Here is a 57,544-nt window from a genome sequence, read left to right on the forward strand (position 1 = left end):
AGACATGTGGCTCTCGATTCTTTCTGTGGGTAAAGGCGGGATTGAGCGCCAATAAGCTCGCGGACGACAGCGAAACCGATGAATGCAGCCGCGCAGTGACGAAACCCCGCACGAATTCGGGCTGTCTCCATCGTCGGAAGGCCGGCGCGCGAAGTCCAAAGCCTGCGCGGCATCCTCATTCGTTCGAGGCATCACCCGACGTCAACCACGGGGCTATGCTGCAGACATGGCCGAATCAGCGCCGGACCTGGACCTACGATTAGTGCGCTATTTCACGGTCGTCGCCGAGCACCGGCACTTCGGCCGGGCCGCCGAAGCCCTGCACATCACCCAGCCCTCCCTGAGCCGCCAGATCCGCGGCCTGGAGCGGCAGCTCGGCGCCCCCCTGCTGGACCGCACCCCGCGCGGCACCCGGTTGACCGAAGCGGGCGAGGTGTTCCTGCCCCGTGCCAAGGCGTTGCTGCGATCATCGGCGCAGGCGGTGGCCGCCACTCGCGCCGCGGCCCACCCCAGCAGGATCCTGGTCGGGCACACCCTGAACGTGCCTGTCATGCCCGCTGTGCACGAACTGCGTCATCGGCGTCCCGACGCCGACGTACGCGTGGTGCGGCTGGCCTGGAACGAACCGCGCGCCGCGCTGCTCGAGCGCCGGGTGGACGCGGTGGTGTGCCGGCTGCCGGTCCGTGACGACGGGCTCCGCGTGACGATTCTCTACGACGAGCCGCGGGTCCTTCTCGTCGCCCGCGATCACCACTTGGCCGGCAAGGAGCAGGTGACCCTCGACGACATCGGTGACGAAGCCCTGCCCCGCCTGCCCGACACGACCTGGAACGCCTACTGGCGGATCGACCCGCGACCGGACGGCAGTCTCGCGCCGGACGGCCCGCTCGTCGAGGCGCCTGAAGAGAAGTTCGAAATCGTCGCGGCCGGGCAGGCCGTGGCCATCGTCTCGGCCGGCCTACGCGCGGAGACCCTCCACCCCGGCCTCACCAGCATCCCCTTGGAGGGAGTGAAGCCGGGCCAGGTCGCCCTCGCCACCCGAGCAGGCGATGACAACCCCCTGCTCGCGCCCTTCCTCGAGGCCGCCCTGCTTCGCCTCACAGGCAGTCAGCAGCCGGCGAAGATGTGAAACGGCCCGACGAACGGGCCGCGTCGAGCGGGTCGCTCACCTGGCGCCGGCGCAGTCCGGGTTCACTGGAAGGAAGGTGTGCCGCCACGGGCGGCCCTGGAACCGCAACAATAGCCGTTGAGCTGCGCTCACCATCCGTTTGACGCGCCTCCGGTGGGGCCCCTCCACCTGGCCGCGGACATCCTGCTGACCCAGCGCCCGCACCACGTCGCGCGCCCGCAGCGGCTTGTCGGAGGTGATCGTTTCCCGGGCTGCGCCATCGGCGTATGCCTCATCGGGCCCAAGAGGGGCAGGTCAGGAGACATCGCTCTTCCTATGCCTCCTCGATGGGAGGCATGGGGAGTCCCCCTGGGTGCCAGGTCTGCAGAAACGCGGCTTGCTGCCCCTGATCGACGAGTTCGATGTCCGCCCCGATGGAGTCAAGGCGATGGTAGGCGAACTGACGGCCGTAGGGGCAGCCGGAGAAGGATTCAGGGAAGCCGGCGGTAGCGAGTCTCTCCGATCCGGCGACTACGTCGGATGTCCAGAAGCCGAGGTGGTGGAAGCGAGGTCTGCTGGTGTCGCCCCATGGGCCGCCGGGCACGGCCTGGATGAGTTCGATGAAGGCAGGACCGTCGGTGGAGAAGACGATGCGGTAGTCCCAGTCTCCGATGCGTCCGTCGCGGGGTTCGCGCCAGGTGACCGCGGCGGCGCTGGACAGATCCCTCATCGCTGCCTGTAGATCAGGAACGGTGAAGCAGACGTGGTAATAGGCTGACATCGCGTTCTCAATGCTCCTGGTCGAAGAAGGCGAAGACGCAGCAGCCATACCCGTTCCCGATCGCGCACGCAAATCGCTGGCCGAGGCCAACCAGCCAGGCAGTCGGCACCGTCGTTCGTGGCCAGTCGAAAACCATTGCTGATGGCCACTCAGGTCATTCGCTCGGCCAGTCGCTGGGCGGCGGCGATTCTGGATGACAAAGTGATCGTTGTCCACGTAAGGGAGCGCGTCTTCTTCGGGTGAGTCGGTGATGGATCTCGCATCACCGATGCTATTGCGCGACACCGCCTTCGCCGCCCTGTACGCCCACATCACCGGCACGCCCTGGCAGATCCACAGCGCACAGAGGACCCGCGTGCCCTTCCTGCAACTGGATCCCCTGCCCACGATCGAGGCCGCGGTGAACGGCAGGGCATCGGTGGCGGCCAGCAGGTCACCATCCACCTGGGCGTCCTGGAGTCGTTCCAGATCGGCGGCATCGAGATCCGCAACCTGCCGGTGCAGTGCACGACGCGCAGCCACCGCCCGGCGGAGCCCAGCCTGAGGGCATCATCGGCACGACGCTCCATGGAAAAGCCGACGCTCATCTGCCGGCGGCAGGTCCCACGAGCCGCAACGGCGACAGGGCGAGCCGGTCGGGCCGCCGAGCGGCGATGCTGCCGTCGTGATAGGGCCTCGCGCCTTCCCTGGGCTGCGCGGAGATATATTAATTGCCATGTTCTAGAATATTTCGACTAAGGAGGATGACATGGCCACGGCATCTGATGTCGTCAAGCGGTTCTATGCCGCCGCCCAGGTAGCCGACGGCGCCGCGATCGTGGGGTTGCTGCATCGAGACTTCCAGGCTCACACCGCGCCGGGCATGCCGTGCGGGGCCGGGGGCACGTTTCACGGGCCACAGACGGCTCTGGCCCAGGTATGGGGCGCGGTCTTCGCCGACTACGACACCGCCCCGTACGACGAGACCTGGCACCAGACCACCGACGGGATCGTCGTCGTCACCGGGCACTACCGGGGTAGCGCACGCACCACCGGACGTGCGTATGAGGCCGAGTTCGTCCACATGTGGCAGGTCACTGACGGTCAGATCTCCTGGTTGCACCAGTACACCGACACCGCGCGCTGGCATCAAGCACTCGCCCCCGTGGGCGGCAGAGGGCCTGAAGACGCGGGCCTTACGGCGATGTGAGTACGGCACGACAGACGGACACGATCAGCTCATCGACCAAGGGCGGCGGTGATCGCCGCTCCAGCAGGTGGCGGCGGACCGCGCCGTAGGGAACGTCGATCACCGCGAAGACCAGGCGATCACGGTCGATTCCGGGATGTGCCGCGGCAAAGGCGTCCAGGGCGGCAGGCAGCCTGGCATTGCACTGGTCCAGTTCCTGGCCGAGTTCGGCGGGCCATCGCGCGGCCAGATCCTGGCGACGGTAGAGGAGGAGCAGCGCCGCCTCAGCAGGTTGTGCGCGACACCAGCGTGGTGTGTGCAGCGCGGCACCCTCGGCGTCTCCGCCCGTCAACGCTGCGACGAACCCGTCCTGGAACCTCTGGGTGGTGCGCAGCCACAAGGTGGCCAGCAGCAGGTCCCGCGAGCCGAAACGGTGATAGAGCGAGCCGGTCGGACCGCCGAGCCGTGCGGCGATGGCAGCCATCGTCACCTTTCCGGGGCCGTCCTCCGCCGCGATGGCCAGGGCCACGTCCAGGATCTGATCTTGTCCGAACTTGGCCGGTCTCCCCATGAAACGCCCCCTCTGGCATAACGTTGTCAGATTCTAGAACATCACCCCTAATATTCGACGTTGAGGATCTCGATCTGGAGTACCGGCGCGCCCGGGCACACCCGGCCTTAGCGTTGGACGCGAGACCAGCACTCCTCACCCGCCACAGTCCTGCGCATGCTCCGCGAGCACGGACAGCCGAGAAGAACGCACCGCCCATGACAAGGAGCCGATCATGAGCGAGCAGACCACACCCCAGGGGATCGCGGGGGTCACCGGGGCGAACAAGGGGACCGGCCGTGCCGTCGCCGAGCAGTTCGCCACCTGATCAACGGTCGGTAACGTCTTACGCCGGTTCACCAAGGTCGCGGGCGATCCAGCCGGGGGTGTAGCGAGCCCGCCAGCGCCTGCCGAAGATTTCATCCATGCACGTCAAGCAGCATGTGAGTATGCGTGGAGTACGCCCCCGGGCCGGTCCCGTCGGCGTATGTTCAGGTCGATGATTCGCTCGGGATCGGTGATCGGGCCCGAGACGGGACGCAGCGGGGCGCCTCGGTACAGGGCTCGGCCGCGGCGCTGACGATGCGGCCGGCTTCCTCCTTGGTGATGAGGCGGGCGGCCACCAGTTCGGCGGACTTCTTGGCGACGTGGGCGATGAGCTGGGGCCCGGTGTACTTCTCGTCCTCGATGAGATCCTCGATCGTGCAGCCGTCGGGGCGGTAGCGGTTGGCCACCCCGGTGTCGCGGCCCTGGATGGTGACCATCGGGGTCAGGTCGGAGCCCTTGCAGGCGTCCGCCGGAGGGGTGTAGCGGAGCAGGCGGGCGCCGCCCTGAACGGAGCCGAGGGCGTCCTTGGTGCCGCTCCGGAACCAGATGTTGCCCGAGCCGTCCTGCGCGCCCCGGTAGAGGCCGGACTCGACGGCGGTCGTGAACGTCTTCGACAGCGGGTCGATGCGGAACACCTTTCCATCGAGGGAGGCGTAGACGTGCTCGTCGGGGTTGACGTGCAGCTCGTCCGAGACGCCGGTGTATCCGGCGGGGAGCTCGACCTGCTCGACCACGCGGGCCGTGGCCGGGTCCATGATGAACACCGTGCCGTCGGCGAGGCCCCAGAGCAGCCCGTCGGAGCCCCTGACCAGCGCGGTGATCGACTTCGCGCCGGGCACCGGCGTGTGCTCCGATCGTTTCTCGCCCGAGGCCAGGTCATAGGTGAACACCTTGGCGTCCGTCGCCTTGGGCGTGGTGCCGCCGCCGCCATGGACCGACGTGCCGCCCCACAGGGTGTTCCCGAGTACGGCCAGCGAGGTGACGCCCTGGTCGGCGACGGGGGCGCGCCGTACCGTGTGCTCGCCTGAAGCCTCGTCGTAGACGGTGAGCGCGCCGCCCCAGAGGCCGTAGTCGGGGGTGCTGCCGATGTAGACCTTGCTCCCGGCGGCGGCGAACGCCACGGGCCGGTTCTGGCCGTCGCCGATCAGGCGGAACAGCTCACGCGGGTTCGTGCCCGTGACGAACGGCCGGGCCGGGTCGTAGTGCATGATCGCGCCGTTGGGATAGGTGCCCAGGTAGAGCTTGCCGTCCTTCCAGAACCACCCGTCGGTCTGCGCGGCCCGGCCGAGCTGGCTCACCTTGCCCGTGGCCGGGTCGAGGACCGCGACGTTGCCGTTGATGTAGAGGTTCGTGTAGATCCGGCCGTCCGGCCCGGCAGTGACATTGTTGATGTCGATGGGCTGGTACGGGAACGGCAGCTTGAAGCGCTGGGACGCGCCGGTACGCGGGTCGTAGGAGAACGCGTCGCCGTTGTAGTTGCCGATCGCCGCATAAAGCGTGCCGTCGACGAAGCCCCAGCCCACCCCGGCACCGCCCGAGGCCACTCCCGGCACCGCTTCCGGCCGGTCGGCGGCCAGGTCGTAGCGCCACAGCTCGGTGCCCGAGGTGAAGTAGACGTAGCCGCCCTCGGCGACCTTGGTCGTGCCGCGCGAGTTCATCGCGAACCCGTCGGCCAGCACCGCCCCCGAGTCGGGATCGAGCACGAGCGCCTGCCCCTTGCTGCGCTTGACGAACAGCTTGCCCGCCACCAGGTTCAGGTCGTACGGATAGCTCGGGTCACCGCGCAGCGCCTCGGGCCAGATGTCCCGCTTCTCCCCGGTGGCCAGGTCCAGCCGGATCAGATGGCCCGCCGAGCCGACGGCCGCCCACAGCAGTTGCCGGTCGGTGTCGACCGCGACGTCCGGCGTGTACTGCTGGCCCTCGACCATCACTCCGAGGTCGCGGAACCCTTCACCCGGGGTGTACGAGAACGCCTTGGCCCCCGGATAGGTCCCCCCGTAGACCTTGCCGTCCTTGCCGGCCTGCAGCCCGTAGGCGTACAACTCCCCCGGCACGACCTGCCCCAGGTCGGTGGCCTGCTCCTGGCCCGGCTTGAAGGAGTACAGGTGGCCGTTGGGGTAGGTCCCGGCATAGACGGTCCCGTCGGCGGCCTGGGTGATGCCCCACCCTCCGGACGAGCCGGGCAACTCCACGGTGTCCCTCAGTTCGCGGGTCACCGGATCGACTTCGGCGACGACCCCTGGGGTACCCATTTGGACGCTGAAAACGGCCGGCCGCCCGTCCTGGCCGGTGCCGAAGTGCCCCTCGAAGACGGTGAGCGCGGTCGACTGGACGCCGAAGTCGGTCACGGTTCCTTGGGCTGGTGAGGCGGCTAAGAGAGTGGACAGCAGGGCGGAGAGGACACGCATGGGTTGCACTCCTGGGAGGTTACGGTCATGAGCGGAACCACTTCTTCTGGGCTGGTATCCGCTTATATCGAGATAACGGACCAGACCGTAAAAAGTCAACAACTGGCGGAGGTACGCGGCCCGCGCGGCGCCGAAAATGCTCCCTGGCGTTTGACCTGGCTGTCAGCTGTCGCCCGCGCGGAGCACCTCGCTCAGCCGTCGTCGGCGGCGTAGCGCCGATTCGACGGGCACCACGACGGCGACCGCCGCCAGGAACACGACCGCCACCAGGCCGAGCCCCCACCACGGCAATGCCAGGGCCGGATCGGCGCCGGTGAGCAGGTGCAGGGCGAGCGAGCCGAACGTCAGGCGGGCGAGCAGCACCCCGAGCAGCGGTCCGCCCGCAGCGGCGACCACCACCGGCGGCAGCAGTTCTCCCGCGGCGACCCAGCGAGCCTCCCGGGGCCGCAGCCCGAGGGTGCGCAGCCGGGTCAGGGTCTGCCATCGCTCCGGCGCGCCGGCTGCCGTGCCGAGAGCGAGTCCCAGCAGGCCCAGAACCGGCAGGGTTACAGCCGAGACCCACGCCAACCGCAGCAGCCCCGAGGCCAGCGGCCCATCCGCAGTCCCATGGCCGGCAGCGGAACCGAAGGTGAGCGCGTACGAGGCCAAGGCCACGGAGGTCACGAGCACCAGCAGCGGTAGCACCCGGGCCGAGGTCGCCGCCGCCCTCGCGGCCCCGAACACCGCCAGCGGCCGGCGCGAGCGCAGAAGCCGCTTGAGCACGAAGCGCATCGCGAGGGGCAGCACCCGCGCCAGCATGAGCGCGCCTGCGAGCGCGCAGAGGGCGGGCGCGCTCGCGGGCAGCACCCCGCCACCGATGCCACGCTGGTACAGAGCGACGAGGGCGCCGGACGCGGCCGCCAGCACCCCGGTCTCGAGAGCGGCCCGCCGCAGTCGTGCGGTGTTACGCACCCACCGCCGCGCAGTCCGGTTGGCCGGGACGCGGCGATCCCGGGTGGCGCGGGCGGCGGTGACCGTGCCGAACGCCGGTCCGGCGGCGACGGCGGTGACCACCACGGGAGCCGTCCATTCCCAGGAGACCCCCGGCGCGACGGCCCGGGCCAGGCCGAGCCCGGCCGCCGCGGCCAGCAGCGCCATCACGGCGGATTCGAGCAGCAGCTCGGCACCGATCACCGGTAGTGACATCCCTCGCTGCCGGGCGGCGGTCAGGGCGGGGGCACGGCGGTGTACCAGCAGGTCGGCGGCGAGCAGCAGGACCAGCACGGCGAGGGCGAGCAGGGTGATGAGCAGGAGCGACGCTTGCGCGGACGCGGCGTCGACCTGGGAGCTCACGTTCCGCAACACTCCGTCGAGCCGGGTCTCCCACTTCAGCGAGCCGTCCCGGGCGCCGGAGGAGCCGGAGGCCGCCTTGAGCGCGACCACCTTCGCGGCGACCGACGGGACCGCGTCCCAGGTGAGCCGGGTCGGGTCGGGCGTGAACCAGACGGTGCGCCGCAACTCGTCCTGGGCGAAGGCGAGCCGGGCGTCGGGCAGCGAGTCGCGTGACAGCAGCCCGGCGAACCGGGTGATTCCAGTGCCGTCCGCGCCGGCGACGGGGCCCAGCAGCGAGGGGAGGAGCCGCCAGGCGGGATCGGCGCTGTCCCGAGGCCGGAAGATGCCGCTGACCTGGACCTTCTTGACATTCCCCTGGTCGTCTGCCAGCGGGATGCGGGCGCCGGGACGGAGCTGGAGAGCGGCGGCGTCCGCCTCCGACAGGCCCACCTGCACCGGCCACGGCGGCGCGCCGTAGGGAACCGTCGCCGTCACGGAGGCGGTGGGCCGGGGCGGGCCGCCCGCGATCCAGGTCACGTCGGGCCCGCCGTCGCGGGCCACATAGGCGAGCTGGAAGGTGCGCAGCACGCTGCCATCGGTGATCTTGAGAGTGGGGCTGGTGACGGTGGCGACGGGTGGACGCAGGGCGGCGCGCAGGCCGGGGCCTAGTTCGTCCGTCGCCCTGGCGCGGAAGTCGTCGACGCCCTCGGCGAGGCGAGGGTGCCGGACGCGGCTGCCGTTCGGCCCGTCGTCGACCTCCATGCGGCCGTGGACCTGGAGGTCGCCGCCGTTCCTGCGTACCGCGTCGCGTACGGCGGTGTCGGCGGTCGCGGACAGGAGCGGCGGTATCGCGCCCGCGAGCAACGTGACGGCCGCCACCACGACGGCGGCCAGGAGCAGCGGCCCGGCGTCCGCGCGGGCGCGGCCGGCGACGCTGGGCCAGTGCGGTGCCGGGATCATCACGACGCCACCCGCAGATACGCGGCGTCGGCGAGCCGGGCCTGGACGACGACCACCGCGCTCACCGCCAGCGCGCACCCGGCCAGCAGCCCGGTGAGCAGGGCGGCCTCGGCGGCCCACGGCCAGACGGGCAGAACCTCGGGAACGGGAGCGGCGCCGGTGTCGGAGCGGACGAGCAGCGGCGCGACGACGCGGGTGGCCAGCGCGCCGACGACCGCGCCCGCCGCGAGCAGCGGCAGCAGGATGCCGGCGTGCTGGCCGAGCAGCACGGTACGGATCTCGCGCCGGGTCATCCCGAGTCCCCGCAGGCGCGCCGTCTCGACCGCGCGGGCCCGCAGGTCGAACGTCACGTGCAGGACGATCCCGGCGATCATCAGCAGCACCGCGGCCGGTACGAGCAGCCGGAGCACGGCCGGCAACCCGGCCCGCAGCGGGCCGCCGGTGAGCCGGGCGGTCTCGGACGCGCGCGTGGTGACGCTGCCGAGGCGGAGATCGGCCGCATCGCCTCTGGCGGGATGGCCGACCCACCACGCGTCCACGGGCACGTCGAAGTCGCCGCCGACGGCGAGGGCACGGGACAGGGCGTCGAAGTCGGCCAGGATGGCCGCGGCGCCCGGAGCGGACGGCACGGCCGGCAGCACCTCGGCCACGCTGACCTGCACGGGGGTGAGGCCGACGGTGAGGTCGAGCGGGGAGCCGCGCCGGACGCCCACCTCGTCGGCGAAGCGGGCGGAGACGGCGACGGGCACCGGTCCCGGGGCGGGGAAGGCGGTGGCGACCAGGGTCCTGGCGGCGTCTGGCGGGCCCTTCAGCGCGACGGTCGTGGTCATCCTCAGCTCGGTGCCCGCGGAGGTGCCGGTCAGGGCGACGGCCGGATTGCCGAGCTGCCCGGGGGCCGGCCCGGCCGAGGTTGCGGTCCAGGGCGATGCCCCGGAGCCCGCTCCCGCCACGGTGAGCGTCACGGCGACGTGGCTGTCGCCCGCCGGAGGTTCCGCCAGGGCATCGGAATGGCCGGTGCCCACGTTCCCCGTCGCGATCGCGAACGGCAGGGACACCGCGACCAGCCGGAGCCCTTCGGCCGTCGCGCAGTCCGGCAGCGGATGTGCTTTGCCGTCGAGCGGGACGGGCGCTCCGGTGCACGGAGTACGCAGCCCTGTCGCATCCTGCAGCAGCAGCCGGGGCGTCACGGTCAGCGGCGTCGGACCGGTCGCGTTCCCGGCCAGGGAGAGCACTGCTCCGGCCGGGACGGGAACACCGGCGGCGCGCGTCGGCGGCGCGAGAAGGGCGCCCACGGCGTTCCAGGTGCGACCGTCGTCCAGCCGCCCGCGCAGCAGCGCCTCGGCACGCGTGGTGTCCACGGCGATCAGCCGCGGCGGGTCACCGGCGCCGCCGAGCCACTGCCCGACCGCGACGCCGCGATCGGTGGCCGGGCTCACCTCTCCCCCGCTGGCCGCGCCGACCACCCGGCCCTGCCCGGCGGCGGGCGGGGCGGTGAGGGTGAGCGCGAGATCGGTGCCGACGGACAGATCGGCCTGGTCCTGCTGGGAGCGCTGCCACGTGGCGTCGAACCCGATCCCGTACGTGGCCGCCGCGCAGCCCAGCCCGATCAGCAGCCCCGCCGCGACCGCCTGTGGCCTGCGGGCGGCCTCGAACGCGGCCAGCGGCACCATCAACCCCCGCGCCCGGACGGCCAGCCGTTCCACAACGCGCAACGCGGGCCACACCAGGCGCAACGTCACTGCCGATCCGGCGATGAGCAGCAGCGCGGGAGCGAGCACCCGTACGGTGTCGATGGGAGACCCTGAACCGGTCGGCTGATCGCGCAACTGCCACCAGCCGACGGCGGCGAGCGCCACGAGCAGCAGGTCGGCGCCGGATCGGGCGAGCAGTTCCCGCCGCCCGCGCACACCCGCGGAGGAGGCCCGCAGCGAGGGCACGACGAGCACCGCCGCCAGCGCCAGCGCGCCGCCGGCGACGGACAGCACCTGTGCGGCGTTCACGCCGAAAGGCGTGGCGAGCCCGGCCCCGGCCATGGGCGGCAGCCGGGTCAGCCCGGCGTGGAGGGCGGACGAGGCCGGGATCGCGACCGCGGTGGCGAGCACCGCGAGCGCGCCGGCCTCGACGAGCGCGGCGCCGGCGAGTTGACCGCGGCCGACGCCCAGCGCGGACAGCAGGGCGGTCTCGTCGCCGCGCACACCGGCGCTGAGCCGGCCGGCGAGGGCGAGGGCGGTCGCGGTCAGGACGAGGCCGATGGCGGCGACGGCGAGCACGGCGGCCGTGGTGACCCGCTGCTGATCGTGGGCGGCCAGCAGCGTCGAGGGCAGTTGCGAGGCGACGCGCTGGATGCGTACCCGGTCGCCGAGCGTCTGGCCCAGCCGGCGGTCGGCGCCGAGCACGGCCTGGGTGACGGTGTCGAGGTCGCGGCGGTCGGGGGCGGACAGGTCGGGGTGGGCGGTGATCTCCAGCCGGTCGAGGGTGGAGCCGCCGCCGAGCAGGTCGGCGAGGTCGACGATGAACGGCCCGTACGCGTGCACCGGCTGTGCGGAGCGGCCGTCGCGGTAGGCCGGGTCGTAGCCGGTGGCGGCGAGGGGGTCACGCTCCCAGCCGGTGCCCGGCAGCGGGCGTACGATTCCGACCACGCTCACCTCGATCCCCTGGTCGGGATCGTCGGCCAGCTCTCTGCCGAGGCGGACCCGGCTGCCGACGGTCAGGCCGAGCTGCCGCGCGGTGCTCTCCAGGACCACGGACTCCGCCGGCGCGGCACCCGCCCGAGGCAGGCGTCCGCCGGCCAGCCGGGTGCGGGCCGGCAGGTCCTCCACCCCCGACAGGTACGCCACAGCCGGAACACCGGCGCCGGGGAGCGACCGCATCACGGACGACGCGCGCGCGGCCGTCGTCGTCGCGAACGGAGCGAGGGCCGCGGTCAGCGCGGCGCGGGTGTCGTCGGCGACGGATCTCGCGTGCTCGCCGCGAATGGTGACGGTGTAGGCGGTGACGTCGATCTGGTCGGAGGTGGCGCGAGAGGCGGCGGTCTCCAGCGCCTGCTCGGCGGTACGGGTGAGCAGGAGGGCGCAGGTGCCGAGCAGCGTGGGGCCGACCACGGCGACGGCCAGGAGGGCGGCCAGCAAGGGCCATTGCGCACGGGCTCGCCGGGCGACCAGCCTCAGCACGGACGACCCTTACTGATCACGAATCGCCCCGGCCGTCGGAGCGCCCGTCCGGCTGCCCATCAGGGTGCTCGTCGAGATGCCCGTCGTTGATGCGGATCACCCGATCCGCCAGCGCGAGCATGGTCGGATCATGCGTGGAGACCAGCGCCGTCACCCCCTCGGACTCCACCACCCCGCGCAGCAGTGCCATCACCGACAGACCGGTCTCGGCGTCCAGCTGCCCGGTCGGCTCGTCCGCGATCAGCAGCCGGGGCGAGGCGGCCAGCGCCCGGGCGATCGCCACCCGCTGCTGCTGCCCGCCGGACAGCTCACCGGGTCGCTGCTCGGCATGCGCGGCCAGTCCGACCAGTTCCAGCAGCAGCGCGACCCGCCGTTCACGCTCCACCGGCGGTACGCGGGCCAGCCGCAGCGGGGCGCCCACGTTCTCCGCGGCCGACAACACCGGGATCAGGCCGAAGGTCTGGAAGACGTACGAGACCTTCTCCCGCCGTAGCAGGGACAGGCCGTCCTCGTCGAGGGTGGTGACGTCCGTTCCGTCGACGAGGACCGTACCGGAGTCCGGGCGGTCCAGGCCGCCGATGATGTTGAGCAGCGTGGTCTTGCCGGAGCCGGACCGCCCGACGAGGGCGGTCATGGTGCCGGCCGCGAGCTCGAACGACACGTCCCGCAACGCGTGCACGGCGGTCTCCCCGCTGCCGAACCGGCGATGCACGCCACGCACGCTGACCAGGGGCCCGCCGTTCATCCGGGCTCGCCGCCGTCGGGACGGATCGCGACGTGATCGGCCTCCAGCACCAGCCGGACCCGTCGCGTCAACGCCAGCGCCTCACGGTAGTCGCGCGGCACCTGAACCCGCCCCGCCCGGTCCATCACCGCGTACTCCTCCGCGATCACCCGCTGGGCGCCGTCATCTCCGGTGGCGGTACGCCGCACCACCTCGCTGCTCGTGCGCCCGTCGCGAATCGCCACCGTCCGCTCCACCTGGCCGCTGACCGCGGGATCGTGGGTCACGATGACGACGGTGACGCCCAGCCGCCGGTTGATCTCCCGTAACAGCCCGAACACCGCGGCCGACGTGGCGCTGTCCAGTTCCCCGGTCGGCTCGTCGGCCAGCAGCACTCTGGGCTCGTTGGCCAGGGCCACTGCGATGGCCACCCGCATCTGCTGCCCGCCGGACAGTTGCGCGGGCCGCCGCTCGGCGCACTCGGCGACGCCGAGCAGGTCCAGCAACTCGGCGGCGCGCCTGCGGCGTACCCGGCCGGGAGTGCGGGCCGCCGTCATCGGCAGGTCGACCATCTGCCGCGCGGTCAGGTACGGGATGAGGTTGGCGGCCGTCTGCTGGCGTACGAGCCCCACGGTGTGCCGCCGATACCGGACCCGATCGGCCCGCGACATGTCCAGCAGATTCCACCGATCGACCCGCACGCGCCCGGCGGTGGGAGCGTCGACCCCGGCCAGGATGGACAACAACGTCGACTTCCCCGACCCGGACGCTCCGACGACGGCCACCATCTCCCCGCTGTCCACGACCAGGTCCAGCCCTTGCAGTGCCTGCACCTCGACCGACCCGGACTGGTAGATCCGCACCAGGCTCTCGCACACGATCAGCGCGTCTCGTCCGAACTCCGGCGCCTTCGCAGGAGGCTGCGGCAGGGGCAAGGGCGTGATGGACATCTACCTCCTCAACCCCGGCACGACTCTGCTTCAGGGCCGGACTCTATCGTCCTCGCGAATCGGGCCCAAGACCCTTTCACACGGGTGTGCGCGGTCCCCGCGCGGGGCGGGGACCGGGCCACGTGCCGGCCACGGACCTCCTTATGGCCAGGGCGACGGTGGTGGCTTCTGCGAGCGAAGGACCGGGGTCAGGGCCCGCGTGTCCGGGTGGAGGGCTCGGGCGCACAGCGTGAGCGTTTCCGCGAGTGTCGTGCGGTCCAGGTCGTCGATCTCGGCGAGCATGACGGCTTCGATGTTGTCGAGGGAGCGGTCGCATCGCCGGAGGGTGCTCAGGCCTTTCGGGGTAAGGCGGGTGCGCAGAGCGCGGCCGCCACGGGGATGCGGGTCGCGGCGGATCAGGCCGCGTTGTTCGAGATCGCGGATGACCAGGTTCATCGCCTGCGGGGTGACGAAGGCGATGCGGGCCAGGTCGGCCGAGGACGGGGCGTCGCGCAGGCGCAGCTCGCTGAGCGCCATGTATCCGGTGGTCGTCATGCCGTGCCGGGCGAGCGCTTCATCCAGGCAGGCGCGGATGCGGCGTTCCAGCCGGAACACCAGGTAACTCACATGAGGCGGCGGTGCGTCCGGCGCAGCGGCCGCGGGGACACCCGGATCGGTCACCAGGAGACGATATCGCGCGCCGTCAGAACGGGCCCCGATGTAAGTTTCTCGCATCGGTATCAAGGACCTTGATAACAAGTTACTTGATAACCAGGGGAAACGGCTCTCTGCCAGGTGAACGGTCGGGCACGCGCACCAAGCGTGCATTGACGGTGGATCGCGGCCCTTTTATTTTCCAGCGATCGACGTCAATACGCGGCCGACCGATCCGTGGCGCGCCGCGGACCTCGGAGAGGAGGAGCGCGGATGAGACGATTGACCACGGTGCTGGCTGGTGCCTGCGCCGCGGCGCTCTTTGCCGTCATGACCGTGGCACTCGGATCGCCGGCCGTCGCCGCCACCCTGGTGGAGGTGACCAGCTTCGGCAACAACCCGGGCAACATGCGGATGCACGTCTACGTGCCGGACTCGCACCCGGACTCGCCGGCGATCGTGGTTGCGATGCATGGCTGCGGCGGCTCCGGTCCCGGCTTCTACCAGGGCAGTGAGTTCGCCTCGCTGGCGGATCGCTACGGCTTCATCGTCATCTACCCGACCGCCACCCAGTCGGCAGGGTTCGGCAACTGCTTCGACACCTGGTCGGACGCGGCCAAGCGGCGCGGCGGCGGCAGCGATCCGGTCTCGATCCTCTCGATGATCGACTATGTCGAGCGGACCTACCAGGGAGACCCGGACCGGGTCTACGCCACCGGAAGCTCGTCCGGCGGCATGATGACCCAGCACATGCTCGCCGTCCATCCGGACGTGTTCAAGGCCGGGGCCTCCTTCATGGGCGTGCCCTTCAACTGCTTCGCCGGCGCCTCCGACTACCCGCCGGGAAGCAGCAGGTGCACCGGCGGGAGCATGGACCGGACACCCCAGCAGTGGGGCGACGCGGTCCGCCAGGCCTACCCGGGATATTCCGGCCCTCGCCCGCGCATGCAGCTCTGGCACGGCACCAGCGACACCCTCGTGCCCTACTCGCTGCTGCGCGAGTCGATCGAGCAGTGGACCGACGTGTTCGGGCTGAGCCAGACCCCGACCAGCACCGACACCCCGCAGGCGAACTGGAACCGCAGCCGGTACGCCGAACCGTCCGGCACCGTGCAGGTGGAGGCGTACAGCATCCAGGGCGCCGGGCATGCTCTTCCGCAGAGCGGTATGGCCCGCTACGCCATCGAGTTCTTCGGCCTGACCACCAGTTCGACCGACACCACGCCGCCGACCGCCCCGGCCGGGCTCGCCGCCTCGGGCACCACCACAACCGGCACCAGCCTGACCTGGACGGCCTCGACGGACGACACCGGGGTGACCGGCTATGACATCCTGCGCGCTCCCGGCGCGACGGGCGGAACGTTCACCCAGGTCGGCACCTCGGCCACGACCTCGTTCACCGACACGGGCCTGACCGCGAACACCACCTACCGTTACCAGGTCCGGGCGCGCGATGCCGCCGGCAACGTCTCGCCGGTCTCCGACACCGTCCAGATCACCACTCAGGAAGGCACGACCGGTGCCTGCTCGGCCACCCCGACCGTGCAGTCCCAGTGGGGGAACGGGTATGTGATCCAGCCGCTGGCCATCACCAATACCAGCACCTCGACGATCACCAGCTGGACCGTCACCTTCACCCTGCCGGCCGGGCACACCCTGACCGGCTCGTGGAACGCCACCGTCACCACCAGCGGCCAGAGCGTCACGGTCAGAAGTGTCAGCCACAACGGCACGCTCGCGCCGGGAGCCGGCACCGCCAGCTTCGGCTTCCAGGCGAGCAGGCCCAACGGCGACACCGCCCTGCCGTCCGGCTACGCCTGCGCCTGACCATCAGCGCGCCTCCCTGATCACGGCCCGGTCATAGACAGGTGGGACCGGGCCCTGATCAGGGATCCGCGCCGGCGGGAGAACCGGCTGCGTACCGCCATCGTGCTGTGGCAGAGCCGGGCGACCGAAATCCCGCGCGAGCCGGTTCGATCGTGTCACCGCGGTCGGCAAGCCCCTGCACGAGGGCAGGCAGAGGCGTCAACATCGCCACGGCCGCCGTGCATCTGCCGGCCAGGAACCTGCCGCCGGGAGCGTCGACGGTTGTGCTCAGCCGATGAGTGCGAAGGGGTCGGCGTAGAAGCGCTCCAGTATGCAGGTGGCGGCGGCGACCACGGGTGCGTCGTCGTCGCCGAGAGCGCTCGGCTTGATCAGCTGGTCAGCGTCGAAGTCGCGCCTCATCCACCGCCGCGCCTCCCTGCGGATCTCGGTGATGTGGTCGGGAACCAGCAGCGGCGTGCCGAAGACGATGATCTGGTCGGGGGCCAGCAAGTCGTGGACGATCGCGACGGCCTCCCCGATCGCGCGTGCACGGTCGCGCAGCAGGTAGTCCGCCAACGCGTCACCGCTCCGGGCACGCTCGGCGAGGTCATGAACGGACCGCTCTTCGGTGAGCACCCCCTCGCGCAGGGCTCGGCCGACGAGCGCGCGATCGCCGGCGACCGACATCAGGCAGCCGCCGCGGCCGCACTCGCACGGCGATTGTGCGGGGCGGGAGAGCTGGAGATGGGCGATGTTCCCCGCGCCCTCGTTATGGCCGTGGTGGAGTTCGCGGTCGATGACGATGCCTGCGCCGATCACGTTGCCGATGAACAGGTGTACGAAGTCCCGCACGCTGGGATCGACACCGAACCACATCTCCGCCCGGCACAGAGCGCGCTGGGTCGACTCGACGACGAGCAGACCGGGGAAGCGGCCCGCCGCCAGCGCCGGGATGTCGACGTCGGTCCAGCCGAGCATGTCGTGAGCATGGATGCGTCCTGAGGCCGCGTCGACCCTGCCCACCGTGGTGAAGCCGGTGCCGACGATCTGCGCTGAGGCCGCCTGGACGAGGTCGGCCACACACTTGGCGGCCTCACCGACCACGACTGCGGGGTCGAGTTCGCCTCTGTGCGCGATGCGTACCTTGTCGCCCACTGGCCGGCCGCGCAGGTCAACCAGGCCAACGGTGGTGCGCCGCAGGCCAACGTGGATTCCCACGGCGTGGAAGCGCGCGGACGCCAGATCGAGCGGCACACGCGGCCGACCGGCGTCTCCCGAGGCGAGGGAGGGCAACTCCTGGAGCAGCCCCGCCCGGGTCAACTCCGCCGTGATGCGGGTGGTCGTCCCCGAGCTCAGTGACAGCCGTTCAGCGAGATCGACGCGCGGGGCCGGGCCCTCTTTGAGCAGGGTCAGCAGCAGCGCGGCCACGTTGTGCCTGCGCACGTCGAACGTCGCCACGGCTCGGGATGCCGCATTCGGACTCCGCACGGGCATCACCCCTCTCATCGGCCTCAATTTTCTTCACTTGGCAGTTTAAGAACGAAGGTCGACTGGGGAAGCGGGCGGATCTCTCGGAGTACAACCTTATCAGGTCTGGCCTTCACGATTAACTTCTGTTAGAAGTTTATATCTCGGGTTCGTTCTAGGAGGAGCGCATGACCAATGACAGCACGCCCTCGCGGCGTTCGATCCTGCTCGGCGGCGCGGCCGTGGTGGGCGCCGCGGGTGTCCACCTGCTGTCCGCCCCGGCCGCTGCTGCCACGCCACGATGGAGGAAGGGGCGTTTTCCCGGCGACCCTGGCACGGGGAAGCTGGTGTACGGGTCCTCCATGGGGCCGCAGCAGACCGTGCCCGACTTCGAGAAGAGCCTCGGCACCACGCTCGGCTGCCACCGGAGCTACTTCAAGTACGTCAACGGGGAGCAGTGGCGGGACATGCGGCGCGTCGCGATGGACGACATCAAGAACCACCGCATTCCTGTCATCTCCACCAAGCTGCCGGGCCCCTGGCAGGAGGTGGCCGACGGCAAGCACGACGCCTGGCTGAAGGACGTGGCCAGGGCACTGGGCAGCGTGCCGGGCCCGGTGTGGTTCTGCCTGCACCACGAGCCGCGCGGCGAGCAGACGCCGGAGGCCTACCGCGCGATGTACAAGCACGCCGCACCGATCCTGCACCAGTTCAAGAACATCGCCGTGACACCCATTCTCAACGGATGGATCTGGCAGGGCGGCGACGACGTCGAGGCATGGCACATCCCCGAAGCCGATCTCATCGGCGTCGACGACTACAACCCCTGGTGGACCTACGACACCACGGAGCCCGAATACCGCCCGTGGAAGACCCCGGAAAAGATCTGGGGCGAGCCCATCGCCACCTGCCGCAGATGGGGCAAACCGATGTACGTGGCCGAGTACGGCGTCCGCACCGCTTTCAAGGAACCGGGCAAGTCCGCCGCCTGGCTGGTCCACGCCTACGAGTACGCGCTTCAGCAGGGCGTGGTCGCACTGTCGTATTTCAACTCGGGTGTGGAGTCCCCCAACGGCACCTGGGTGCTCGACGGCGAGCGGCTCGACGCCTTCAAGAAGCTTGCCCACCGCCCCGAATCCGTCCATCCCGTGTGAGGACCAGCCGTGATCGAGCAGAAGAACGCCGTCGTGGTCACCGGCTCAGCCGGCCGGCTCGGCAGAGCGGTCGTCGAGCACCTGCTGGCGGCGGATGTTCCTGTGGTAGGCATCGACCGCGAGGATCTCGGGACCGCGACGCCCGGCTTCCACGTGCACACCATGGCGATCCGTGACCCCGACGTGCTGCGGCCGGTTTTCCGGGGCGCCCGCGCCGTCGTCCACCTCGCCGCCATGCCCAACCCACGCGCCGGTCCCGGGCACACGATCTACACCACCAACACCGCGGCGACCTACGCCGTCCTCGACGCCGCCGCCACAGAAGGCGTGCCCCGCGTGGTGACGGCCTCCAGTGGCGCGGTGCTCGGCATCTCCTCAGGCCCGCGCGAGCTGTCCCCGCTGTACGCGCCGCTCGACGAGGATCACCCGGTACGCCCGCAGGACGGCTACGCCCTGTCCAAGCAGGCCGACGAGGCAGCCTGCGCGATGTTCCACCGGAGCACCGGCCTGTCCGTCGCGACGCTGCGCTTTCCCGCCATCGGCACCCCCGATCTGCTGCGGGACCGCGCCCGCCGCGAACGGGCCGAGCCGGGTTTCCTGCGCCGCGGACTGTGGGCCTACGTCGAGGTACACGATCTGGCTCGGGCCTTCGCCGCCGCCGTGACAGCGGAGGGCATCGGATGGGAGGTGTTCGCGGTGGCCGCTGCCGACACCCTCAGCGAGGTACCGACAGAAGAGCTCCTGCGCCGCTACCACCCGGACACGGTCATCCGGCGATCACTGCCCGGCTGCGCCTCGGTGTGGGATATCAGCAAGGCGGGCAGAATGCTCAGCTGGCAGCCGGCGTTCACGTGGCGCGAGGCTGAACGCGTTCCGGTGTGACGCGATGGGCGGCGGCGGTCATTCGGGGCGCCGCCGCCCGAGGGCGAATTCGCCGATGAACCGATCCACCTCGGCCAGGTCCGGCTTCTCCGGGCCGGGTGCCCGGCAATTCGGGCCGTCGATGAGGCCGCGGCGCCAGGCGATGGCCTTGCCCATCGCGAGTGACCGGCCCGGCTGCGGCCACCACGTCTCCAGCCACGGGGCAAGTCTTGCGTGCAGAGTGCGGGCGGCGTCGCGCTCCCCCGCGTCCCACAGGCGCAGGATGCGAACGTAGAGCTCGACGAAGCCCCCGCCAGGTTGCACTCCTACCGCGCCTGCCTCCAGCGCCTCGGTGAGGTCGATGCCGGCGTTGCCCACCAGGCACGGGACGCCGTGCCTGGTGAGCGCGCGGATGTATGCCCCCGGAGAGCGGCATTCGACCTTCACCGCGGCCAGGTTGGGATGGCGGGCGCACAGCTCGGTGAGGTCCTCTGGGGCGAGCCGGGTGCCGGTGTCGCGCGGAGCGAACTGTACGATCACCGGCAACGGCCCGGCCGCCTGCAGGACCGCGGCCAGATGGTCGAGAACCATCTGGCGCGCGGGGGAGCCGAAGTGGGGCGGCAGCACGTTGATCGCGCCTGCGCCGAGGTCGGCGCACCGCCGGACCTGCCTGATGGCATGACGCGTGGCGTGCTCGACCACGGAGGCGATCAGGACCCGTCCCGGAGGTACGGTCCCGCCCAGGTCGGCCAGAAGTCGCAACCGCTCCGCGTCGCTCAGCGCGAAATACTCGGAGGCGAAGCCCGGGAACATGACCGAGCCGACGCCCAGCTCCCAGGTGTGCCTGCTCACCCGGTCGAAAGAGCGGCGATCGATTGAGCCATCCGCGCCGAAAGGGGTGGGCAGCACAGGGCTGACGCCCCGGACCGTCCATGGGCCGGCGCTCACGCCGATTCCGGGAGGAACGCAAGCCCGGGGGTGAGTCCGACGCCGAGGCCGGGAGCCATGGCCAGGGGCAGGCTCGCCCCCATCACGGTCTCCGGCGGTGTGACCACAGCAGTGCGGTCCACGTCCTCGCCGTACATGAGCTCCACCAGCGTGAAGTCGGGGTGGATGGTCGACAGATGGGCGCACACGGCGGTGCTGATCGGGCCGCAGGGATTGTGGTAGGTCACGTCCACTCCTGTGACCTGCTCGGCCAGGCGCATCAGCGGAGTCAGGCCAGAGGTGTACTTGGGATCGAGCAACAGGACCCTCAGGTGGCCCGTGGAAAGCGCTGCGGCCAGCTGCTCCGCGGTGTGGATGGTCTCCCCGCCTGCGATGGGAGCCTTGGCACGGGCGGCCAGCCAGCGCACGGCGTCGGGGTCGGTGACGTCCACGGCGTCCTCCAGCCAAGCGACGCCGAGGTCGTCCAGGCGTGGGACGGCCGCGGCGAGCTCCTCCTTCGAGAGCTTGTGATGCACGTCGATCATCAGCTCGGCGGCCTCGCCGACGGCTTCCCGTACGGCCTGTGCGATGGCAAGCCCGGTGTCCACGATGGACCAGCCCGGCAACGGGGGCCCATCGAAGGGAGCCACCTTGATCTTGCCATGGCCGTCAGCGACCGCGGCGGCGGCCTTGATGGCGAAGTCCCGGGGCCGGCGCCTGCCACCACTGCGGTTGATGTTGGCGTAAACCGGAACGCTTTCCCGCTGCTCACCCCCGAGCCATTGCCACAGCGGCACCCCTTGCGCCTGAGCGGCGATGTCGGCCAGGGCCATGTCAAGGCCACCGATGACGGTGCGCCGCAGGAATCGCGTACGTCGGTCGCCGTAGAGCGTGCACTCGCGGCGCAGGCGGTCGCAGAGGTCCTGCCCACCGGCCACCGCATCGGTCCCCAGCACTCGCGACGCCAGTTGCGCGACGGTCTCCGGCACCTGTTCCGGCCACCCGCTGTCGGAGCACTCCCCCGTTCCCACCAGACCACCCTCGGTCTCGACCTCGAGGAACATCCACGTCGATCTCTGGGTCGCGCGGAAACGGCGCAGGCGGAGGTCGTTGATGCGCAGACTCATATGGGCTCTCCACTGGACAGGCTATAATTTTCTGTCTGAAGATAATAGTCAAAGACATGGAGCGTCAACGCTCATTCATCGCGGCCCTGCTTGCACTGAACGCCTTGACGCCACCGTTGCCCACATATTAACTTCTAGCAGGAATTAACTAGTTGAGCAGCCGGAAGGCACAGCCGAACGGCCTTGCCCGCCGACGCGCGACGGAGGGATTCCACCATGAGCAACCATCCCGACCACCTGCCGCGGCGAGACCTCCTACGCTGGGGCGTCGCCGGCATGGCGCTGCTAAGCGCGGGAGTCAGCGGCTGTACGTCCGCCGTCGAGCTCGAAGCCAGGAGCAAGAGCGCCAGAGGGGGCTCGCGCGGCGGCCGGCTCGTCATCGCGCAGGGCACCGACATCATCCCCAAGACCGTGGTCAACCAGTCCGCCCAGAACGCCACGTGGCGCAGGCAGGTCTTCAACAGCTTGATCCGCCTCGACAGGAAAACTCACGAGATCCTCCCTGAGCTGGCCACCGCGTGGGAGACGAGCGACGGGGACCGCGTCATCACCCTGAGCCTGCGCGACGGCGTCAGTTGGCACTCCGGCCGCCCCTTCAGTGCCGATGATGTGCGCTTCTCCATGGAGTTCCAGCGCGACATGCAGCCGCCGTTCGCCTTCGCCTGGCTGCTCAAGCGGCTCGCTGAGGTCAAGGCGGTGGACGCCAGAACTGTCCGGCTGGCTTTCGACGAGCCGGTGAACAACCTCTTCGACGCGCTGTCCTTGATGATCGTCCTGGATCGGGAGTCGGCCACGGAGCTCATGACCGGCGCCAAGGTGATCGGCACCGGCCCCTTCACCTTCGGCGAGTACCGGCAGGGCACCAGCCTGCGACTCGACCGCAACGCGGAGTACTGGGAATCCGGCCGCCCGGCTCTCGACGGTGTCCTGGTACGGGTGATCACCAAACCCGAGGCCCGCATGTCCGCACTGCGCTCCGGACAGGTGCACCTGGCCACGGGGGTCGGCCCCATGGAGCTCAAGCAGGTGGAGTCCGACCGGAAATTCACCGTCACCCCTTACGACACCTACAGCTCCGGTGTCTATCTCGGCTGCAACGTCAACGCGGGACCGCTGAAGGACAAGCGGGTACGGCAGGCGATCCACTACGCGCTGGACCGCGGCAGGATCAGCGACGAGATCTACCGCGGTAAGGCCACCCCGAACGCCACCGCCTGGTCGGCCACCAGCCCGGCCTACAATCAGCGGCTCGCCGACTACTACGCCCGCGACCTTTCCCGCGCCCGAAGCATGCTCAAGGAGGCCGGAGCCGAGGGCACCGAACTGGTGCTGGAATCGGCGCAGGCTGTGAGCAAGGTTGCCGAGGTCGTCGAGTTCAACCTGCGCGAGGCCGGGCTGCAACCGCGACTGCGCGTGCTCAACGCCACCCAGCAGCAGGAGCGCATCGAGAGCCGTACCTTCGAAGGCATGTTCATGGGCCAGCACGGCTACACCAACCTCTCCCCCGCCAACCTCCTCTACAGCGCCATGCCGTACCGGACCACGCAGAACCTGTTCAACTTCGCATCTGCGCAGTACGAGAAGCTCGCCGCGGCCACTTTGCGCGCTGCAGGAAAGGACGAACAGCGCGCCGCTTATGACGCCGTCACTGAGTTCGTCCTGGACGCGGCCTTCTGCTGTGACCTCGTGCACGCCACACCCACCGCCGTCACCCGCGGTGTCTCCCATTGGGACTACTCTGTCTGGGACGACGTGTTCCTGGGCGAATCCACGGTGGTCTGACACGTGTTGCCCTACCTCGCCCGCCGGCTCCCGACCGCGGCGCTCACCGTCATCCTGACCTCGATCGTCGTGTTCCTGTTGGTGGGCCTGCTGCCCGGCAGCCCCGCCTCGGTCATCCTCGGCGAACAGGCCGATCCTGCCGCCGTTGCCGCCCTGGAAGAGCGCATGGGCCTGGACCAGCCTCTGCTGTGGCAGTACACGGACTGGGCCTACGGCCTCGTCACCGGCGACCTCGGCACCTCCTACATCTCCGGCGCGCCGATCGTCGAGACCCTCGGCGCGGCGGCGGGCGCCACCGTGGAGCTGGCTCTCGCCAGCCTGGTCGTCACGGCGATCACCGGGGCGATATTCGGCATCGCCGCGGCCACCGTACGACGGCGGGTGCCGCAGGCACTGCTCCGCGGCGCCAGCGCGCTCATCTTCGGCGTGCCCGAGTACGTCCTGGGCATCCTGCTGATCCTGCTCTTCGGGATCACTGTGCGATTACTGCCAGCGGGCGGCCGCGAGCCGCTGCTCGCCGACCCGGAGATCGGCATCCAGTACCTGGCCATGCCTGCCATCGCTCTGGGCCTGCACTCGGGGGTGGTGGTCGGCCGGTTCTTGGAGACTGAGCTGCGCAGGCAACTGGAAGAAGAGTACCTCGACACCGCGTACGCCAAGGGCGTCTCCTCCCGGCGGGTGCTGTGGCGGCATGCGCTGCCCAACGCCCTGCCGCCGGTCGTCACGGTGATGGGCGTGCGCGTCGGCCACTTGCTCGGCGGCGCGGTGGTCATCGAGGCGGTGTTCGCCTGGCCCGGGCTCGGCCAGGTGCTGGCGAACGCAGTCGCCAACCATGACTATCTGATCATCCAGGACCTGGTGGTCTACTTCGTCGTCGTCTTCATCGCCGTGCAACTGGTCAGCGACCTGATCCACGCGGCCCTCGACCCGCGCGTCCGGCTGGAGGGTGAGGCGTCATGAGAACGCCTCGGGTGCTGCGCGCCCCAGGAGGCGCGGCGGGCGCGGCGATCGTCCTGGTGCTGGTCGCGGCCGGCGTGCTCGCGCCGTGGCTCAGTCCGTACGCACCGGATTTCCAGCAGACGGGCGCGGTGCTCCAAGGGCCGTCCGGCGGACACTGGTTCGGCACCGACGACCTGGGCAGGGACGTGTTCTCGCGGCTGCTTCACGGCATCCGGCAAGATGTGATCATCATCGTCCTGGCGGTGCCGCTCGGCAAGGCGATCGGCATGGCCGTCGGGTTGCTCTCGACCACGCACAAAGTCGCGGACGTGCTCGTCCAGCGAGTGCTCGACGTCAAGCTGGCCTTCCCGACGGTGATTCTGGGAGCGGCGCTGGCGGCGTTCCTCGGACCTGGTTTCTCCACCGTGCTGATCGTCATCGTGATCAGCGGCATCCCCGTCACCGCCCGGCTGACCCGGACGGCGGTGCTCACCGAGCGCGAGCGGGACTACGTCACCGGCGCCCGGGTCGTGGGCGCCTCCCGCATCGCGATCCTGGTGAGGCACATCCTGCCGAACGCGATCGACGCGCTCGTGGTGAACTTCGTGATGTCCGCCGCGGGCGCCGTGTTCTTGGAGGGGGCGCTCAGCCTGCTGGGCTTCGGCATCCAGCCGCCCGCCCCATCGCTCGGCGGAATGATCGAGAAGGGCCTTCCCTACCTGGCGGAGCAGCACTGGGGCGTGCTGGCTCCCATCGCCGTGCTCACCGGGCTGGTCATCGGACTCAACCTGCTCGGCGACGCACTCAACGCGGCCCTGCGCCGCGGATGACCCCCTGGAGAATCCGTGAACGACAACCAAGACCCCCTGCTCCAGGTGCGCGACCTGCGGGTCGACTTCCCAAGCCGGCGCGGCCGCGTGCAGGCCGTGCGCGGGGTGAGCTTCGACGTCCATCCTGGCGAGTCCCTCGCCATCGTCGGCGAGTCGGGCTCCGGCAAATCGGTGACGGCGAGGAGCGTGCTGCGGCTCGTACGCGACCCGGGCCGGATCGCCTCCGGCTCCATCCGCCACCGGGGACGCGAGATCCTCGACATGTCCGCAGCCGAGCTCGCCCGGCTGCGTGGCGGCGAAATCGGCATGGTCTTCCAGGACCCCCTGTCCTCACTCAACCCGGTCATGACCATCGGCGAACAGGTCGCGGAGGCTGTACGGGCACACGGCTACGACCGCCGCCGCGCCCGGGCCAGGGTCGCCGAGCTCTTGGACCTCGTCGGGGTGCCCGACCCCGTGCGACGGCTGGCCGACTATCCGCACCAGTTCTCCGGCGGCATGCGCCAGCGCGTCATGATCGCCATCGCCCTGGCGGGTGACCCGTCGCTCATCATCGCCGACGAGCCCACCACCGCACTGGACGTCACCGTGCAAGCACAGATCCTGGAGGTGTTCGCGCGGTTGAACAAGGAACTGGGCACCGCCGTCGCCATCATCACCCACAACCTCGGCCTGGTGGCCCGGCTGTGCGACCGGGTCTTGGTCATGTACGCGGGCCAGATCGTCGAGGAGGCCCCCGCGACCGCTCTGCACGACGCGCCGCGGCATCCGTACGCGTGGAGCCTGCTCAGGTCGGTGCCCCGGCTCACCCATCGCACCGATCGGCTGGAGTCCATCCCGGGGCGGCCGCCGGACCTGCGCCGTTCCCTGAGCGGCTGTGCCTTCGCGCCGCGCTGTGCATTCGCCGAGGACCGCTGCCACGCAGCGGCTCCGCCGTTGACGGAGCGTGATCCAGGCCACCGCGCTGCCTGCTGGGTCACGGACGACGGGCTGCGCCTGGCGGCCGCCGAACGTCCGGCCGGACGCGCCGAACTCATCGTCCCCGCCCACGCGGCCCAACGTGGCGAGCCCACCCCCGCGCGATCGTCCCTGCCGTCCGAGGCCGCCCGTGACGTTCTGGTTCTGCGCGACGTGCACAAGAGCTACCCGGTGCGGGGGCGCGGGCTCGGCCGGCGCGCCAACGGCAAGGTCAGGGCCGTACGCGGCGTGAGCCTGAGTCTGGCCGCAGGCGAGACGCTCGGGCTGGTCGGCGAGTCGGGCTGCGGCAAGTCCACGCTCACCCGCATCCTCCTGGGCCTGGAGAAGCCCGATTCGGGGTCCGTGCTCGTGCGGGACCACGACCTGACGGCCACCGACGGCCGCATGCTGACGGAGCTGCGCCGGCAGGTCCAGCTCGTCCTGCAGGACCCTTACGCCTCGCTCAACCCTCGGCACACCGTCGGCCGCCTGGTGGCCGAGCCGCTGCGCATCCACAGGTTGGCGGAGCCGGGCCAGATCGAGCGCAAGGTGGCCCAGCTGCTGGAGCTGGTGGGGCTCGACGCGGCCATGGCGGCCCGCCTGCCGCGTGACTTCTCCGGCGGCCAGCGCCAGCGCATCGCCCTGGCCAGGGCCCTGGCCGTGGGCCCGTCGGTGCTGGTGCTGGACGAGCCCGTCTCCGCCCTCGACGTCTCGCTCCAGGCACAGATCGTCAACCTGCTGCTCGATCTGAAGGACCGGCTCGGCATCGCCTACCTGCTGGTGGCCCACGACATCGCCGTGGTCAGGCACATGAGCGACCGCATCGCGGTGATGTACCTCGGGCAAATCATGGAGGAAGGCCCAGCCGACGAGGTCTGTGCCAAGCCGCTGCATCCGTACACGGCCGCTTTGTTGTCGGCGGTGCCCGAGCCCGATCCCGCGCTCGAACGCCATCGGAGCCACGTGCCGCTGTCCGGGGAGGTGCCCAGCCCGCTCTCGCCCCCCTCCGGCTGTCCCTTCCACACGCGATGCGCCATCCGGGCGGGACGGGACATCTGCCGCACGAAGCGGCCGGTCCCGCGCGAACTCGCACCGGGCCGCTGGTCGGCCTGCCATTTCAGCGAGGAGACGGCTTGAAGATCACCGGGGTTCGCGCGGTGCCCGCGCGGGGTGGGCGGCGCACCTACCTGTTCGTGCTCGTCGACACCGACGAAGGCGTGCTCGGCATCGGCGAATCGGGGCTCGCCGGCCGCGGGGCGGCCGTGTGCGGAGCCCTCGACCACCTCAGGCCGCTGCTCGTCGGCCAGGACCCGCTGCGCACGGAGCAGTTGTGGCAGGTGATGTCGCGCGGCGGATTCTTCCCCGCCGACCGGGTGCTGGCCTCGGCCATCGCCGCCGTCGACATCGCGCTGTGGGACATCAAAGGCAAGGCGCTCGGCGTACCCGTGCACGTCCTGCTCGGCGGCCAGGTCCGCGACCGCGTCCCGTGCTACACGCACGTACGACCCGAAGGAAACGATCCCGCCGAGGCCGCGCGGGCCTGCGCGGAACTGCGCGAGGCTGGATGGCGGGCGCTGCGACTGGCACTGCCCGCGTCCGGAGGAACCTTCGAGCCCCGGGCGGCGGTACGCATGGGCGTCGAGTTCTTCGCCGCGGCCAGGGAGGCAGTAGGCGAGGACATCGACCTGATTCTCGACGTGCACACCCGTCTCGACCCGCCCGAGGCGGTGCTGCTCTGTCGTGAGCTGGAACCACTGCGCCCGCTGTTCGTCGAGGACCCGTTGCGGTGCGAGAACCGCGGCGCCTACCGCAGGCTGCGCGAACGCACGGCCGTGCCGCTGGCGGCCGGCGAGCAGCTGGCGTCGAAGTGGGAGTTCCGGCCGCTCATCGAGGAGGAACTGGTCGACTACGCCCGGATCGACCTGTGCATCGCGGGCGGGCTCACCGAGGCCACGAAGATCGCCGGCTGGTGCGAGACGCACTACATCCGCGTGGCCGTGCACAACCCCCTCGGCCCGGTGGCCACCGCCGCGGCGCTCCACTTCAACCTGGCGTGCACCGCGTTCGGCGTCCAGGAGCAGCCCTACATTCCCCGCGACCTGCTGCCCGAAGTGTTCCCCACGGCACCCGAGTGGCGCGACGGGAGTCTGCTGCCGCTGGAGGGGCCGGGCCTCGGCCTGCACGTCGACCTCGACGCGCTGACGGCTGCGCATACGTCTGTCTGGAACGAGCCGCCGCGCCTGTTCCGGGGCGACGGATCCTTCACGAACTGGTGAGAGGCATGGAATTCCCCGAACTTCTGGTCATCTACCGCGGCCTGGGCACGGACGACGTCCTCGCGGCCACCGACGCCCTCCACACCGCCGGCGTGACGGCCTTCGAAACGACCATGGACAGCCCCGGCGCGCTCGCCTCGATCGCCGGACTGTCGCGACGCCTCGGCGGCGGCGCGCTGGCCGGGGCGGGCAGCGTACGAACGATCGGCCACGTCAGAGCTGCCGCGGACGCGGGAGCGTCGTTCCTGCTCTCGCCTCATTTGGACGAGGAGCTGGTCGCGGCGACGAAGGCGGCTGGGCTGGCCTCGATCCCCGGAGCGTTCACGCCGACCGAGGTCGTCCGGGCACACGCCGCCGGCGCGGACCTCGTCAAGATCTTCCCCATCGCACCCGCCGGGGCCGCGTACGTCGAACAACTGCGCCAGCCGCTTCCAGACGTGCCGCTGCTGGCCACCGGCGGGGTCACCGCCGAGCTCGGCAGACAGTGCCTGCTGGCCGGCTGCGCGACAGTGGGGGTCGGTGCCGGGCTGATCGACGCGGACGCCGTCAGAGACAAGAACTGGAACCGGCTGGCGGACAGCGCGCGCCGCTACCTGGCCGTGCTACGCGGCAAGGCCGAATGACGCAGGAAGGACCGATCATGCAAGACGACATCTCCGGGGTACGGCTGAGCGGCCGCCCCTATGCCGGTGACGGGCCCCGTTACGAGGTGGTCGAGCCCGCGACCGGGCGGCCGATCCGGCACGTCGCCGCGGGCACCGGCCGCGACGCCACACGCGCCGTGGACCTCGCCGCCGCCGCACTGGAGGAGTGGCGCACCACGCCGGCCCCGCAACGGGGTACGGCGCTGCGCGCGATCGCCGGACGGCTGCGCGCCTCCCACGACCTGGCCGAGACCATCGCCCGCGAGACCGGCAAGTGCCTGCGTGAGGCGACCGCCGAGCTCGCCCTGGCCGCCGACTACTTCGACTGGTACGCCGACCTCACGCATACCCTCACTGACCAGGTGCTTTCGGTACGCCCCGGCCTGCGGCACCTCGTCCGCACCGGACCGGTCGGCGTGGCCGCCGTCCTGACACCGTGGAACTTCCCCGCCTCCATTCCCGCCCGCAAGATCGCACCCGCTCTGGCCGCCGGTTGCGCCGTGGTCTTCAAACCCTCCGAGCTTTCCCTGCTGTCGAGCCTCGCCGTCGCTGAGACCTGCGAGCCCATGCTCCCCGAAGGCCTGCTGAACACGGTGGCCGGGGACGGGCCGGAAATCGTCGGCGCCTGGCTGGACGATCACCGTGTTCGCCTGCTGCACTTCACCGGCTCCACCACCGTCGGCCGCACCGTCGCGCAGGCGGCCGGAGCCGCTCTCAAGCCCGTGGTGATGGAGCTCGGCGGGCGCGCCCCGTTCGTCGTATTGGCCGACGCCAACCTCGACGAGGCCGTGGACACGCTGATGGTGGCGAAGTTCCGCAACAACGGAGCCTCATGCATCGCCGCGAACAACGTCTGGGTGCACGAGGACGTGCGCGCGGATTTCGTGAGCCGCCTCACCGAACAAGTCTCGACCCTGGTTCCCGGCGACCCTTTGGACGAGCACACGACCCTCGGCCCCGTACGCACCCGCGAGATAGCCGAACGCCTGGACGACTTGACCGCCGCCCTCGCCTCGGCAGGCGCCTCGGTGCACCGCGGCCCGCGGCCCGAGAGCGGCGGCTGGCACGTCGCGCCGACGCTGGTCGTCGACCCGCCCACGGACAGGCCCGAGTGGCGGGAGGAGGTCTTCGGACCCGTCGCCCTGGTCCGCTCCTTCACCGATCTGAAGGAGCCGATCACCGACGCCGCGGCAACCGGACACGGCCTGGCCGGGTACGTCTGCACCGGCGACGCCACCGCCGGCGCGGAACTGCTCGCCCGGTTCGATGTGGGAATCGCGGGCGTCAACGTGGCCACCCCCGCCACCCCGGAGATCCCCTTCGGCGGCCGCGGCGACAGCGGCATCGGCTACGAGGGAGGGCTGCCCGGCCTGCTGCCCTTCCTCGCCCATCAAAGCGTCGCGGCACCCCGGCCATGACCGCGGTCGACCTGGTACTCGACGCGCGGGCGACGGTGGCGGAGAGCCCTGTTTGGGACACCGGACGGCAAGGGCTGTGGTGGGTGGACATCCCGGCCGGCCGGGTACACCGCTTCTCCCCCGCGACCGGCGAGGACGTGAGCTTCGAGGCGAGCGAGGCCGTCGGCGCCGTGGCCTCCCGTCGCGACGGCAGCCTGCTGCTGGCCACGGCCACAGGGATCATCAGCTGCGCCGCTGACGGCTCGGGACGCACGGTCCTGCACGAGGTGGACACCGATCCGCCCGGCGGCCGGTTCAACGACGGCAAGGCCGACCCTTGGGGACGTTTCTGGGCCGGAACCCTGCTCCCCGGCACCGGCGGCGCGGGCGCGCTCTACCGCCTCGACCCTGACGGCACACTCCATACCGTGGTGACCGGCGTCTCGGTGTCCAACGGCCTCGGCTGGAGCCCCGACGGACGCACCTTCTACTACGCGGACTCCCCCACCGGCGGCGTCGACGCCTTCGACCACGACCCAGAAACCGGGGCGCTCGCCAACCGGCGCCGCCTCATCGACATCGACCGCGGCCGTCCTGACGGGCTGACCGTCGACGCCGAGGGATACCTGTGGGTTGCCCTGTGGGAGGGCTGGGCCGTTCAGCGGTTCGCGCCGGAGGGAGGACTCGTCATGACCGTCGAGATCCCCGCGCGCAAAGTGACCAGCTGCGCCTTCGGCGGTGCCGATCTCGACACGTTGTACGTGACCAGCGCCCGAGTGGGCCTGTCAGAGTCGGAACTCTGTCAGCAGCCGTACGCGGGAGGGATCTTCGCTGTGGTGCCTGGAGTCCGGGGACAACCCTCCGCTGCGTACGTGCCCGCAGGCATCGGCCGCTTTGGAGACGGCGGTGCTGACGACCTGCTCCGATGACGAATCGGTGTTCGCCGCGCTGCGCGCCAGGGCACGCAGCTAAGACGATCACACACCGTGGCCGAGAAGGCTCATGGTCAGGTTGCCGGCGCGTCCTCGATGATCCACTGGACTCCGTGCGGGATGAGGAAGTCGAGGAAGGCGGCCGGGTGGAAGGCCTGGGCGGGTGCGAGTACCCCCGGCTTCGCGGGGTCGGCGATGGAACGGCGGGCGCTTTCGACGGCGATCACCGCGGTCGTGCCGTAGGTGTCTGGGCCTTGGACGATGCCGCGGGCGCGGCGGCCGTCGGCGCTGGTGGCGTCGATCACGTAGGTGAAGTGCTGGGTGCGGCGGCTGTCCTCATCGGGTCCTTCCGGCAGGTTGTCGATGATTTCCGATGTGAGCGGGGTGTTCAGCTGGTCGCCCAACGCCGCCTCGGTCAGGCCCTGGACATGCCGGACGCGGATGTGACGGGGAATGGTGACCACCTCCGACACGGGGAAGGCCATCACCGGGGTCTCCTCCGACTGTCCGGGCAGCCGGATCGTGGTGTGGCGGGCGGGCATGCCGAAGCGCCAGTCGCCGTCGTCATATACCAGGCCTCCCGCCTTGATGGCGTCGATCGTTTCGACCACCGAACGCAGCGAGCCGCGCGACATGCCGCCGCCCCCGACGACCACGTGGGTGGTAATGATCTCTTCGACCGTCTCCAGGCGTTCGGCCAGGATGTGAGCCATGAGGTCCACCGGGACGCAGCCGTCGTTGGCGGCGGGTACGACGGTGACCCCGGCGTTCTCCGCCTCCGTGGTGCAGCTGTCGAAGATCTTCTTGACGTAGAGCTGCTCGCCTGAGGTGTCGACGTAGTGACAGCCGGCGGCGATCGCGGCGCGGACCACGGCCTCACCCGAGGAGGTGAATGGCCCGGCACAGTTGATGACGCCGTCGCAGCCGCTGAACGCGCTCACAAGCGCCGCATGGTCGCTGGTGCCGGCCACGCGTCGTTCAGCGTCGGAGAGGCCGACCGCCGAGGCGGCCGCCTCCAAGCGCGCGAGATCACGTCCGGCCAGGGCCATCTCGATGTCGCGTCGCGCCAGTTCGGTGAGCACGAGCTTTCCCTGGTATCCACTCGCGCCGTAAACAGCGATCTTCATGTCGTCTCCTCACGATGGGAGCTGCGCGGTCGCTCAGCCCAGCAGCACAGTAGGCGGCTGACAAAGACGATTGAATGCGTGATGCGCTCTCAAGTTTGCGCCATCGTCTTTCCAAGTCGATGTTCGTTACACTGGCCGCGTGGATGTCCTGTCTGATGTGGTGAGTGCGGCGCGCACCGGTCGACCCCACTCGGGCCGGGTGAGCAAATCTGCTCCCTTCGCCGAGCGGTTCCCGCCGGTGCCGTCCGCCGGGTTCCACATCGTTCTCCAGGGAACGTGCTGGCTGCTCCCGTCGCAGGGTGAGCCGATCGCCCTCGGGCCGGGCGATGTGGCCTTCCTGCCGCGTGGATCCGCACACGGCCTGGCCGACGAACCGTCCACCCCGGTGAGCGAGCCGCCCACAACGCTCACCGGAGCCCATGACGGCCGCGACGAAGAGACCTCAGCCGACCGGCCGCCGACGGTGGTCATGCTCTGCGGCGCTTACCTCCTGGACGGATCCGGGCCGCACCCGCTCCTGAACGATCTGCCCGAGGTCATCCACCTGCCGACGCAAGTAGGGCGCCACAGGGAACTCCGCGCTGCGGTCGAGCTCCTCGGCGTGGAACTGGACAACGACGCTCGCCCTGGCTCCGACACCATCCTGCTCACCCTGCTGGATCTTCTCCTGCTCTACATCCTGCGCGCGTGGTTCGAAGAACAGAGCGTCTCCGGCCACTCCGCCACCGGCTGGGCCGCGGCCCTGCATGACCCCGCCGTCGCCGCCGCCCTCCGCGCCATCCACGGAGACCCCAGCCGGCAATGGACCGTCGAGGAGCTGGGAGCGCAGGCACGCCTGTCGCGCGCCGCCTTCGCCCGGCGATTCACCCATCTGGTCGGCCAGCCACCGCTCACCTACCTGACATGGTGGCGGATGACCACCGCCGCCCGGCTCCTGCGCACCTCCGACGCCCCCGTCGACACGATCGCCCAGCAGGTCGGCTACAGCTCGCAGTACACCTTCACCCATGCCTTCAAACGTCAGTACGGGTCACCGCCCGGCAGTTACCGGCGCCACGGCGGCTGAAGCACAACACCGCGCAGGGATCTTCGAGGTTCGGCGGCCGATGAGCACGCTTGGTCGACGGCACACACGTTCGGCGGCAGTCCGAAAGCGCCTTCCCAGAACAGCCTCAGATCGCTACCGCTCACCCGATCAGGTGGCACGGGACGTCAGCTCCTCCCTGGCGAACAGGCGGGCCAAGGCCGATGAATCGTCTCGCGCGCAGGCCTCGGCGACCTCGTTCGCTCCAGGACCGTGCCATCGGAAGTGGCCATGAAGGCTCAGCCTATGAGCGCGAAGGGGTCGGCGTAGAAGCGCTCGAGCACGCAGGTGGCGGAGGAGATCACGGGCGCGTTGTCGTCGAGGGCGCTCGGTGTGATCACGTTTTCGGCGTCGAACTCCCGCCGCATCCACCGCCGCGCCTCTCCGCGGATCTCGTCGATGTGGCCGGGCACCAGCAATGGCGTGCCGAAGACGATGACCGCGTCGGGGGCGAGCAGGTCCATCACCATCACGACGGCCTCGCCGATCGCACGGGCACGCTCGCGCAGCAGGTAGTCGGCCAAGGCGTCACCGCCGCGGGCGAGCTCGGCCAAATCGTGGATCGTCTGCCCCTCACCGAGCAGCCCTTCGCGTACGGCCCGGCCGACAACGGCACGATCGCCGGCGACCGACATGAGACAGGCGCCGCGGCCGCAGTCGCACGGCATCTGAGCGGGCCGGGAGAGCGGGAGATGGGCGATCTGCCCGGCACCCTCACCCTGACCGTGGTGCAGCTCGCGGCCGATGACGATACCAGCGCCGATCACGTTGCCGATGAACAAGTGCACGAAGTCCTGAATGGTCCGATGGGCCCCGAACCACATCTCCGCCTTGCACAGGGCGCGCTGGGTCGACTCGACGACGAGGAACCCGGGAAAGCGGCCGGCTGCCAGCGCCGGGACGTCGACGTCGGTCCAGCCGAGCACGTCCTGGTCTCTTATGCGGCCGGAGGCCCCGTCGACCCGGCCGACGGTGGTGAAGCCGGTGCCGATGATCTTCGCGCTGGTCTCCCGGGCGAGCTCGGCCACACGATCGGCGGCCTCGGTGACCACCACAGCGGGGTCGAGCTCGCCGTCGTGCTCGACCCGCACGGAGCTGCCGACGAGCCGGCCGCGCAGGTCCACCAGTCCGATGGTGGTGCGGCGCAGGCCCACATGGATGCCCACGGCGTGGAAACGCGAGGAGGCGAGGTCGAGCGGCACGCGCGGGCGGCCGGCGTCGCCCGACACGAGTGCGGGCAGCTCCTCCAGCAACCCCGCCCGCGTCAGCTCAGCCGTGATGCGGGTGGTCGCTCCCGAGCTCAGGCGGAGCCGTTCGGCGAGATCGATGCGTGGAGCGGGCCCCTCTTTGAGGAGCGCCCGCAGCAGCGCGGCCACGTTGTGCCTGCGCACGTCGAAAGTCGCCGCGGCACGAGAAGCCGCAGTCGGGCTCCGCATGGCCCATCACTCCCCTACGCACATTCTCTGCGCAATGGAATTAAACGGCTCGAACACCAAGCCCGTCAACAGGCGAGCCAACCGTGTTCAGACCCTACCAGAGGCTGGCCATGGGTTTAACTTTTAGCGAAAGTTAAACCTGAACTTTGTTGCAAGGAGAGCGAAATGACCGTCGACAGCACGCCTTCGCGGCGTTCGCTCCAGCGCGACGACGCGGCCGTGAGCCGCTCAGAGGATCCGCCGGGAGCGGGCCGAGCCGGGTTTCCTGCGCCGGGGCCTGCCGGCCTACGCCGTGGTGCGCGCCCAGGCGCGGGCTTTCGCGCCGCCGCGGTGGCCGCCGAGGGCATCGGCCGGGAGGTGCTCGCGACCGTCTCCGGCCATCCGCCGTCGGGGCACTCGCCGGCCCCACCAGGCCGACCTCGACCTCGACCTCGAGGGAACATCCAAGTCGATCTCTGTAGTAGTTCCCTGCCCATAAGTTGTGCTCGAAAGATAATAGGCCTACCCTCAAGCGTCGATGCGTCGCCCAGGCTTGACCTACTGGCGTCAGATGTCTTGACGGCGCCATTGCCCGGAGATTAACTTCAGACCGGAATTTATCCCGCGGCCGACGGAGGGATTCCACCATGTGCAACCCGCCCGCTCGAAGAGACGTCCTGCGCTGGGGAGCCACGAGCCTGGCCCCGCTGGACGCGGGCGTCGTCGGCTGCATCTCAGCCGTCGAACGGGAGGCCCGGAGCAAGAGTGCCGCGGCGGGGACGCGCGGTCGTCGTGGAGCCCACGACGCGACCAGGCTCGGCGCGCCACAGACTGACGATGCGAGCGGAGATACGAGTGAGTGGGAAAGTGACAGATCGCTTGCGGACAACGAGTTGGAGAGATCGGGACTCTAGTACGGATTTATCGCCTGAGATCATCGCCAGCGGCGAATGCGATATCTCAACCGGTGGGCGTGTGGTCGATCTCGGTGTGGCTGTTCTGAAGGTCATGAAATTTCGCTCGGTACGCCTCCAGCGAGAGGCTCACCCCCCGCGGGCCCACGACGAGGACATCGTCCAACTCATCCTGCCCAAGCACGGCACCGTCAACGCCACATGGGCCGGAAGACACGACACAGTCAACGCAGGCGACCTGTACGCCCACGACCTCACCCACCTCGAAGAAGTGAACCTGCAACCCGACGGACGAAACGCCCTCGAACTGGCCCTGGTCACCATCCCCAAACCAGTGCTCCCCCTGCAAGGCGACGCGATGACGCCCCTGCTCGGACAAGGCATGCCCAGCGAGAACGGAGTAAGCGCACTACTCAAACGATTCATCCAAGACCTGGCCAACGAGAAACTGACACTCACCCCAGCCGATGGACAACGACTCGGAATGGTGCTGGTAGATCTCGTGACCGCATGCTTCTCCAGCCTCCTCGAATCCAGCCCCACCCCAAGACCGGGCTCCCAGCCACAAGCCCTCACCCAACGCATACGCACCACCATCCAACGCCATCTCTACGACCCCGACCTCAGCCCACGCTCCATCGCCGCCGCACACCACATCTCCGTCAGCTACTTGCACCGCCTCTTTCAACAGCACGGCCACACCGTTTCAGCCTGGATACGCGACCAACGACTGGAACGCGCCCGTCGCGACCTCGCCGACACCGCTCTGATCAACATCCCTATCCACAGAATCGCCACCCGCTGGGGATTTCGCCGCGCCGCCGACTTCAGCCGCGCCTTCCGCACGGCCTACGGTCAATCGCCGCGCCAGTTCAGGTCGTCCCTACTGAGACCTGAACGCGCGGACACCGGCGAATAGGCTGCACCGCAACACCTACAGCGTCGGCACCTGCACCACCTTCAGATCGACCATCGGGCCGGCTGCGAGAACGGCACGATCGGCTGGCTGTGCGGCCGTCGGCAGCGTCAGCGGGGGCCGAAGTCCTGCCGCTCGCCGGGCCGCGCCGCGTCCAGAGCGGCGGCGAGGTCGGCCGCGCCCTTGCCCGTCATGGCCTGTTCGAGGGACGGGCCGTCCGGCCCTTCGGACGCCCGCTGGTCCATGGTCACCGCAGCGGACTGGATCCGGCCCTCCAACTCACCGTCACCGATCACTCCGCCGTCGTACGGCAGCACCGAACTCTCCCCGAGCCCACGCCACCGGCCGGGGACGGCCTCCCCGCCATCGGTGAACGCGGGCACCCAGACGATGGCCATGATGTACGTGTGGCCGAGCTCAAGGCGGGGCCGGCCTTCCACCGCCAGCGGGCGCCTTCCCTTCTCGCCGAACGTCCAGCCGGCGGCCGACCAGGCGAACTCCGGCACCGGGGCCGGCTTCGCGGCGCCGTCGCGGGACCACAGCGTGTCCTTGACCTCGAGGGTGACCTCGCGGGGCAGGTAGCCCTGTCCGGCCTCGAGCTCCTCCTGGTCCGCGGCCAGCTCACGCTCCGCCTTGACGGTGACGACGACCGCGTGGTCGGCGTACGTCACCCAGTCCGAGGCGGTGTGGTTCGGCAGCCGGTCCGACCCGTGCGCCAGGACGACCCCGCCCGCGCGTCCGCCATCGTACTCGGCCCGCTCTCCGTCAGCCGCGAGGGCCGACACGACGAGGATGCCGGCAAGAACCGCGCCCGCCGTGGCGGCCGCCCATACTCTCCCACGTTTCACGACCGGCTCCTCAGTAGACGCCGTTGATATTGTCCTTGTTGACGCTGCCGAGCACGGCGTCGTACGGCGGGGTCTTCTTCATGCAGCCGAGCTGATGGTGCTGGTTGCCCACCTGCGGCCAGGCGTTCTGCCCGTGCAGCAGCCCGACGGCATGTCCCGCCTCATGACAGATGAGCCCGTAGGTGTAGTGGCCCGACTGGATGCGTACCATGTGCTGGTCGCACGCGTACATTTGCATGGGGTCGTCGCACCAGGTGATGCCCTCGTTGTCCCCCGGCACGTCGCCTTCGGCGAAAATGAGGTCCGTTTCGTTGTCGCCGGTCCATACCGGGTCGCTCGGGAAGTGGACCTCCAGATCGGTGGGACCGAATTGCTCCTGCAGCACCGTTTTCACGCGCTCCTTGTCAATCGACTCGAGCGTGTTCTCCCGGAAGATCGTCCAGTAGGTGTTGTCGGTCTGGCACACGTTCCCGCTGCCGTACTTGTCGCCCTTCACGCAGATACTGTTGTAGTTGCTGTTCGGCACGATGTTCTGGATCTTGGCGGCGGATGCGGTGCTCGTGGTCACCACAAGCACCGCCATGACGATGGCCATGAGACGCCGCCACCGTCCTCGTACGAATGTCCTGACATCGGGCACGTGCCACCTCATCTCTGTATGTCCCAAGCCATGATGGAGGGGCCCGCGCCCTGCCGTCGTTAGCGTGGCGTCCACACTGATTCGCGCAGAGTCCGCTCTTGGTCCACGCCAGCCGTCGCCTTGGGATCCTATGAAGCCATGGTGGGCGTGGACACAGGTACGTGCCCGGCGGCTTTCAGCCGGATGCGGTGCCGCTCCTCCCCCGCTTCGTCGCCGGAAGTTCGTCCGTGCCTCATCCCAGAAAGTCGAGCAGCACCTTCGCCATGGCGTCCGGGGCCTCTTCGGGGAGGAAGTGCCCCGCACCGGGGACGACAAGCCCGGTGACGTCCGTGGCCACGAGCCGCATCACCTGCTCCACGTAGGTACCGCTCAGCTCCCCGCCGATGGCCAGCACGGGGATGGTCAGCGGCCCTAGCCGGCGCCACCGCCGCACCTGCGCCGAGGCGTCTGCGCGGTAGTACTCGAAACTGGCGTGTAGCGCGGCCGGGTCACGCAGCGCGTCGACGTAGGCCTGCACGGCGTGAGGCGGGATGGCGTCAGAAGTGGCGGCCTTGGATGCGAATTGGTAGTCGAAATAGATCTCCTCCCGGCCGGCTACCATGCGTTCGTTGATCTCGGCCGGAAGCTGGTTGAAGGCGAAGTGCCAGAGGAGGTCGCCGCGTGCCGCCGCCATGGGCAGTGGCGGGGCGTCGGGCAGGCCCGGCAGGACCGCCTCGGCCACGGCCAAGCGGGTGACGCGGTGACGGTGGCCGGCGGCCAGGCCGTAGCCGACGACCATGCCGAGGTCGTAGCCGACGACGGCAAAGCGGTCGTGTCCCAGGCCGGTCATGAGGGCGGCCATGTCGTCAGCCAACGTGGCCGGGTCGTATCCGGTGGCGGGTTTGTCGCTGCCACCCATGCCGCGCACGTCGGCGGCCACGACGGTGTAATGCTCCGCGAGTCGCGGCATGACCAGGCGCCAGCAGTACCAGAACTGAGGCCAGCCGGGAAGCAGCAGCACAGGCTCCCCGCCGCCGCCGGCCACGGCATGCAGGGTGAGGTCGCCGGTCCGGACCCTGTGACTGGTGAAGACCTCGGAGAATCCCGCGGGCAGGTGCGGTACGTCGGTGATGGTGAAGGGCATGGTCGTCCTCCTCATGGGATGGGCGTCGGCCGCCCGAATCCCGGTCGGAACGGGTTTCCGCTCCCGGCACCAAGGCCGAAGGCGGTGAGTACGGCGTGGCCGGGGCCATGATGTGTTCTGTGGTCGGCCGCGCAGGAGGCGGTCTCATCGCGATCATGCGCAGGGCGGCGATCCGAGTGCGGCAGGCGGATGCGCCGCGCCGGGCCCTGCGCGGCCAGGCGGCGCGCGCTCTCGCGGCCCAACCCTTGCTCGCTCCGGTGACCAGCGCCACCGCTCTCGCGTCTGTCATGTGGTCGATGCTGGCCGGGCAGGCTCCAGTCACGCCAGGACCGGCGGGGCATGGGACCGGTGATACCACCCCCGCCCGGGGCCGATGCGCCATCATGAAGAGGTGAACCGCGCCGAACTCGCTGAAGTGCTGCGCCGGGCACGCGCCCGGGTGCGCCCAGAGCACGTCGGCCTGCCATCCGGCCCGCGCCGTCAGGTACCGGGGCTGCGCCGGGAGGAAGTGGCCATGCTCGCCGGGCTGAGCGTCGAATACGTGGTCCGCCTGGAACAAGGACGCGGCCCACGGCCGTCGGCGCAGGTCGTCGCCGCGCTGACACAGGCCCTGCGGCTCGGCGACGACGACCGCGACCTTGTCTTCCGGCTCGCTGGCCACGAACCACCGCACGATGGGCTGGTCGCGATGGTGGTGCGGCCGAGCGTGCTGCGACTCCTCGACCGGATGGCCGCCCTGCCCGTACTCGTGCTGTCGGCGAAGGGAGACGTGCTCGCGTGGAACCCTCTGTCCGCGGCCTTGCACGGCGACATGTCCGCCTGGCCCCGGCCGCAGCGCAACCTCATCTGGCAGCGGTTCCTGGGCAGCAGCCGCTGCCAGGTCACCGATGGTCCGGACGAGGACGACGCCGCCGCCCGCGCCTCGGTCGGCACACTACGCGCCGCCCAGGCCCGCTACCCGGAGGACCCCGATCTGGCCCACCTCATCAGCGAGTTGCGCCGCCGCAGCGCGCGATTCGACGAACTGTGGCAAGAGGGACGTTCCGCGCAGTGGTACAGCGCGGCCAAGAGCATCAGCCATCCCGAGATCGGCACGATCATCCTCGACTGCGACACGCTGCTCCTCCCGGACACCGACCAGACCGTGCTCGTCTACTCAGCCAAGCCGGGAACGCCCGAGGCCGCCGCGCTCGACCTGCTCCGGGTCACCGGCCTCCAACGGCTGTGATTCGCGCGGCCCCAGGGCCCGTCCCCACTCTGGCATGCGTCGCCTCAGGTGAGGTCGCGGCGCTTGAGGGCCGTTAAGCCGGCGCCGGCGAGCGCCACGGCCAGGGCGGTGAGCACGAGTAGCGGGGTCGCGTCGAACTCGGCGCCGGTGAGGACCTTGGGGATGTGGTGCATGGGCACGACGGCGTTGGCGATCCAGTAGTCGATGCCCAGGGCGGGGCCGATCTGCTCGCCGAAGAGCTGCTGGAACATGAACACCACCCACACGGCGGCCACCGCCCAGCGAGGGATCAGGCCGAGGGCGAGGATGCCGACCGCGCCGACGGTCCACACCGCGGGCACCAGGGACAGGGCGGCGCCGAGCACGCGTGGCAGGTGGGTGGCCACGTCGCCGGTGGTGAGGCCGTATGCGAGCCCGGCCGCGAGCCCCGAGGCGGTCATGGTCGTCAGGGAGCCCACCGCCACTTTGGCACGGCACGCCGAATAAGCATCGAGACGCCCAGGAGCCGTTGGACAGCCGCGGTGATGTCCGCGAGCTACAGGACCGCGACGGCGGAACAACCGCTTGCTATCGGCGCATCTGGCCACCCCGATCCGGCACGTCTTCGCCGATCAGGGTTTCGCGGGACAACATCTGTGGGCAGCGATGACCTCCGCCTCGACGAGCCAGCCCTCGACAGGAAGGCTGGCGAGTTCGATCGTGGCGTCGAGCGCGGACAGGCTACGTCCAGCGGCGGATCGCGTCGATCGTAGTCTCCGGGGAGGTGTTGAAGCAGAACCGGATATCAGGGTGCGCCGCCACCAGTACGTTGATCAGCCGCTCGAAGAGCACGGTGTGCTCCGGCAGCACGCGTACTCCCGCCCCGATCATGGCCAGGCCGAAGGGACCTTCGGTGGACAGTCGCTCGCGTACGGTCTTCTCGGCCGCGTCCGGATCGGTGCCGATGAGGCACGCCACGGTGTCCAGCCCTGCCGCATGCAGCGCTGCCTCACCCTGTTCGATACGGGCAGCCAGCGTCGCCTCGTCCAGGCCGGGGTGATCGGAGAAGTCGACCGCGCTTGGGTGCAGGCCGATCGTCAGGATCTTGGTCATGAGGGCTCCTACCAGGGGACGGGTCCGTTGCGGTCGAAGAAGCCGCCCGTCGGCCCTTCGCGGTCCAGCGTGGCCAACCGGATGACCGACTCGGCGGCCTCCGCGACGGTGTGCATGCCGGTGTGCTGGTTCATGTCGGTCGCAGGGTTTCCCGGATCGGCGGCGTTGACCTTGAAACCGGGCAGTGCACGGGCGTACTGGGAGACGATCATGTTGAGTGCGGTCTTGGATGAGGCGTAGTCCAGGCTCAGGAAGCCGGACTCGGGACGTGCGGGGTCGCAGGCGTAGGTCAGGGATGCAAGCGCGCTGGAGACCATGACGACACGGGGATGGTCCGACTTGCGCAGGAGAGGCAGGAACGCGTGCGTGACCCGTACCGGGCCGAACACGTTGGCTTCGTACAGGACCCGCAGCGAGTCCGCGCCCATGTCGGCGGGATCCAGCCGTGGGCCGCCGACTCCGGCGTTGTTGACCAGTACGTCAAGACGGCCGGCCCTTCCGGCCACCACCTCGGCCGCCGCGGCAACGGAGTCGTCCGAGGTCACGTCGAGCTGGACGAACTCGACGCCGAGCGCGTCCGCCGCCCGCGTACCGCGTTCGCGATCACGGGCGGCCAGGAACACCCGCCAGCCCCGCCGCGACAGGCGGCGTACCGTCTCCCTGCCCAGCCCTTTGTTCGCTCCGGTGACCAGCGCCACCGTCGTCGTATCCGCCGCCATGAGCTGTTCCGCGCCCGGTGCCGGTGTATCTGCTGGCATGGGCACATCGCGGTTGGTGTCCGTTGTCATGGATCGATCGTCCGAGAACCCGACAAGCCCTCACCAGGACCGCTTTGACCTGGGACTTGCCGTACCACCCGATCAGGGCCGATCAGCGGGGTCGGCTGACTGACGGACCTTGGCCGCCACCGCCCGGAAGGCCCGGCCGATCGCCTCCCGTTCGGACGGGCTCAGCAGGTCGATGAAGTGCTCGCGCACGGTTTGCACGTTGTCCATGGCGGCCTTGACGAGCACCGCCCGCCCCGTCTCTGTCAGCGACGCGACCACACCCCGCTTGTCCTCGTCGTCGTTGCCTCGCTGGACGAGCCGGCGTGCCTCCAGCCGGGCGACGGTGTGCGACAACCGGCTTCGGGAGTAGTACGACAACTCGGCGAGTTCGGCCATGCGAAGGCGGCCATCAGGCGCCTCGGACAGCCGCACCAGGATCTCGAAGTCCGCCAGCGAGAGGTTGTGGTGGCGGCGAAGCCGACGGTCGCGCAGTTCCTGCAGCAGCGCCGACCCTTCGACGAAGGAGCGCCAGTCCCGCTGCTCGGCGTCGTCCAGCCATCCTGAATCACCCATGAGCCAAGGATAGTGGTTGATGATTTCAACTAGCACGGGTAACATTCCCGTCATGGTTGAGATCTTCAACTACATCGTGACGGACCCGTCCACGTCGCCGAGAGGAGCCCCATGAACGCGAAGCTGTTCACGCTCGCTTCAGGCAACTTCGCGGTCGGGGTCTCAACGTTCGTCATCGCGCCCATGCTCGGCCACATGAGCGCCGACCTGCACGCCGGCCGAGCCGTGGTCGGGCAGCTCATCGTGGTGTACGCGCTCGCCTACGCACTGGGCGGCCCGTTGCTCACCACTCTGGTCGGGCACCGGCCGCCACGACAGGTGCTGCTCGTCGCGCTGGCCGTGTTCGGCGTCGGCAACGCCCTGACCGCGGTCGCGATGGACTTTCCCGGTGCGGCCGCCGCGCGCGTGATCGCCGGTGTAGGCGCCGGCGTCTACACCGCCAACGCACTCGCAGTCACCCGTCGCCTGGTCACAGGAGATCGACAAGGACGCGCCGTGGCCGTTGTGGTGGGTGGCCTGACGACGGCAATCGTCCTGGGTCTTCCGGCCGGTGCGTGGCTGGGTAGCGCGACGAGCTGGCGATTGGCGCTCGGCCTGCTCGCACTCCTCGCCGCACTGCCGATGGCCGGAACTCTGTCACTGCCGGCGCTCGACGGGTCGCCGGCGGTCGCCCTCAGAAACCGGGTGGCGCCGCTGCGAGATCGGCGGGTTCTCGCCACTCTGCTGGCGACATGGCTGTGCCTGACCGCAAGCTGGACGGTGTACAACTTCATCGACGTGGTGCTGCTGCCGGCCACCGGAGGCGACCCGGACCGCCAGTTTTCGACGTTACTCGTCTTCGGGGCAGGAGCGGTGGCCGGCAACCTCCTCGCCGGACGGTTGGCGGATCGGTACGGTCCAGGTCGCACAATCGCGGCGGCCGCACCCGGGCTCACTGTCGCGGTCCTGGCGGTCCCGTTGGTGGCGGTCACCATGCCACTCGTGCTGCTGGGCGTCGGCGCCTGGGCGATGCTGCATTGGATGGTCAACGTCCCGCAGCAGTTGCGCGTCGCCGCGGCGGCGCCTGATGTGGCGCCCATCGTGCTCGGCCTTCACCAGAGCGCCATCTATCTCGGCATCAGCGCAGGCGGACTCGTCGGTGCCATCGGCTACAGCCTGGCCGGCCGTACCGGCATCGGCTACGCCGCGTTCACCACCGGGCTCCTGGCGCTGACCGCACTGTGGTGGTCGATGCGCACCCGGCCGGACAGCGGGCCGGGCATCAGCGCGACCGGCGCGGACGATGCCCATGGCAGCCACACCCGGAGCTGACCGGCTCAGCTCCATGAAGCAAGGTAAGGAAGGGTTATGAGTGATCGAGTTGCAGTCACCGGCGTGCGGGTCTTTGACGGACATCGGCTGTCCGCGCCACGTACGGTCGTCATCGCCGACGGCGTGATCGGCACCGACACTGACGGTGCCGAGGTCATCGACGCTGACGGTGGTGTGATGCTGCCCGGCCTGATCGATGCGCACATCCACCTCAGCGGCGAGAACACGCGGGACAAACTCTGCTCGTACGGGGTCACCACAGGGCTGGACATGGCGACCTGGCCGGCGCAGCGATTGGCCAGGCTGCGCGGCGTGCGGGGCGGGAGCGACGTGCGAAGCGCGGGCATCCCCGCCATCGGCCCGGGCGGCCTGCACTCGCGCATCCCGACGATGCTGGCCGACGCCATCGTCACCGGCCCGGAGCAGGCGGAGCCGTTCGTCGCCGCGCGGCTGGCCGAAGGCAGCGACTACATCAAAATCGTGGCCGATCCGGGCGAAGGCGGCCCGGACCAGGAAACCGTGACAGCCCTGGCGCGCGCGGCACACGCCCACGGCAAGCCGGTCGTGGTGCACGCCGTGTCCCAGGCCGCCGTCATCATGGCCCTCGATGCCGGCGCGGACATCATCACCCACGTCCCGCTCGGCCCACCACTGGACCTGCCGGTCGTGGCCCGGATCGCGGACGCCGGCTGCACCGTGGTTCCGACAATGACCATGATGGAAGGCATCGCGGCAACGATCGGACGGCCGGAGGGACTCGCGGGTGCCCGCCGCAGCGTGGGTCTGCTTCACCAGGCCGGGGTGCCGGTCGTGGCAGGCACCGACACGAACGACACGGCCGGCGTGCCGTTCCAGCCCGAAGCCGGCGCCAGCTTGCACCACGAGCTCGAACTGCTGGTCGACGCCGGTCTGAGCCCCGCCGAGGCACTACGCGCGGCCACCCGGCTCGCGGCCGGGGCATTCGGCCTGACCGATCGCGGTGCTGTCGAGCCAGGGCTGCGCGCCGACCTGGTCCTTATCGACGGCGACCCGCTTGCCGACATTCGCGCTACCCGGAATATCCGTCGCATCTGGTGCGGCGGCGTCGAGCACACTCCGGCTGGTCAGAACCGCGCCCCCTGGTAACCGTGAACCGGCTCCATCGAACCCAGGCACACCACCATCTCCACAAATCGCGGCGCAGTTTATTCCCTGCGCGGCTGGGTGAATAATTCCGCTACGGAAACTCCACCCGCGTCTTCGACAGGATCAGGACCTTCGCTCTCGCGAGACTCGCGTTATTCATCGCCAAGAGGCACAAGCGGGGCGCACGCCGCTGAACCGATGGGAGGTGTTTGCGATGCGCACCGCCGGTTGGGGCTGACCCTGACGCGGCGCCCGGGGAACACCATTTCCGGGCGCCGCCCACCCGACATCGGAGCGCCGAACTGGACGACCGTTGTTCACGGGCCAAGAAGGCCGCGGCTTTTCCCCAAGAACTTGTTTCTTCGTGGAGCTTGCGATTCTCCCGCTTCATCGCGAGTTCGCGCTCGCTCTTCTTCTCGCCCGCATCATGCGCCGGCGCCACGTCGTCGCCCCGGGTTCGCCGATAGGTGTTCACCCAATCTCCGAGCGTGGTGTCGTGGACCGGACGATCCGGGCCCCTCAGTTGACCACGTGCTGCGCGTCACCGGATCTCGTTGTCGGGGTAGTCGACGTCGTAGGCCTGACGGGCTTGTGCGATGGCTGCGCGGTGTCCCAGTGACCAGTCGGCGAGTGCTTTGACGAGGTGGGTGAGGCTCGCGCCGGTTTCGGTGAGGCGGTAGTCGACCTGGGCGGGTACGGTCGGGTACACGGTCCGGAGGACGAGGCCGTCTCGTTCCAGGCGGCGCACCGTGAGGGTCAGCATGCGCTGGGAAATCCCGTCGATGGCGCGCTGGAGTTGGCGGAAGCGCCGCGGCCCATTGGCGAGTTCGACGATCACGAGAACCGACCACTTGTCGCCCACCCGGTCAAGAACGTCTCGGATGCCGCAGTCCGGGTGATCCGGCTGTCCGCATGGTTCGAGCTCGGCGGCTCCAGCGGTTACATCAGTGTGCGTGGGTGACACGAAACTGCCTCCTTGCGAGCCGCCGGGCGCGGGTTCAGGATCTCACCGTAGTTACTGAAGAGAACCACGGCAGGAGACCAACCGCAAATGATCATGGTGACCGGCGCCAGCGGACAGCTCGCCTCCCTCACACTCGCTGAGCTGGACGAGCGAGAAGTACCTGCCCAGGGAGGGAGCCGCACTCCCACCGACGCACAGCGCCACCTTGACTTTGACGACCCCGCAACCCTCGACCTCACCGGCGTTTCGACCCTGGTCCTCGTCTCGGCCGGGTATGCCGAGGACGACCAGGTCATCGCGCGTCACCGGACTCTTCTCGACGCGGCAGGCCGCGACGACGTGGCCCACGTGATCTACACCAGCCTGACCGGCGCCGGGGATCACCTCGGGTTCGCACTCGCCCACCGGGCCACCGAGCAGATGATCAAGACCAGCGGGCTCGCGTGGACCATCCTCCGCAACGGGCTGTACGCCGAGCTCTTCGGTGCCTTGCTCGCCCGGACTCCCGACGGCCTGGAATCACCATTCGGTACCGGCGCGCTTTCCGCGGTAGCGCGGGCCGACCTGGCAGCTGCCGCGGCCGTTGTCGCAAGCGAGCCGATCGCTCATGTCGGCAGGGTCTACGACCTGGTTGGCTACCCGATCACCGCCGGCGACATCGCTGAGCGTCTCGGCGTCGCCCACCACACGATCGGGCTGGATGCGTACCGCACCCGCCTACTCAGCGATGCCAACCTGCTGCCATTCCAGCCGCCGATGCTCGCCTCAATCGCCACCAATGTCCGCCACGGCTTCCTCAGCAACAGCAGCCCCGACCTGGTGGGCCTGCTGGGTCGACCGCTCACAGATTCGCTCACCGTCGCCGCGGATGTCGCGGCCGGCGGTAGCAGGCTGGGTTCCGCGTGATCCGGTCCGTTCCCTTGTTGACCCGCTCGATCCGAGCAGTGAGCTGGTCGCGCATGTGCCGGGGCCGACTCCCGATGCACCGACTTGACGATGATCTTCCCGACGACCGTCTCGATGCACGCGGTCGGCCGTGTGCGCCGCCGGCCCGGCGTCACCGGAGAACGCCTCGTCGGTGTATCGCATGGCAGTACAGCCAAAGACCGCCGGTCAGCACCCACGCGCCGATGTCGATGAGGGGGAGAACCTGGGTCCGAGGATAGCCATCGGTCCATGAATTCACACGATCGTCACGCCCGCCCTCAACGGGCATGACCCCCGCGCGCCGTCGCGTTGCCACAAACCCGAACACCCAGACGTGGGATGATGGCTCCGTCCCAGAGCGGAACAGCCGGACGGATCAATTCTTTCTACAATCAACTGATCAGAAGTTTCCCGTCTGCGCGGAGGTTGATATGAAAGCATGGTCACGCTGGCAGGACTGGGCGATTCTGGCCGCCGGTCTCTACGGGATTCTCTCCCCACTCTGGTTCGACGGCGAGCGAGGAGCCACCGGCACGCTGCTCACCTTTGGGATCCTCATTGTCGGCACCGCCGTCGTAGCTCTCGCGAGACCGGCCATGGTGTGGGCGGAATGGGTGAATACCGTGTGGGGCACCTTGATGCTCACTGCCCCGTGGGCGTACGGGACGTACGACGACAACTGGGACGTGACGTTGACATCGGCGATCGTCGGTCTTGTCACGATGGCCCTCAGCCTCCATGCGGCGAACAAGGGCAATGCAGCACAGCGTAGCTGAAAACCGGCCTGTGAACCGAGGCGCCGCATTTGGCTACTTCGTCGCGGCACGCCGGATGATGGAGATCAAACGGCAAGAGACACCGCGGGCGGCCGCGCCGCTGAGGTGAGATCGTCGCGCTGGTCCGCGGGGTCAGCGGCCGCCGGACTGCTGCCGTCGATGGACAGGGCTGGGACTGCTCCGATAACGCCGTGATGGGGTGAACCCGGGCAAAGCCACTACCGGCGACGACAACGGGCGGCCGGCATGGCAATCGCCGCAGCAATGAAAACCCCGAAAACCGACGCTTCCGTACGGACCATCGCCCTGGACGCCGACACCGCCACGATGCTGCGCACCCACCGGCAACGACGACTTCAACAACGACTGGCCACGGGAGAGGCGTGGGCCGACACCGGGTTCGTCTTCACTCAGCCGGACGTCAGCCGACTCCACCCGCAACACGTCTCCGACCCATTCCAGTGGCTCGCCTACCTGGCAGCCGGGGTGGAGATGAAGGTGGTGCAGGAAACACTCGGCCACACCTCCAGCGCCTTCACCGCCGACACCTACACCTCCGTCTACCCCCAGGCCGCCAGGGCCGCGGCCGAGAAGACCGCCGCTCTGCTGCCCAGCGAAGAACACCAGAGCACGGGCAGGCAGACTCATCTCGCTGCGAGGCCGACAGTCGGATTACGCGTCCGGCCCCGCAGTCGCCGCCTGCTCGCGGCGAGGCGGGGCCACTGCTCTTCCCGCAGCAGCCGGAGACGGTGAATGGATCATGATGTGTGCGGGATCGGTGCACCCGAGCACGCACCGAGCGCGGCTGACCGCCGGTGCTGAGGTCTGACGGCACGCTCCGGGGGTCGCGATCCTGACCGGGCGCTTCGGCATCGGCCACCGGGCTTATCGCCCAGACCCTGCTGACGTGACTCCCACGGCGGTCAGTCGCAGCCGCAGCCGTCACAGCAACAGCCGTCCTCGCCCGGGCAGCAGGAACAGCAGTTGCCGCAGCAGTCGTAGCCGGAGCAGTCGAAGCGCTCACAGAAGGAGCCCTCGCGGTCCTCGTCCCAGGCGGGCCGGTACAGGCCGCACGTGCAGCAGGTCAGCGCGGCACACGCCAGCGACAGCAGCCCACCGGGATCCTGCTTCGGCGAACGTCCTCCCGGCGGCGCGCCGGGATCGCCGGGCGCGTGTCCGGGCGGGTGGCCGGTGCCGTGGGTTCCGGCGGTGGCGAAGGCTCGGGAGACGGCGCTGCCGGTCTCCCGCACCAGCAGGGCGCGCGTCAGGCCGGGGCGGGGCAGGTCCAGCTCGTCCACGGCGGCGCGCAGCTCGGCGTGCGCGGCGTCGCAGTGGCGGCGCGCCTCGTCCAGGCCGGTGCCGGTGGCGGCCAGCGGGTTGTACGCCCCGGACGCCCGGTCGTCGGCCAAGTCCTCCACCGCGTCGATCAGGTGTGCCAGCTTCCCGAATCCGCGACCGGCCGCCTCCAGGGCCTCCCGATTGTGCGGCTTCCCCGTGAGCACCGCGGTGTGCGCGAACGCGGCGGCGACGGCGTCCTCGGTGGGCCCCGTCAACTCCCGTAACCCGGGCGCCGCGCTGCTCCCCGGGGGCGCCTGGGCTGGGGTGCGTTCCAGGAGGGCCTGGCGGTCGGCCGCTGCCGTCAGCGGAGTGGGGTCGAACCCCAGCGTGCCGGCCATGGCCGTGCCGGCCGAGGACCAGCGGCCCGCCAGGCGAGTGGCGCCGGCGGCCACCGGGCCGCGGGCGTACACGCCGTCCCCGTCCGCCACGTGGTCGCTCACCTTTCCGGCCGCCAGGAGCAGCGACACCGAGGCCGCCAGCCGTACCCCCTCGGACTCCACTACGTCGGCGCCCTTGAAACCGCGTAGCGCACACGGGCCCGCCCGCCGGCGCGACGCGGACGTGGGCGACTGGGCCTCGGTGAGGACGGATACGAGCAGGCCGTCGTAGTTGGTCACCAGGCGCGACAGGTGTCCGTGCTCGTCGCGGAGCGCCAGGCAGAGCCCGCACAGGTGACCCATCCAGTCCGCGTAGAGCCCCTTGCACATGACGTGCCGACACGGACGGACAATGCCGAACATGTGTCCCCTTATGTGCGTATTTGAGAGCCAACCGTAGCACCAGGCCGCCGGAAGATACCGCGGCGGCGAACGGATCCGCAGGAAGGAGACGGTGCCCTCACCGACCGGCCTGGAGCACTGTGCAGCTCAGAACGAATGGCCAGCGGCAAGTCGTTACGTCTGGGCCCACACCTGTCCAGCTTGGGATCATCCACCAAAGCAAATACACCCTCTGTCGACGTGGTGCAGGCCCGGCGAGGGCGCTGAGCTCGTCGCGGTCGCCGCAGCGCGACTGCGTCGTCGCGATGCGGCCCGACGGCGCCGCTTCCTTCCGGTTCACCGACTTCGACCGCACCTTGGGGGAACCGGGCGAGTACGGATGCACGCCGAACGTCTACCTGTACCCACGACGACCCACTAACGATCCCCGCGCCGCCACGGTCGGCCCCGGCGGCGCGAGACCTACACGGCTGGTACAAATGGGGCATGAGCGAATCCGTCTGGTATCCCCCGCGGCGGAACGTGCCGGCGGCCCGGCGTGTCTACAGTCGGACGCACCGTGTGTGGGCCCGCGTGCTCCTTTGGACGCCGATCGCGCTCACAGTGGCCGGTGTCGTCCTCGGCCTGGGGCTGTTCGCGGCCGCCGACGCCGACCCGACGCACAATTCGTCCGCGCTCGGCTATCTCGGCCTCGTTGTGTGGGGCGCCCTCGCGGTCCTTTCACCGGTCCTGCTCGGGTCATTCATCGCCGGGCTGGTCATGCTGAACCGCACGCGCAGTTGAGGTCGCGGCGGGACGCGGCCCGACACAGAGTGCCGCTGCGCAGGCAGCCAGGCGGAGAAGCGGCGCCGGGGCGGAAGGCGGGTGTACTGGATCGATGCCTACACCAGCGTGCCCCGGTCGGGGTTCGTCGAACCAGTCGCCTGGCAGCCATGGCGGCTGCCGCTTGCGCCAGCCGACGAGCGCCGGCCACTCCTTCCAACGCTGCCGCCACATCCTGCAGCGCGGCAGGGTCGACGCCGTGCAGCGCGTGCGGATCCAGTTCCGGGATCACGGCAAGCCGCCACCTGTTGGCCACGTACTCCAGAAATCTCACACGTGTGAGGTTCCACGACACGTGCCGCACCTGCGCGTCCTGGCTGAGCCATTCCAGGACGGGCACGCGCGCGGCGTAACCGAAACCGCCGGGGATCAGTATGCCGTCCAGACAGTCGTTGCCCGTGCTATGGCGAGGACGTCGTGTTACGTTGTAAGCGCCTCGTCGAGCTGCGGGCTCGGTGGGGTAGGGATAAGCGGGTCGGCTGGGCCGGGCTGTTGGCACTCGCTTGAGATACAAGCTGCAGTGGTGTCGATGGTCATGGGTTCGATTCCCACCGCGCATGTCATCGTGCGCACGCCCGGCGGTCTCCACACGTTCGGCGCGGAGACCGTTGTGCCTTTCTTCGCGCTCGATGGCTCAGTACTGTCGCCCTTATGGCACGAGTACGGAACCTGGCCACACGCAGCCAGTTCGTGAACGTACAACTGCCCGTGGCGGATCTGCGGTCACTCATCGGCTCAGAAACAGGCCGAATTCTTCGTCCCACTTGGCCCGATCCAGATGTCGGACAGGAGTTCGTCCGGGGCCTAGGCGTGGTCAGGAGCCTGCCCGGGTTCGGGACGGCGGCCCTCGGATGGAGAGGAGAGCAGACCTACATCGACGCGTCGCGGCTGGTCCGGTTCACGCCTGGCTGGTTTGATCGTTCGGCTGTCTGGATCAAGCCGACACACCGGCGCCTGCTGGGGGCCGGCATTGCCTGGCGGGTTGATCTCGGCATGGTCGTCAAGTGGCGGGAGGGCGTCGGCCCACGCACGGCCAACGCGCTCGCCACCAGGGTGCTCAGCCTGCCGATTCGCATCGGCCAGTTGGACCGTCCTCTTGCCGAGTCCGGCCGGGCACTGACCGCCAAGCTCCTGGCGCTGACCACTCATGCGGGTCACCTGCCGGACCGGCGATGGATGGTCGCCGGGCGCCCGCTCGTCCTCATCAACGAGTATGAAACCGGCCACGGCAAATTGAAGATCTTGACGGCTCCGGTGAGCTGGAACAACCGGCCCATGTCCATGTTCGTCCTGCGCCGCGGCAACTACTACACGAGCGAGGTCCGAAGGCTGCGCCACGCGCTGTGGCGGTCTTACCAAGAACTGGAGACTCTGCGGTTAGTGCTCCGGACGTGGCGCTCTCAGCAGGTCGAGTTCGACCCCAAGCAACTGCGCGACTACCTCGCACCTCAGTTGAAGCTGCTCTCGAAGCGAGCGAGAGACACCTATGACCAACCCACGCTGCTCGGCATCGCGGCCGAGGCGACCGGGTTCGACATCGGCGACCTGGCGGCCCTCGCCGTCGACCTCGGGCGGGAGAGCAAGGGCATCGTACGCAGCCTCGAGAACGTGATCAACGCATTGGAGGCGGCCAAGCGGGAGCGGGACACACCCAAGACAATCAACTTCCTCTCTGTCCAATGGAGGACCCGTATGCAAGGCGACAGCTACACCTTTCACGACAGGGCAGCCGGGGTTTTCGGCCACGACAACTCGGTCTCTGGCGGAAGTTTCACCGCCGGGGACACCTCGGTGCCGGCGCTGGACGAGCTCATGAGCGCTATAGCCGGGCTGAAGTCACAGCTGGCACCCGAGCGCGCCGAATTCCTGGAGGAGGCGGCGCAGGAGCTGAGAGGAGCTACGGACGACCCTCGGCGAGCCGAAACGATTTTGGAGAGGATCGGCGGGATCGCCGCCCTGGGGGGAACCGCAGGGACCGCCGTCATAGAAGCGGTGCAGTCAGTAGCCGGAGCGCTGGGCATCGGCCGGTAACCCTATCCCGCTCGAAAACACGGCGTCGGCCAGGGTGTCGTGGAGCAGACCGAGGTCACCGGTGTCGCCGTGCTCCTCCGCCATCCCCAGGGCGAGCCGTAGCTCGTGCAGGGCTTCCTCGCATCTTCCTTGGCGGTAATAGACCCCGCCCGGTTGTTACGAACGTGGGCCTCGTGGTCCCTGCGGCCCGCCCGTTCGGTGTTGACGGGGGCCGTCTTGAACGCGGTGAGCGCGTCGTCATAACGGCTCATGACTGTGTCTTGGTTCTGCAGCTAATCGCGGTTCTAGGGCATGATTCGGCGTAATGATGCAGGTCGGCGGCACATCATCGACGATTTCTTATCCGAGGTGGGAGATTTCTCAGTCTCGGCGCTGAGGCGGGCACATGCGAGAACGGCTCCGAGATCGCACTCGCAGCATGCGGTCGGAGCAGGGCCCCGGCGGCGCGAGACTTCTCCTTGATCCTTGTAGCAACGATGGAGCGGGTATCGCCCGCACCTGCCATTGAGCAGGGGACCACGTTCGGGCCCGACAGGGTGGAGCACACGATCGCGGCGATCGCCGAGCAGGCAATCGACTGACCGACGTTACGGACTAGAGGGTCAATTCCGGACGAAGTAGCGCCGGTGAACCGCGGTTTCGAACCAGTCGACGTCCAACCGGTGCCCCGCCAACGTGAACGCGAGTTCCAGGAAGGCCCCCTGCCGTTCGTCATAAGGATGCGGCGGGAACAGCGGCAGGTCCCCCAGGCGGTCGTCGAGACCGTGAGGATCCTCACCTCCGGCGAATCGAAGGCCGCCGCTGTCGACCACGGTCAGGACCCGACCGTCGACCGCCCGCCGGAGGCTGAGCCGCGTGTTCAGGTTGGCGAACAGGTTGAGGACCTCGACCCCATCGGCTGAAATCTGCTCGATCTTCACCTTGCCATGCCAGCCCAGAGGCTCCATCACGACGACGCGGTCACCCGCGCGTCCGCATACGATCACGTGCGGCGCGTTGTGGCCAGGGTATGACGGCAGCTCGCCTCTCGCCTTGGCAATGGTGCACTCACGGACGTCGTCCAGGGTCGCGCCGAACCGCCGCGCGACCTCGTCCGGATCGGCGAGTTCGACCCAGGTGAGACAGCAGGACTCGGCCAGACCCTCCCCTACGAAGAGCCGGTAGTTCTCGGCGAATCTCCCGCCGCCTGAAATGCCTGGCCGCATATGCTTCCTTCCCAGCCTGCAAATCGTGTTCGCCCACGACCAGGGCCGCATTTCCAGCGTGGGTGGGTCTGGGACGACGATCACATCGTAAGTCTGCTGGCCTCGGTCTCTCGCTCGTTCCCGATCGGCGCCGTGATGACGCTGGAGACCGGAAACGCTGACGTGCGCTTCCAGCCCCAACTACTCGAGGGAGTCCAGAATTCTGCGTCGGCGGACGTACCGAAGTGGCTATCCGCAGTTTGCCGTGGTGGCCTGCTGATTCAAGCGTGTGCGCCGCCGGCGTGTCTGCCGGTGGCTGCGTAGCAGGATACGGGCCTGGTAGTGCGCGTCCGGTGCGCTTGATGTGCCTGCTCGTGGTGTTCGCGGCCTCGGAACGGGCGTTGGCGACCCGGATTTCGATCTCGTCCCACCGTCGCCGGCCTGGCCGCCCGGTTAATTGGCTCGCCGCGTCAGCGGGAATGCCGATGTAATCCTGCCATGCGCATCGCCTCAGAAACCGTCGCTGACGGCATCCGCGAACAGCTCTTCACCATCGGAGATATCCCCGGAGTGCTGTGGACGCCCGCCGAGGGCTCCGGTCCCCATCCGCTGGTCCTGATCGGGCACGGCGGCGGCCAGCACAAGAAGGGATGGGAGGTCGTTTCCAGGGCCTTCCCGTACGTCACCTCCTGCGGCTTCGCGGTCGCCTCGATCGACGCTCCAGGTACCGGCGACAGGCCGGAGCACCCGGAGATCCGGCGGCTCGTCGCGCTCATCCAGGAACGGGAGGCCGCGGGCGAGCCTTTCGGCCCGGCGTGGCCTGCCCTCAACGAGACCGTGGCAGCGCAGCTCATACCCGACTGGCAGACCACCCTGGACGCGCTCCAGACATTGGACTCCGTCGGCGACAGCTGGCCCATCGGGTACTACGGCCTGTCCCAGGCCGGTGAGATGGGCATCCGCCTCGTCGCGGCCGAGCCTCGGATCAAAGCCGCCGTCCTCGGCCTCGTCGGAAGCGACTGGCTCATCGACACCGCGGCGCGGATCACGATCCCTGTCGAGTTCGTGCTGCAGTGGGACGATGAAGGCAATCCGCGGGACACAGTCATGAAGCTCTTCGACGCGCTCGGCTCCGCCGAGAAGACCCTGCACGCCAACCCCGGCAGCCACTTTCGCGTCCCGTCCTTCGAGATCGACAGCTCGATCCGGTTCTTCGCCCGGCACCTGGGCGGCTCTGGTGTCGCGAGCCGTTCCTGACACCACCGGCGCCACGCCGACGCGCGGTCCGCCGCCAGTGCCAGGTGCGCTCGCGCCGCTAGTCCGGACGCACGAAGTCGACCCGCTCCAGCGGAGCGTTCCCTGGATCGGCAAGGTGCCCGTACTCGTTCCGGCGATGCCGGCTGGCCCGCGTGGGACAACCGCTGACGGCCTTCATCCAGATGCGTCGCGCACTCGGCCGCTGCCTGCTCAAGACCACCGCTGCCGAGGACCTTCCCCAACCTCCCCGGCTGGCCTTCCCCTCTACTTTGTCGGTCGTTCACGCCATACTCGCCGCTGTCGATCAAGAGGCTGACGGGATGCAGGGTGGCGGTATCGGCATGAGTATGGAGCGCACGCTGACGTTCGTCGGCGGAGGTTCGGCCAAGCTCTGGGAAGTGCGCCAGGACGGCGCGGAGCTGCACGTCCGGTATGGACGGCTGGGCGCGGCCGGTCAGACGCAGGTCAAGTCGTTCGGCTCGGCCGCCGTCGCCACGGCGGCCGCGGACAAGCCGGTGGCGGAGAAGTTGCGCAGGGGCTACACGGAGGACGAAACGGCCCCCTCGTCGCAGGGAGCCTCCTCGCCGCAGGCGGCTTCCCCGGTGGCTTCGCCTGCAGCCGCCGGCAGCGTTGAGGACGAGGACCGGCTGACGTTGCCGCCCACCTGGTTGCGCGCTCTCCACCCCCGGCGGGGCGGAGCGAAGGTCTCCGTGAAGCGGCCGGACGCGAGCGCGCCCAAAAAGCTGGCCGCCGAGCTGGGCGAACGCCGGAAGGTGCTCGCCGACATGGTGGCGAAGTGCCCGGATCCGGAACTCACGTCTGCGGGCGCGGCGTACCTGACAGGGGAGCCCGCCAGCAGCACTGGGCGCAGCGGTGGTCGTCAGGGCGCTGGCCGCGTTCCTGCCATGGACCGAGCGCGAGGCGGTGGCCGTGACCGAGCTGGCCTCGCTGGATTACTCTCCGCCTGGTCGCCGGGGCAGGTGAGCGACGACGAGCTGACCGCCAGGATCGGCGCCCGCCTGATGACCGCCGCCCGCCGTACCGCAAGGACCGGATACACCTCCGGTCACTGACCCCCGAAGGCCTTACGGGTCGGACCACTTAGCGAGGTGCTGCGAGAACGTCCTGAAGTACATCCTGCAGCGTGACGCGTGCCAGTTCGCGGCGGAGGGTCTCCTCGATGCCGTCGTAGATGCGCTGCATCGCCGGCTGGATGCCGTAACCCACCACGCATCCCGCGTTCGGGGCGGCGCGGTGCAGCGCGAACAGCGGGCCGGGTTCCACCGCTTCGTACACGTCGAGCAGCGTCATCGACTCCAGGTCGCGCGCCAGCGACCAGCCCGCACCCACCCCACGCCGGGACTCCACGAGCCCCGCCCTGCGCAGGTCGCCGAGCAGCCGCCGGATCACCACGGGATTGGTGCTCGCGCTGGTCGCGATCTGCTCGGAGGTGGCGATTTCATGGCCCTGGCGCTGGTAGAGGCCGATCCAGGCCAGCGCGTGGGCGGCGATGGTCAACCTGCTGTTGGCGCTCATGAACTCGTTCCTCTCGATCGCAACTCTCGATGTTACGGCAACTGTCGTAACAACTATGGTTGCGACAAGCTGTCGTAACCATTACTGTTACGACAATCCGAAGATGGTCAACCAGTGAGGTGAGAAGAATGAACAAGCCGCTGACAGGCAGGGTCGCCTTGGTCACCGGCGGGTCCCGCGGGCTGGGAGCCGCGACCGTACGGCTGCTCGCCGAGCAGGGCTCCGACGTCGCGTTCACCTACGTCAGCTCCGACAAGCAGGCGCAGGCCGTCGCCGACGAGGTACGCAACAAGGGAGCGAAGGTCGCCGCGTTCAAGTCCGACCAGGCGGACATGAGCCAGGCGCCGGCGCTGATCGACGACGTGGTCGCGCACTTCGGCGGCCTGGACATCCTCGTCAACAACGCGGCGATCTCAGTCAACGCTACGGTGGACGACCCGAATGCCGACACCGCCGCGCTGGATCGCATGCACGCCACCAACTACCTCGGCGTGATCGCCATCATCCGGGCCGCCTCCCAAGTACTGCGCGAGGGCGGCCGCATCATCACGGTGAGCTCCGGACTCGGCAGCCGAGCCGGCGTCCCGGGCGTGGCCGACTACGCCGCAACCAAGGCAGGAGTCGAGCGGTACACCATG

51 protein-coding genes (2 of these 51 running past the window's edge) are annotated in these 57,544 nt (G+C 69.5%); 26 read left to right on the top strand and 25 right to left on the bottom strand.

Going from position 1 to position 57,544, the window contains the following annotated elements:
• Positions 1-6, bottom strand: partial view of a hypothetical protein gene (locus ABGA98_RS38680; RefSeq protein ID WP_347623422.1) — the start only. 1,008 nt of this gene lie to the left of the window's left edge; 6 of the gene's 1,014 nt are visible here — the first part of the coding sequence; the start codon lies at positions 4-6; its stop codon lies beyond the left edge, outside the window.
• A 220-nt stretch (positions 7-226) separates the two neighbouring features.
• Here ABGA98_RS38680 and ABGA98_RS38685 point away from each other — a divergent pair, with 220 nt between their 5' ends.
• Complete coding sequence (locus tag ABGA98_RS38685; protein ID WP_347623423.1) at positions 227-1,129, top strand: LysR family transcriptional regulator; 903 nt, start codon at positions 227-229, stop codon at positions 1,127-1,129.
• Positions 1,130-1,442: 313 nt separating this feature from the next.
• On the opposite strand, the gene ABGA98_RS38690 is transcribed toward ABGA98_RS38685, so the two are convergent.
• Positions 1,443-2,411: a VOC family protein gene (locus ABGA98_RS38690; RefSeq protein ID WP_347623424.1), complete on the bottom strand. Its 969-nt coding sequence runs from the start codon at positions 2,409-2,411 to the stop codon at positions 1,443-1,445.
• A 226-nt stretch (positions 2,412-2,637) separates the two neighbouring features.
• Between ABGA98_RS38690 and ABGA98_RS38695 the strand changes: the two genes are divergently transcribed.
• Entirely contained in the window at positions 2,638-3,078 is a 441-nt protein-coding gene (locus ABGA98_RS38695; RefSeq protein ID WP_347623425.1) for a nuclear transport factor 2 family protein, read from the top strand.
• Here the strand turns inward: ABGA98_RS38695 and ABGA98_RS38700 are convergent.
• The 7 genes from ABGA98_RS38700 to ABGA98_RS38730 form a co-directional block, all read right to left on the bottom strand.
• A complete protein-coding gene (locus tag ABGA98_RS38700) occupies positions 3,065-3,628 on the bottom strand; it encodes a TetR/AcrR family transcriptional regulator (protein ID WP_347623426.1) in 564 nt (187 codons plus the stop codon). The genes ABGA98_RS38695 and ABGA98_RS38700 overlap by 14 nt on opposite strands.
• 470 nt (positions 3,629-4,098) lie before the next feature.
• Entirely contained in the window at positions 4,099-6,342 is a 2,244-nt protein-coding gene (locus ABGA98_RS38705; RefSeq protein WP_347623427.1) for a hypothetical protein, read from the bottom strand.
• A 162-nt stretch (positions 6,343-6,504) separates the two neighbouring features.
• On the bottom strand, positions 6,505-8,613 hold the full coding sequence (locus ABGA98_RS38710) for an FtsX-like permease family protein (RefSeq protein WP_347623489.1): 2,109 nt from the start codon (positions 8,611-8,613) through the stop codon (positions 6,505-6,507).
• Complete coding sequence (locus ABGA98_RS38715; protein ID WP_347623428.1) at positions 8,613-11,783, bottom strand: FtsX-like permease family protein; 3,171 nt, start codon at positions 11,781-11,783, stop codon at positions 8,613-8,615. The genes ABGA98_RS38710 and ABGA98_RS38715 overlap by 1 nt, the downstream gene beginning before the upstream one ends.
• 16 nt (positions 11,784-11,799) lie before the next feature.
• Positions 11,800-12,528 (bottom strand): ABC transporter ATP-binding protein, encoded by a 729-nt coding sequence (locus ABGA98_RS38720; protein WP_347623429.1) that lies wholly within the window; start codon positions 12,526-12,528, stop codon positions 11,800-11,802.
• Positions 12,525-13,457, bottom strand: coding sequence for an ABC transporter ATP-binding protein (locus tag ABGA98_RS38725; protein ID WP_347623430.1), 933 nt, complete (start codon positions 13,455-13,457; stop codon positions 12,525-12,527). Before ABGA98_RS38725 ends, ABGA98_RS38720 begins: the two co-directional genes overlap by 4 nt.
• Before the next feature lie 141 nt (positions 13,458-13,598).
• Entirely contained in the window at positions 13,599-14,117 is a 519-nt protein-coding gene (locus tag ABGA98_RS38730; protein ID WP_347623431.1) for a MarR family transcriptional regulator, read from the bottom strand.
• A 246-nt stretch (positions 14,118-14,363) separates the two neighbouring features.
• On the opposite strand from ABGA98_RS38730, the gene ABGA98_RS38735 reads away from it, so the two are divergent.
• A complete protein-coding gene (locus tag ABGA98_RS38735; RefSeq protein ID WP_347623432.1) occupies positions 14,364-15,917 on the top strand; it encodes a PHB depolymerase family esterase in 1,554 nt (517 codons plus the stop codon).
• Positions 15,918-16,184: 267 nt separating this feature from the next.
• On the opposite strand, the gene ABGA98_RS38740 is transcribed toward ABGA98_RS38735, so the two are convergent.
• The gene (locus tag ABGA98_RS38740) at positions 16,185-17,354 is read right to left on the bottom strand and encodes an ROK family transcriptional regulator (protein ID WP_347623433.1); all 1,170 of its coding nucleotides are present in this window, start codon (positions 17,352-17,354) and stop codon (positions 16,185-16,187) included.
• A gap of 197 nt (positions 17,355-17,551) precedes the next feature.
• Here ABGA98_RS38740 and ABGA98_RS38745 point away from each other — a divergent pair, with 197 nt between their 5' ends.
• The gene (locus ABGA98_RS38745; protein WP_347623434.1) at positions 17,552-18,517 is read left to right on the top strand and encodes a hypothetical protein; all 966 of its coding nucleotides are present in this window, start codon (positions 17,552-17,554) and stop codon (positions 18,515-18,517) included.
• 9 nt (positions 18,518-18,526) lie between these two features.
• Positions 18,527-19,399, top strand: coding sequence for an NAD(P)-dependent oxidoreductase (locus tag ABGA98_RS38750; protein WP_347623435.1), 873 nt, complete (start codon positions 18,527-18,529; stop codon positions 19,397-19,399).
• Between the two features lie 18 nt (positions 19,400-19,417).
• Here ABGA98_RS38750 and ABGA98_RS38755 read toward each other — a convergent pair whose 3' ends face one another.
• Both ABGA98_RS38755 and ABGA98_RS38760 read right to left on the bottom strand, forming a co-directional pair.
• On the bottom strand, positions 19,418-20,326 hold the full coding sequence (locus tag ABGA98_RS38755; protein ID WP_347623436.1) for a dihydrodipicolinate synthase family protein: 909 nt from the start codon (positions 20,324-20,326) through the stop codon (positions 19,418-19,420).
• Positions 20,323-21,432 (bottom strand): mandelate racemase/muconate lactonizing enzyme family protein, encoded by a 1,110-nt coding sequence (locus ABGA98_RS38760; RefSeq protein ID WP_347623437.1) that lies wholly within the window; start codon positions 21,430-21,432, stop codon positions 20,323-20,325. Before ABGA98_RS38760 ends, ABGA98_RS38755 begins: the two co-directional genes overlap by 4 nt.
• Positions 21,433-21,648: 216 nt before the next feature.
• On the opposite strand from ABGA98_RS38760, the gene ABGA98_RS38765 reads away from it, so the two are divergent.
• From ABGA98_RS38765 to ABGA98_RS38800, 8 genes are read left to right on the top strand one after another with little or no spacing between them, the layout of a single operon-like run.
• Complete coding sequence (locus tag ABGA98_RS38765; protein WP_347623438.1) at positions 21,649-23,214, top strand: ABC transporter substrate-binding protein; 1,566 nt, start codon at positions 21,649-21,651, stop codon at positions 23,212-23,214.
• Positions 23,215-23,217: 3 nt separating this feature from the next.
• Positions 23,218-24,174 carry an ABC transporter permease gene (locus ABGA98_RS38770; protein ID WP_347623439.1) on the top strand — a complete coding sequence of 319 codons (957 nt, stop codon included), beginning with the start codon at positions 23,218-23,220 and terminating at the stop codon, positions 24,172-24,174.
• The gene (locus tag ABGA98_RS38775; RefSeq protein WP_347623440.1) at positions 24,171-24,983 is read left to right on the top strand and encodes an ABC transporter permease; all 813 of its coding nucleotides are present in this window, start codon (positions 24,171-24,173) and stop codon (positions 24,981-24,983) included. Before ABGA98_RS38770 ends, ABGA98_RS38775 begins: the two co-directional genes overlap by 4 nt.
• Before the next feature lie 15 nt (positions 24,984-24,998).
• Positions 24,999-27,077 carry an ABC transporter ATP-binding protein gene (locus ABGA98_RS38780; RefSeq protein ID WP_347623441.1) on the top strand — a complete coding sequence of 693 codons (2,079 nt, stop codon included), beginning with the start codon at positions 24,999-25,001 and terminating at the stop codon, positions 27,075-27,077.
• A complete protein-coding gene (locus tag ABGA98_RS38785) occupies positions 27,074-28,216 on the top strand; it encodes a mandelate racemase/muconate lactonizing enzyme family protein (protein ID WP_347623442.1) in 1,143 nt (380 codons plus the stop codon). Before ABGA98_RS38780 ends, ABGA98_RS38785 begins: the two co-directional genes overlap by 4 nt.
• Positions 28,217-28,221: 5 nt before the next feature.
• A complete protein-coding gene (locus ABGA98_RS38790) occupies positions 28,222-28,839 on the top strand; it encodes a bifunctional 4-hydroxy-2-oxoglutarate aldolase/2-dehydro-3-deoxy-phosphogluconate aldolase (RefSeq protein ID WP_347623443.1) in 618 nt (205 codons plus the stop codon).
• Between the two features lie 17 nt (positions 28,840-28,856).
• The gene (locus ABGA98_RS38795) at positions 28,857-30,278 is read left to right on the top strand and encodes an aldehyde dehydrogenase family protein (protein WP_347623444.1); all 1,422 of its coding nucleotides are present in this window, start codon (positions 28,857-28,859) and stop codon (positions 30,276-30,278) included.
• A complete protein-coding gene (locus ABGA98_RS38800; RefSeq protein ID WP_347623445.1) occupies positions 30,275-31,186 on the top strand; it encodes an SMP-30/gluconolactonase/LRE family protein in 912 nt (303 codons plus the stop codon). Before ABGA98_RS38795 ends, ABGA98_RS38800 begins: the two co-directional genes overlap by 4 nt.
• Before the next feature lie 77 nt (positions 31,187-31,263).
• Here the strand turns inward: ABGA98_RS38800 and ABGA98_RS38805 are convergent, their stop codons facing one another.
• Positions 31,264-32,316, bottom strand: coding sequence for a saccharopine dehydrogenase NADP-binding domain-containing protein (locus ABGA98_RS38805; RefSeq protein ID WP_347623446.1), 1,053 nt, complete (start codon positions 32,314-32,316; stop codon positions 31,264-31,266).
• A gap of 139 nt (positions 32,317-32,455) precedes the next feature.
• Between ABGA98_RS38805 and ABGA98_RS38810 the strand changes: the two genes are divergently transcribed.
• Positions 32,456-33,382: an AraC family transcriptional regulator gene (locus ABGA98_RS38810; RefSeq protein ID WP_347623447.1), complete on the top strand. Its 927-nt coding sequence runs from the start codon at positions 32,456-32,458 to the stop codon at positions 33,380-33,382.
• Between the two features lie 257 nt (positions 33,383-33,639).
• Here ABGA98_RS38810 and ABGA98_RS38815 read toward each other — a convergent pair whose 3' ends face one another.
• Positions 33,640-34,836 carry an ROK family transcriptional regulator gene (locus ABGA98_RS38815; RefSeq protein ID WP_347623448.1) on the bottom strand — a complete coding sequence of 399 codons (1,197 nt, stop codon included), beginning with the start codon at positions 34,834-34,836 and terminating at the stop codon, positions 33,640-33,642.
• Between the two features lie 954 nt (positions 34,837-35,790).
• On the opposite strand from ABGA98_RS38815, the gene ABGA98_RS38820 reads away from it, so the two are divergent.
• Positions 35,791-36,648, top strand: coding sequence for a helix-turn-helix transcriptional regulator (locus tag ABGA98_RS38820; RefSeq protein WP_347623449.1), 858 nt, complete (start codon positions 35,791-35,793; stop codon positions 36,646-36,648).
• Between the two features lie 107 nt (positions 36,649-36,755).
• Here the strand turns inward: ABGA98_RS38820 and ABGA98_RS38825 are convergent, their stop codons facing one another.
• The 3 genes from ABGA98_RS38825 to ABGA98_RS38835 all read right to left on the bottom strand — a co-directional run bounded on the left by ABGA98_RS38825 (position 36,756) and on the right by ABGA98_RS38835 (position 39,256).
• On the bottom strand, positions 36,756-37,493 hold the full coding sequence (locus ABGA98_RS38825; protein WP_347623450.1) for a hypothetical protein: 738 nt from the start codon (positions 37,491-37,493) through the stop codon (positions 36,756-36,758).
• Positions 37,494-37,503: 10 nt separating this feature from the next.
• Positions 37,504-38,088 (bottom strand): hypothetical protein, encoded by a 585-nt coding sequence (locus ABGA98_RS38830; RefSeq protein WP_347623451.1) that lies wholly within the window; start codon positions 38,086-38,088, stop codon positions 37,504-37,506.
• 277 nt (positions 38,089-38,365) lie between these two features.
• Positions 38,366-39,256 (bottom strand): alpha/beta hydrolase, encoded by an 891-nt coding sequence (locus ABGA98_RS38835; protein ID WP_347623452.1) that lies wholly within the window; start codon positions 39,254-39,256, stop codon positions 38,366-38,368.
• Positions 39,257-39,647: 391 nt separating this feature from the next.
• On the opposite strand from ABGA98_RS38835, the gene ABGA98_RS38840 reads away from it, so the two are divergent.
• Positions 39,648-40,484 carry a helix-turn-helix transcriptional regulator gene (locus ABGA98_RS38840; RefSeq protein WP_347623453.1) on the top strand — a complete coding sequence of 279 codons (837 nt, stop codon included), beginning with the start codon at positions 39,648-39,650 and terminating at the stop codon, positions 40,482-40,484.
• 44 nt (positions 40,485-40,528) lie between these two features.
• Here ABGA98_RS38840 and ABGA98_RS38845 read toward each other — a convergent pair whose 3' ends face one another.
• From ABGA98_RS38845 to ABGA98_RS38860, 4 genes are all read right to left on the bottom strand, one after another.
• Positions 40,529-40,948 carry a hypothetical protein gene (locus tag ABGA98_RS38845; RefSeq protein ID WP_347623454.1) on the bottom strand — a complete coding sequence of 140 codons (420 nt, stop codon included), beginning with the start codon at positions 40,946-40,948 and terminating at the stop codon, positions 40,529-40,531.
• Between the two features lie 256 nt (positions 40,949-41,204).
• Positions 41,205-41,576, bottom strand: a complete 372-nt coding sequence (locus ABGA98_RS38850; RefSeq protein WP_347623455.1) for a hypothetical protein — start codon at positions 41,574-41,576, stop codon at positions 41,205-41,207.
• Positions 41,577-41,584: 8 nt separating this feature from the next.
• Positions 41,585-42,295, bottom strand: coding sequence for an SDR family NAD(P)-dependent oxidoreductase (locus tag ABGA98_RS38855; protein ID WP_347623456.1), 711 nt, complete (start codon positions 42,293-42,295; stop codon positions 41,585-41,587).
• Positions 42,296-42,436: 141 nt separating this feature from the next.
• Positions 42,437-42,916 (bottom strand): MarR family transcriptional regulator, encoded by a 480-nt coding sequence (locus ABGA98_RS38860; RefSeq protein ID WP_347623457.1) that lies wholly within the window; start codon positions 42,914-42,916, stop codon positions 42,437-42,439.
• A gap of 111 nt (positions 42,917-43,027) precedes the next feature.
• On the opposite strand from ABGA98_RS38860, the gene ABGA98_RS38865 reads away from it, so the two are divergent.
• Positions 43,028-44,227 (top strand): MFS transporter, encoded by a 1,200-nt coding sequence (locus ABGA98_RS38865; RefSeq protein WP_347623458.1) that lies wholly within the window; start codon positions 43,028-43,030, stop codon positions 44,225-44,227.
• Between the two features lie 36 nt (positions 44,228-44,263).
• Positions 44,264-45,352, top strand: coding sequence for an amidohydrolase family protein (locus ABGA98_RS38870; RefSeq protein ID WP_347623459.1), 1,089 nt, complete (start codon positions 44,264-44,266; stop codon positions 45,350-45,352).
• 541 nt (positions 45,353-45,893) lie between these two features.
• Here ABGA98_RS38870 and ABGA98_RS38875 read toward each other — a convergent pair.
• On the bottom strand, positions 45,894-46,316 hold the full coding sequence (locus ABGA98_RS38875) for a helix-turn-helix domain-containing protein (protein ID WP_347623460.1): 423 nt from the start codon (positions 46,314-46,316) through the stop codon (positions 45,894-45,896).
• A gap of 87 nt (positions 46,317-46,403) precedes the next feature.
• Between ABGA98_RS38875 and ABGA98_RS38880 the strand changes: the two genes are divergently transcribed.
• The 3 genes from ABGA98_RS38880 to ABGA98_RS38890 all read left to right on the top strand — a co-directional run bounded on the left by ABGA98_RS38880 (position 46,404) and on the right by ABGA98_RS38890 (position 48,772).
• Entirely contained in the window at positions 46,404-47,222 is an 819-nt protein-coding gene (locus ABGA98_RS38880; RefSeq protein ID WP_347623461.1) for an NAD(P)H-binding protein, read from the top strand.
• 452 nt (positions 47,223-47,674) lie between these two features.
• A complete protein-coding gene (locus ABGA98_RS38885) occupies positions 47,675-48,019 on the top strand; it encodes an SPW repeat protein (RefSeq protein WP_347623462.1) in 345 nt (114 codons plus the stop codon).
• A gap of 264 nt (positions 48,020-48,283) precedes the next feature.
• Positions 48,284-48,772, top strand: coding sequence for a hypothetical protein (locus ABGA98_RS38890; RefSeq protein WP_347623463.1), 489 nt, complete (start codon positions 48,284-48,286; stop codon positions 48,770-48,772).
• A gap of 170 nt (positions 48,773-48,942) precedes the next feature.
• Here ABGA98_RS38890 and ABGA98_RS38895 read toward each other — a convergent pair whose 3' ends face one another.
• Positions 48,943-50,097 carry a DUF5685 family protein gene (locus ABGA98_RS38895; protein ID WP_347623464.1) on the bottom strand — a complete coding sequence of 385 codons (1,155 nt, stop codon included), beginning with the start codon at positions 50,095-50,097 and terminating at the stop codon, positions 48,943-48,945.
• Positions 50,098-50,562: 465 nt separating this feature from the next.
• Here ABGA98_RS38895 and ABGA98_RS38900 point away from each other — a divergent pair, with 465 nt between their 5' ends.
• On the top strand, positions 50,563-50,859 hold the full coding sequence (locus tag ABGA98_RS38900) for a hypothetical protein (protein ID WP_347623465.1): 297 nt from the start codon (positions 50,563-50,565) through the stop codon (positions 50,857-50,859).
• 690 nt (positions 50,860-51,549) lie between these two features.
• Positions 51,550-52,929, top strand: coding sequence for a hypothetical protein (locus ABGA98_RS38905; protein WP_347623466.1), 1,380 nt, complete (start codon positions 51,550-51,552; stop codon positions 52,927-52,929).
• A gap of 602 nt (positions 52,930-53,531) precedes the next feature.
• On the opposite strand, the gene ABGA98_RS38910 is transcribed toward ABGA98_RS38905, so the two are convergent.
• On the bottom strand, positions 53,532-54,218 hold the full coding sequence (locus ABGA98_RS38910; RefSeq protein ID WP_347623467.1) for a hypothetical protein: 687 nt from the start codon (positions 54,216-54,218) through the stop codon (positions 53,532-53,534).
• Between the two features lie 393 nt (positions 54,219-54,611).
• On the opposite strand from ABGA98_RS38910, the gene ABGA98_RS38915 reads away from it, so the two are divergent.
• Positions 54,612-55,370 carry an alpha/beta hydrolase gene (locus tag ABGA98_RS38915; RefSeq protein ID WP_347623468.1) on the top strand — a complete coding sequence of 253 codons (759 nt, stop codon included), beginning with the start codon at positions 54,612-54,614 and terminating at the stop codon, positions 55,368-55,370.
• Between the two features lie 341 nt (positions 55,371-55,711).
• A complete protein-coding gene (locus ABGA98_RS38920; RefSeq protein WP_347623469.1) occupies positions 55,712-56,443 on the top strand; it encodes a WGR domain-containing protein in 732 nt (243 codons plus the stop codon).
• A 28-nt stretch (positions 56,444-56,471) separates the two neighbouring features.
• Here the strand turns inward: ABGA98_RS38920 and ABGA98_RS38925 are convergent, their stop codons facing one another.
• Positions 56,472-56,906 carry an Rrf2 family transcriptional regulator gene (locus ABGA98_RS38925; RefSeq protein ID WP_347623470.1) on the bottom strand — a complete coding sequence of 145 codons (435 nt, stop codon included), beginning with the start codon at positions 56,904-56,906 and terminating at the stop codon, positions 56,472-56,474.
• Between the two features lie 128 nt (positions 56,907-57,034).
• Here ABGA98_RS38925 and ABGA98_RS38930 point away from each other — a divergent pair, with 128 nt between their 5' ends.
• Positions 57,035-57,544, top strand: partial view of an SDR family oxidoreductase gene (locus tag ABGA98_RS38930; RefSeq protein WP_347623471.1) — the 5' portion only. 240 nt of this gene lie beyond the right edge of the window; the window shows 510 of its 750 coding nt (coding positions 1-510); it begins with the start codon at positions 57,035-57,037; its stop codon lies beyond the right edge, outside the window.

Source organism: Nonomuraea sp. B1E8, assembly GCF_039871515.1.
In the GTDB taxonomy this organism is placed as follows: Bacteria; Actinomycetota; Actinomycetes; order Streptosporangiales; family Streptosporangiaceae; genus Nonomuraea.

Bases quoted from the DNA above. Each gene is read 5' to 3' on its own strand.
- ABGA98_RS38860 (WP_347623457.1), bottom strand. From the start codon at position 42,916: ATGGGTGATTCAGGATGGCTGGACGACGCCGAGCAGCGGGACTGGCGC.
- ABGA98_RS38870 (WP_347623459.1), top strand. From the start codon at position 44,264: ATGAGTGATCGAGTTGCAGTCACCGGCGTGCGGGTCTTTGACGGACAT.
- ABGA98_RS38745 (WP_347623434.1), top strand. From the start codon at position 17,552: ATGACCAATGACAGCACGCCCTCGCGGCGTTCGATCCTGCTCGGCGGC.
- ABGA98_RS38865 (WP_347623458.1), top strand. From the start codon at position 43,028: ATGAACGCGAAGCTGTTCACGCTCGCTTCAGGCAACTTCGCGGTCGGG.
- ABGA98_RS38725 (WP_347623430.1), bottom strand. From the start codon at position 13,457: ATGTCCATCACGCCCTTGCCCCTGCCGCAGCCTCCTGCGAAGGCGCCG.
- ABGA98_RS38895 (WP_347623464.1), bottom strand. From the start codon at position 50,097: ATGTTCGGCATTGTCCGTCCGTGTCGGCACGTCATGTGCAAGGGGCTC.
- ABGA98_RS38710 (WP_347623489.1), bottom strand. From the start codon at position 8,613: ATGATCCCGGCACCGCACTGGCCCAGCGTCGCCGGCCGCGCCCGCGCG.
- ABGA98_RS38835 (WP_347623452.1), bottom strand. From the start codon at position 39,256: ATGCCCTTCACCATCACCGACGTACCGCACCTGCCCGCGGGATTCTCC.
- ABGA98_RS38830 (WP_347623451.1), bottom strand. From the start codon at position 38,088: ATGGCCATCGTCATGGCGGTGCTTGTGGTGACCACGAGCACCGCATCC.
- ABGA98_RS38890 (WP_347623463.1), top strand. From the start codon at position 48,284: ATGAAAACCCCGAAAACCGACGCTTCCGTACGGACCATCGCCCTGGAC.
- ABGA98_RS38885 (WP_347623462.1), top strand. From the start codon at position 47,675: ATGAAAGCATGGTCACGCTGGCAGGACTGGGCGATTCTGGCCGCCGGT.
- ABGA98_RS38795 (WP_347623444.1), top strand. From the start codon at position 28,857: ATGCAAGACGACATCTCCGGGGTACGGCTGAGCGGCCGCCCCTATGCC.
- ABGA98_RS38900 (WP_347623465.1), top strand. From the start codon at position 50,563: ATGAGCGAATCCGTCTGGTATCCCCCGCGGCGGAACGTGCCGGCGGCC.
- ABGA98_RS38765 (WP_347623438.1), top strand. From the start codon at position 21,649: ATGAGCAACCATCCCGACCACCTGCCGCGGCGAGACCTCCTACGCTGG.
- ABGA98_RS38880 (WP_347623461.1), top strand. From the start codon at position 46,404: ATGATCATGGTGACCGGCGCCAGCGGACAGCTCGCCTCCCTCACACTC.
- ABGA98_RS38925 (WP_347623470.1), bottom strand. From the start codon at position 56,906: ATGAGCGCCAACAGCAGGTTGACCATCGCCGCCCACGCGCTGGCCTGG.
- ABGA98_RS38905 (WP_347623466.1), top strand. From the start codon at position 51,550: ATGGCACGAGTACGGAACCTGGCCACACGCAGCCAGTTCGTGAACGTA.
- ABGA98_RS38760 (WP_347623437.1), bottom strand. From the start codon at position 21,432: ATGAGTCTGCGCATCAACGACCTCCGCCTGCGCCGTTTCCGCGCGACC.
- ABGA98_RS38705 (WP_347623427.1), bottom strand. From the start codon at position 6,342: ATGCGTGTCCTCTCCGCCCTGCTGTCCACTCTCTTAGCCGCCTCACCA.
- ABGA98_RS38790 (WP_347623443.1), top strand. From the start codon at position 28,222: ATGGAATTCCCCGAACTTCTGGTCATCTACCGCGGCCTGGGCACGGAC.
- ABGA98_RS38805 (WP_347623446.1), bottom strand. From the start codon at position 32,316: ATGAAGATCGCTGTTTACGGCGCGAGTGGATACCAGGGAAAGCTCGTG.
- ABGA98_RS38855 (WP_347623456.1), bottom strand. From the start codon at position 42,295: ATGGCGGCGGATACGACGACGGTGGCGCTGGTCACCGGAGCGAACAAA.
- ABGA98_RS38800 (WP_347623445.1), top strand. From the start codon at position 30,275: ATGACCGCGGTCGACCTGGTACTCGACGCGCGGGCGACGGTGGCGGAG.
- ABGA98_RS38915 (WP_347623468.1), top strand. From the start codon at position 54,612: ATGCGCATCGCCTCAGAAACCGTCGCTGACGGCATCCGCGAACAGCTC.
- ABGA98_RS38700 (WP_347623426.1), bottom strand. From the start codon at position 3,628: ATGGGGAGACCGGCCAAGTTCGGACAAGATCAGATCCTGGACGTGGCC.
- ABGA98_RS38695 (WP_347623425.1), top strand. From the start codon at position 2,638: ATGGCCACGGCATCTGATGTCGTCAAGCGGTTCTATGCCGCCGCCCAG.
- ABGA98_RS38735 (WP_347623432.1), top strand. From the start codon at position 14,364: ATGAGACGATTGACCACGGTGCTGGCTGGTGCCTGCGCCGCGGCGCTC.
- ABGA98_RS38815 (WP_347623448.1), bottom strand. From the start codon at position 34,836: ATGCGGAGCCCGACTGCGGCTTCTCGTGCCGCGGCGACTTTCGACGTG.
- ABGA98_RS38685 (WP_347623423.1), top strand. From the start codon at position 227: ATGGCCGAATCAGCGCCGGACCTGGACCTACGATTAGTGCGCTATTTC.
- ABGA98_RS38775 (WP_347623440.1), top strand. From the start codon at position 24,171: ATGAGAACGCCTCGGGTGCTGCGCGCCCCAGGAGGCGCGGCGGGCGCG.
- ABGA98_RS38720 (WP_347623429.1), bottom strand. From the start codon at position 12,528: ATGAACGGCGGGCCCCTGGTCAGCGTGCGTGGCGTGCATCGCCGGTTC.
- ABGA98_RS38850 (WP_347623455.1), bottom strand. From the start codon at position 41,576: ATGACCAAGATCCTGACGATCGGCCTGCACCCAAGCGCGGTCGACTTC.
- ABGA98_RS38920 (WP_347623469.1), top strand. From the start codon at position 55,712: ATGAGTATGGAGCGCACGCTGACGTTCGTCGGCGGAGGTTCGGCCAAG.